Raw genomic sequence first — 57,671 nt, forward strand, 5'->3', positions numbered from 1 at the left:
ATCTAATGACGAAAACGGCGAGGGTGAGCGCGCGGCGGCTCGTTGCCGCCGCGATAGCGTACCCTGGGCGCGGGGACACTCGGCCCCGGCCCCCGGTCACAGCAATACGCTATTCGGTTACGCTGCGGCAGGAAATTGCAACACGCCCGGGGCCGCCAGGCTCTTGAACAACCGCGCCACCACCGGATGCACGATCTTGCCCCCTTGACACTGCAGCCCGCGCCGCAACGACTCTTCTTCTTTCATCGCCTGCTCGAGTCCCAACTCGGCGATCCGCGTGACATACGGAAACGTCGCCTTCGTGAGCGCCTCGGTCGAGGTCTGTGGAGTCAGCGCCGGCATGTTCGGCACGCAGTAATGGAGCACGTTGTATTTCAGATAGGTCGGGCGCCGATGTGTCGTGGCCCGTGAGGTCTCCACGCAACCGCCTTGGTCGATCGAGACGTCGACGATCACGGAGCCCGGACTCATTTGTTGGACCATCTTCTTCGTGACAATCTTGGCCGTCTTGTCGCCCGTCGCGTGGACGCCGCCGATCACGAGGTCCGACTTGCGGACCCAGGCGGTCACGTTGTCCGGCGTCGATTCGATCACCAGACATTTGTCCATGAATTGTTCCCGCAACTGCCGACACCGTTCCGGATTGATGTCCATCAGCACGGTTTCAGCTCCGAGACCGATCGAGACTTGCGCTGCGTTGATCCCGACCACGCCGCCGCCTAACACGGCCACGGTCCCGCGCCGCGTTCCGGTGACGCCGCCGAGCAGCAGACCCTTGCCGACTTTGCCGCCGCCATGCAGTAATCCTGCGCCGATCTGGACCGCAATCCGTCCCGCGACTTCGCTCATCGGCGTGAGCAGTGGGAGCTGGCCGTTGACCGTCTGGACCGTTTCATAGCCCAACGCGATCATCTCTTTTTTGCAGAGGGCGCGCGCCAATTGAGGAACGCCCGCCAGATGGAGGTAGCAGAAAAGAATCTTGCCCGGTTCGAAGAATTTGAATTCGGTCGGGAGCGGTTCTTTCACCTTCACGATCAAGTTCGCCATTTTCCAGATCTTGGCCGCTTGATTCAGGATCGTGGCGCCGGCGTCACGGTAATGGCGATCGGAAAAGCCGCACAAGATGCCGGCATTTTTTTCCACCAAGACCGTGTGTCCGGACCGGATCAGATTGCTGACTCCGTCCGGCGTGAGCGCCACGCGCGTTTCAGAATCCTTCACCTCTTTGGGGACGCCGATAATCATACGAGACTCCTTTTGTTCAGTCGGTAGATGATGGGTTAATCGCGCGGGGCCTATAGCACCGGCTTTTGCGGCTGACAAGGGGGGTGTGGCGGAAATGGGTAGGTGCCTCCTGGGCGCAGGCAGCTGTCGATGGATAAAGTGTTGTAAAATCAGCTTGTTATTCCAGTGTCTGTGGTTTTGACCGGCAGACTGTGGTTTTAACGCCTTGCGAGGCGGCCAAGGGCAATCAGCCCGGCGATCAACGCGATCCCGATTCCGTACTGATGGGTCTGGATGGCGAACGCGAGTTGGGCGAGGGCCTGTTGCGGGATCGTGAGTTCGTTGTTCAGGTCGGACCATGTCGTGATGCACGGGGCCATCAGCAGCGGAAACCACAGCAACGCGATGATCGCCAGGAAGGCCGCGCAGCCGAGGTAGAGCCCATATTGGGGGCGCGTCTCTTGGCGGAACAACGCATCGGCGAACGCGCCGGCGCCGGTCAAGCGTTGTTCAAAGGCCGCCCAACCGTGCGGATGGGCCAGGAACTTCTGGAGCGGAAGGCGTTGCGGCCGGCCTTGTTCGTCATCGTAAGAGAAGCGGCCGTGTTCGTGCCGCAGCTTTGCGACTGAACGGATGGGAAACGTGGTCGCCGCTCGCCCGAAGAGCCATTGGATGATGATCTGTTCGCGTGTTACGACGCAGTAAGGATGTCGCCAACAGCGAATGCCGAGGCGCAAGCAGAGCAGGCCTAAGAATAAGAGTGGACCGGAATTGCCGAAGAGGCGAGACCCAAAACTGAAGTCGAGAAAATATTGTATGAGTGGCGTGACGACGAGCGCGGTGCCACCGACTACGCTCGTAATGATCAGGAGTGGGTGAAAGCGGATTTGCAGGTCGGTGGCGGATGCGTGCATGCGTGAGGCCTAGCACACTACGCGGTGGTGACCAACCACTGTTCCACGCGCCGGAACACCGCGCCGAGCGAAGGGCGTGCGGATTGGAGTTCCAACATCAGAAAACGGCCGTCGTCGGGAGGTCGGATCGCGTCGTGGTAGATTTTGGCGGCATCGGGCGCGTTGGTGTCCGCTTCCAGGATGCGGAGGATTTCTTGTATGTAGTTTTCCGTCAACGCGCGTTGCATCGCACTCACGGCCTCGGGCGTGACCAGTCCGGCATCCACGCGCTGCGCGAAACACTCCACGACGGCTCGCAGTGCCGCCAGCCGTGGGTCCGTCTGTAAATCCAGATCGGCGGCGCGGTTCAGTCGGACCCAGAGATGGGACAGAATGCGGCCTGCCAGCGATCGGTCGTCGCGATACGGGTCGGCCTCTTCGGGGCTTAATTGATCAATCTCCTTTTGCAGCACTGCAAAACGATCCGGCGGCGGATCCGCTGTCGTGACGGGCGCCGGTCGTGGAGTGGCCGCTGGTGGCGGAGGTGGAGGTGGCGTGGCGCCGAGCGCTCGATCGAGGGCGTCGCCTACTGCGTCTGGTGAGAGGGCCCTTGGTACACTTGGTTCCGCGAGCCGAATCACCTGCCGTCTCGTAGTGCCGCCCAAGCGCGCACACCAATCTTGCGCAGTATCCAACGCCTGGCGGTGCAGCGGGAATCCTTCAGAGACCCGGATGGCCGCAAACGCTGAAGCGAGCATCGAATAGTCGCCGGCGAGGAACAATGGCGTGGCGTGGCCCTGTTCCGCGATCTGGCGGAGCGCGACCAATTCCTCTCGCGGGATGAGTGCTGGTTCCGTCGCGGTTGGTTCAAATGCCAGGCGGTGTAAAAAGCGAAATAACGGGCCTGCGGCGCCTGCGGTGATCAGATCGAGCATCGTATCGTTACCTTGATAGAGCGTCATCATCAGCGGGACCCAATGCTCCTGGCGCAGATACGGGAAATCGTGATGCGCGGCGCGCCAATCGGCGCGGTCATCGAACAGTCGCACCACGCGATCGGGATCGCTAATGACATCGTATTGGAGCCCCAGACGAGACGTCACTTCCGTGATCAGCGCACAGTGCCACAGCCGCGCGACCGCCGCCGCGCGATCGATCGCCACGGCCGATCCGCCGGGGGTTGGCGGCGGCAACAAGCCGGCAACGACCCCGCCGGACTCGATCAACAACGCGCTGAGACAGCGGAAATATTGATCCACGACCGAGGGGTCGGAGTCGTCGCCGGCGAACATGCCGCCCAGTGCAGTGACTGACACGTGGGCCACCGGTCCGGCAAAGCGCTGGAGCTGCGTGTGAAAGGCACGTGCCCCAGCAACCGAATAACTGATAGCCGTCGTGCCGAACCGTTCATGCGCCGTGTGTGGATCGCGCAATGCTTCGATCATCCGGCCCGGCTGTGCGGGACCAAGACGTGGCCGCATATGCAGCGCCCGCGCCACGCCTTGTTGCAACGCCATGCCGGGAACCTTTATTGCCATCACTGCGCTCCTCTGTGCTTCTCTATTCGGCGGAGCGGCGAAAAAGTTGCGTGGAAAACTTGGTGACTGGTGGCTGGGGGGCGGACCATGTGCGTGCCATTGCCCAGTCACTAGCCATCAGCCACCGCTTTCCCGAGCCACCGGAGTTGATAACTGGCATTCCGCCCCCGACCGACGCTAGGGCACAGGAGGCCTTTGGCAATCAAGTCGGCCATTTCACGGAACGCGGTCGCGCGGCTGCACTTGGTCAGCCCGACATACTTCCGCGTCGTGAGCCCTCCCACAAAACCGTCGGGACCCGCTTCGAGTAAGCGATGGACCACTTTGCGTTGACGATCACTCAGGGACACCGCAGCAAACGCGCGCCAGAATTCCGAGCGAGCGAGAATGTTGGCGATCATCGTTTCCGAGCGGGTGATCGCCCGCGTCATACATTCCAAAAACCAGCGCAGCCACTCGGTGATATCGAGACCGCCTTGTTGCGCGGATTCCAGTGCGCGATAGTAGGCATCGCGTTCAGCCATAATCTGCGCGGACAGACTGTAGTAGCGTGGAGCGGACTGCTCGTCCTGAGCCAGCGCCATATCCGTCAGCGTGCGCGCGATGCGTCCATTGCCATCGTCAAACGGATGGATCGTCACAAAGTACACATGAGCGACCGCGGCACGAATCAGTCCATCGATGGTTCGTTGACTGCGGTGCCACCAGAGAAAAAATTGCGCCATCTCCTTCGCGATGCGAGCAGCGGGCGGCGCTTCATAATGGATGCGCTCCCGCCCGATGGGCCCGGACAGGACCTGCAAGTCCGACGAGCGCCATTGCCCCACCCGTACCCGCTGCATCCCGGAAAAGCCGGTCGGGAACAACGCCGCCTGCCAGCCTTTGAGGCGCGTTGCGCTCAATTGCGCGGCATAATGTGTCGTCGCCTCGAGGAGGATGTTCACGACGCCGTCGATGTAGCGATTGGACGGGGGGAGCCCAGCCGACGGCAGTCCCAAACGGCGGACGACAGAAGAGCGCACCGCCTGCGGATCAATGACGGTCCCTTCGATCGCGGACGTCTGTACGGCTTCATGGACCAAGATTTCCGCTTGGGATTCCTTGTCCAATCCCAGTCCCAACATTCGGATGCGGGCCAAGAGTTGACCTTGGGCAAACCGGCATTGCCCCAGCGGCGTGGTCAATTGATCCGCTTGCCAAGTCAGACGCGGCCACTTTTTGTCCTGCCAGATATAGGACATACTCGTCATTGATGAGGCGATTATCGCTTCATAATATGAAGCGATTATAGTTCGTAATCGCTTCATCGGCAAGAGTGCTTCCATTGGCGCCTCAGCACGCCGACGTGCCGCGGTGGGTGGGGCCGCAGCGCATGGGAGTGCCGAGGACAGCGCGAGCCACCATCTCCTTGACCTCACCCCTCGGCCCCTCTATATCCGCCGACCAATGGTGGAAAGCGCCGAACAAGCCCAAACGGTCTGGGAGCCGACTGCGGAGTGGATCGCGTCTTCTCATGTCAGGCGTTTCATGCGTGCCCACGGGATTGCCGACGCGGCGACGCTGCGACGGCGTTCGGTTGAGGACATTCGTTGGTTTTGGGACGCGGCACTGCAGGACCTCGGCGTGGAGTGGTTCACGCCGTACACGCAAGTCTTAGATGATAGCGCCGGTTTCGCCTGGGCGCGTTGGTTCGTGGGCGGGGAGTTGAATTTGGTCCACAACTGCGTGACACGGCACGCCGTCGGCGCGCGCGCGCAGCAGGCGGCCGTGGTCTGGGAAGGAGATGGCGGCGAGCAGCGCACGTTGACGTTCGCCGAGCTCGCAGCGGACATTGCGCGCTTGGCCCATGCATTGACGACGCTCGGCGTGCGGCGCGGCGACGCGGTCGGACTTTATTTGCCGATGACGCCCGAAGTCGTGATCGGAATGTTCGCGTGTCATCAACTCGGAGCTGTTGCCGTCCCGATCTTTTCCGGCTATGGGCCCGATGCGATCGCGACCCGGTTAAACGATGCGCAGGCCGTCGCGGTCTTAACGGCCGATATTGGGATGCGGCGCGGTCGAGCCGTCCCGCTCAAACAGACATTAGATACAGCGCTCGCCACCGTGCCGTCGGTGCGCCACGTGATCGTCGCGCGGCGTGGCACCGAGACGACGTCAGTGCCGTGGCACGCGGGACGGGATCAATGGTGGACGGATGCAGTGCGCGAAAGTGCGCCGACCACCGAGATAGCGCGTCTCCCTGCGGAAGCGCCGGCGCTGATCCTCTATACTTCCGGCACAACTGGTCGCCCGAAGGGTTGCGTGCATACGCACGCAGGGGCATTGGCGCAGATCGCGAAAGAACTCGGGTATCACTTCGACGTGCGTCCCGGCGACATCTTCTTCTGGATGACCGATATCGGCTGGATGATGGGGCCGTGGGAACTGGTCGGCGCACTTTTTCACGGCGCCACGGTTGTCCTCTACGAAGGGGTCCCCGATTTTCCCGCGCCGGATCGACTGTGGCGGCTGGTTGAGCGTTATCGCGTCACCCACTTAGGGATTTCCCCGACGGCGATTCGCGTGCTGAAACGCGCGGGCGATGACTGGGTGACGCGCTGCGATCTCGCTTCCCTTCGTGTGCTCGGTTCGACCGGGGAACCGTGGGATCCGGAGGGCTACACCTGGTTCTTCGAACAGGTCGGCGGGAAGCGCTGTCCGATCATTAATATTTCCGGCGGCACGGAGATCATCGGCTGCCATTTGGCGCCACTCCCCATCGCGCCGCTCAAAACTGCGAGTTTGCAAGGTCCGGGGTTGGGGATGGACGTCGACGTCTTCAATGAAGCCGGCGAATCGGTGCGCGGCGAGATCGGCTATTTGGTCTGCAAACAACCGGCGCCGTCGATGACGAAAGGGTTTCTGAACGACTCGCCGCGCTATCTGGAGACCTATTTCAGTAAATGGCCGCAGATTTGGAATCACGGCGATTGGGCGGTGGTCGATCGCGACGGCGCATGGTTCCTGATGGGACGTGCCGACGATACGATCAAGGTGGCGGGCAAACGGGTCGGGCCGGCGGAGATCGAAGGGGTCTTGATGCAGCACGCGGCCGTGGCGGAGGCGGCCGTGATCGGCGTGCCGCACGCGGTGAAAGGCGAAGGGATTGTCTGCTTTGTCGTATTAAAGGATGCATGCGCGGGCGACGCGGTGTTAGCAACGACGTTGCGTCAACACGTCGCCACGGCGCTCGGCAAGCCGATGCAGCCGGAGACTGTGGTATTTGTACCCGCGTTGCCGAAGACGCGTTCGGCCAAGATCGTGCGCGGGGCGATTCGGCGCGTGTGGCTGGGCGAAGCGGCGGGCGATTTATCGTCGGTCGAAAATCCGGGAGTCTTGGAAGACATTGCAACATGCAAAGTGCAACAACCATCAACTCTATAAAGGAGAGTGCATCATGAGCTTCGAAATCATTACCCCAAAACAGGCGTATCAACGGATGCAAGAGGGGTGGCGCTACCTCGATGTCCGGACCGAAGAAGAATTCGCCGCCGGCTATGCGACCGGTGCGGTCAATATTCCGCTCTTCGCCACGACGCCGCAAGGCCGCACGCTGAATGCCGACTTCGTGACGTCCGTCCGGACCACATTCCCGGCGACGACCAAGCTCGTGATCGGCTGCGCGTCCGGCGGTCGGTCCGGCAAGGCGTGCGAATTGCTAGGCGCCGAAGGCTACGCGCATCTGGCCAACATCGACGGCGGTTTCGTCGGCCGCGCCGATCCGGCAACGGGACAGCTGGTACAAGCGGGCTGGAAGGCGGAAGGACTGCCGGTCAGCAAGGCCAAAGGCGGCTGCGGATCGCCGTCGTGCGGCTGCGGCCACTAATCCTATTCGTGCAGCAACGTAACGTTGATCTGGTCCACGTCAAGAAAATGGTGATCTGCGGTCAGCAAAGTCCCTCCGACGGTCATGCAGCAGGCGCTGATCCAGATGTCGTTCGTAGGGATCGGGCGTCCTTTTTTTCGCAGGCGTGCGAAGATTGCCCCGAAGTTCCGCGCCACATCGAGGTCGACAAGGATGATCCGGACCTGGAACTCTTCAATAAATCGGTCGAGCCGCTGGAGATTGCGCACCAGCTTCGCTCCATGCTGAAATCCGTAGTGGAGTTCGCCATAGGCGATGACTGGGAGCAGCAAGGTGGTGGCTTGCGAAGCCGCTTCTAATGCGGCGTCGTGGCCGATGTCGCACAGGCAGTACGCGTTCGTGTCGAGAACCAATTTCATGACTTTACTTTACAGGGGCTCGCGTACCCTCCGCCTGCGGCTGAGGGCAATCCCACTCACTTTCATCGATATGAGAAAAGTGCCGTGTCGCTTTGCGGAAGGCGGCGTAGTCGGATCGCTGCATGTGGCCGAAAAACTGTCGCACGCGGGCGCGCCGTTCCCGGTGCGGTGTGACCCCGAGCGCCTTTGCAAGAGCCTGTAACACGATTTCTGTCTTGGTTTTTCCGGTCTTCCGCACGGCGTCACGCAAAGCCATGGCGATGCCCTTGGGCAACATGCGGATGCTGAGTGCGCTCATATGCTGGCTCTCCTCTGCGTACTACAGTTGCAGAGTTTTGTACTACAGTCAAGAGTGAGGATGTCCAGTGTTCCCGGCCGCAAACAGCGTGGCATACGCGGCGTCGTGCAGTTGGGGGCGGAACGCCTTGATCTTTTCGTTGGTGACGCTTGGGTGGACGCGGTTCGTCAGCAGGATCACCCACCAATCGCGTTCCAGATCGATCCACAGCGAACAACCGGTGTACCCGAGGTGCCCGATGCTGTGACGGGAGAAATGCCGCCCTGCTTGTGAATTGGTCGGGCTCGGTGTGTCCCAGCCGCAAAGATACGTGCCGTGCGGCGGCGTCGTCAGTCGATCGAAATCGAAAAAGGCGTGCACTGTTGCTGAGGCGATCCAGTCGTTAGTGCCGCGCCAACAGGTCGTCAGAACGGCGGCGAAGCGGTGCAGGTCATGTGCCGTGCTAAAGAGTCCGGCGTGACCGGCGACGCCGCCCATCGCGTAACAATTTTGATCATGAACCGCGCCGCGCAGCACCGATTTGCGCCAGGGACAATCTTCCGTCGGCGCGTAGCGCAGCGGGGCGATGCAGCCCGGGGCCGCGCGGCCGGACGCGGCTAGCGGGAGGAACCGCGTATCGTTCAGACCCAGCGGCGCAGCGATTTCGGTCGCGCATTGTTGCTCCAAACCGCGGCCATCCACGCGTTCGAGCAACGCGCCGAGCAAGATAAAACCTAAATCGCTGTATACGCATGCAGTGCCCGGCGAATACGCCGGCGGCTCGTGCATGATGTTTTGCAGAATGAGTGCATAGCCATCCGGGGTCCCGAGTTTCCGCTCCGGGACGCCGCGAAAATACGGCTGCCACGCCGGAAAACCGGCGGTATGGGAGAGAAAACGGCGGAGCGGCACGGCGCCGTATGGTGACTCCGCGAGTTCCGGCAAATGGCGGGCCGCGGTATCGTCCAGCTGCAGACGACCGGCAGCCGCGAGTTGCATCATCCGCGTGGTCGTGACGATGACCTTCGTGAGCGACGCGACGTCGAAGATCGTCTGTGCCGTGGCTGCACCGTAGCGTCCGTGATGCGCGATGGTGCCTTCCCGTGCGATCAGCAGTTCCGCGGCGGGGAAGACGCCGTCGCGGACGGCCGCTTGCATCATCGTATGGGCGTCGGTCATGGCAGTACTCCAGCGGTGTCGATCGAAAAGTCGAGCGGATCCGTGTGGAGCGTTGCCTGCGCGCCGAGCGGGAGCGTGAGGCAGGGATCGCAGTGCCCGGCCGGGAGCCCGGCCACGACGGGGCCGACAAAGTCGCGCAGGCAATCGGCCAACATGGTGTCGAGATCGGCGGGATTTGGTTCGTCGGGAGAAAGCGCTAACGAGCCGAAGATGATCCCACGGACGTGCCGCAACACGTCGGCGTGGGCCAAATGCGTCAGCATCCGGTCGAGCGCGTAGAGTTTTTCGCCGCGGTCTTCCAGAAACAGGATGGTGTCATCGTCGAACGTTGGGCCGTATGCAGTGTCGATGCTGGCGTGGACTAAACTGAGGCAGCCGCCTGCGAGGCATCCCGTCGCCCGCCCCGGTTTAATGATGCGCAAATCGCCGGAGGCCAACGTCCCCAACGGCTGCGGCTGACCGATCGCTTGCCACAAATGCTGCCAATTCTGTGCGGCCGTCGGCACGTCGCCGAAGTGGTGCGTGATCGTGGGACCATAGAATGTGGTCCAGCCGCAGTGGCGCTGCAGCCAGCCGTGTAACACCGTGAGGTCGCTGGAACCGACGAAGATCTTCGGCGCCGCGGCCGCAATCGCTTCATGGTGGAGCAGCGGGATAATCCGTTGCGTGCCGTAGCCGCCGCGCGCGCAAAAAACCGCCTTGATTGTCGGGTCGCACAACAGCGCGTTCAGTTCCTCGGCGCGCCGCTTGTCGTCGCCGGCGAAATAGCGGAGCCGCTGCGTAATGTCCGGCCGATGCCGCACCTGAAATCCCTGCGCGCGAATCCATGCCACGGCGGCCGTGAAGGCCTCGACCGGAAACGCGCTGGCGGGCGCGGCGACGCCGATGCAATCGCCTGGTTGCAACAACAACGGCTGACGAAAGCGGGACATGGCGCCGCCTTACTGGATGTGCCGCGGTCTGACAAGCCCTCGTAATGAACCCTGCTTGCAGACGGGTGCTATCCATGGTTGATGCACCGCTGTCTGCACAGAAGGGATGCCGTGGCGCTGCTGATCAGTTGTCAACATGTGAGCAAATCGTACGGCGCGCGGCCGTTGTTTCAGCGCGTGTCGTTGGGGATTGCCGACGACGATCGACTGGGGTTGATCGGTCCCAATGGCGCCGGCAAGTCCACGTTGCTCAAAATCTTGGCGGGCATCGAGACACCGGATACAGGGGATATCGCCGTCAGCCGACAGGCGCGCATCGGCTACGTGGCACAAGAGGAATCGTTCCCCGCCGGACACACGATTCGTGAAGTCCTCCGCGCGGCGCTCGACGATCATCCCCTCGAAGCGTACGAAAAAGATACGCAGGTCGCGATCCTGCTCGGAAAAGTCGGTTTCACCGATCCGGATCGGCGCGTCGAGCATGTTTCGGGCGGAGTGCGCAAGCGGCTGGCGATCGCGTGTCAGCTCATTCGGCAACCGGATTTATTGCTGCTCGACGAGCCGACAAATCATCTTGATGTGGAAGGGATCCTCTGGCTCGAACAATTGTTGCGCGCGGCGCCGTTCGCCTACGTCGCGGTCAGTCACGATCGTTATTTCTTACAACGCATCAGCCGTCGTGTGATTGAACTCAATGCACAATATCCGGAGGGACACTTTTCCGCCGTCGGGACGTACGGTGATTTTTTGGAAGCCCGCGCCACGTTCTTAGCGGGCCAGCAACAATACGAGGCCGTGCTGGCGAATCGCGTGCGTCGTGAAATCGAATGGCTGCGGCGCGGACCGAAGGCTCGCACGACGAAGGCGCACGGCCGGATCGAGGCTGCGCATGCGCTGATGGAAGACCTCGGCGACGTGCAATATCGCAACGCGCAGACCGCGCGCGCCCAGATCGATTTTACTGCGTCGGAGCGGCGGACCAAAAAGTTTCTCCAGGCAGTCAACGTCGCGAAAACAATGGGTGGGAGGCGGCTGTTCGACAACCTCACGCTGACCCTCTCGCCCGGCATGAAGCTCGGCGTATTGGGGATGAACGGGAGCGGCAAATCCACGTTGCTGAAGGTGTTGACTGGCGTCCTTTCGCCCGACGCCGGCACGATGGAACATGCCGCGCAGTTGCGCGTCGTGTACTTCGATCAACATCGCGAACAACTCGACGATGCGCAGACCCTCAAAGCAGCGTTGGCCCCGCACGGCGATCAAGTGATTTATCGCGACCGACCGGTGCATGTGGTGACGTGGGCGAAACGCTTCCTGTTCCGGCCGGAACAGCTGAATTTGTGCGTTCGCGAACTCTCCGGTGGAGAACGCGCGCGGATTGTGTTGGCGCGATTCATGCGGGAATCGGCGGATCTGTTGATCCTGGACGAACCGACCAACGATTTAGACATTCCGACGCTCGAAATTCTAGAAGAGAGTTTGGAAGAATTCCCGGGCGCGATCGTGTTGGTGACGCACGATCGGTGCATGCTGGATCGCGTGGCGACGCAGCTGCTGGCGCTTGACGGTGCCGGCACTGCTACGATGTATGCCGACTACGCCCAATGGGAGGCGGCGCAACAGGCGCGGTGCATGGCGCCGGCCGACGCGGCGCCGGAGAAAACCGCGAAAAAAAACGTGTCCGCCGTACCGGCGAAAAAACTCAGTTACCGAGAACAGCGCGAATATGACGGCATGGAAGAGGCCATCCTCCATGCCGAGGCGGAGGTGGCGCGTTGGACACAGACGCTCAAAGATCCCGCCATCAGCACGGATGCGGCGCAACTCCAGACCGCATGCGTGGCGTTGCAAACCGCGCAACGTGCCGTCGAAACACTCTATGCCCGTTGGACCGAGCTGGAAGCGAAGCGAGTCGCCGGGACCGTGAAACCCGCGCCGCAACCAGTGGACAAAAATTCTTAGCAACATTTTCTCCGTTGCTGCCGATAACCGGGCATGCTCTGTATCATATGAGCGCGGGGAGAGTGTGATGATGCAACGAGATCGATTGGCGTTGGTGTGCGGCGTTGCGGCGATCCTGGCGGGGCTGGGCTGGCAGCCGCGCGCCGAGGCGGCGGTGATCCCGGTCGCAGCTGGGGCCACGGCGGAGAACTTGGGCGATGGAACGTGTTCGCTGATCGAGGCGATCAACGAAGCCAATATCACCGGAGCGGCCGGAGGCGATTGCGCGGCGGGGAGCGCCGGTACCGGGGCCGAGGGACTCGATTCCATCACACTGGAGCCGGGGAGCATCTACTCGTTGTCTGCCGTCTACGGCGACGACGCTGACGGTCCGAACGGTCTACCGCCGATTCAGAGTTCGATCATCATCGAAGGGAATAGCGCAACGCTCGTGCGTTCCTTTGCGGACGGGACACCGGCATTTCGTTTCTTTCTTGTCACCACGGATGGTCGTTTAACGCTGCGCGATCAGCTGCTCGTGCATGGCGATGCTGGGGACGGCGGCAATGTTGGCGGGGCGATCTATGTCAAGGGGCCGACACCAGAGTTGACGATCGAGGGGTCGGAAATCTCCGCCAATTCGGCCAAGGCCGGTGGTGCGATTTATTTTTCGAACTTGGGAGGCGCAGGCCAGTTGACGATTTCGAATTCGCAATTCAATGCCAATACGGCTGCGGAAGGCGAGGGTGGCGCGCTCTATCTCAATGCCAATGAGACTGCCGTGGTTATTGAAGACGCTCGGTTTCAGAATAATAGCTGCCTCGCCAATGGCGGAGCCATCTCGGCCGGAGGCATTACTTCGCTACACATCGATCGGGCCACGTTTCAAGACAACAGCGCCGCGAATGTCGGGGGCGCCCTCTCGTTGAGCCAAGTGGATAGCGCCACGATAGTGCGCACGACGTTGCAAGGGAATACGGCCTTTGCCGGTGGAGCCCTCTATCTGGTCTCCATCCCCATCACCATTGCGAACTCCACGCTGACAAAAAATGCGGCCAGTTTTTGGGGGGGTGCCGTGACGGCGAACGGTGACACGGAGGTCACGCTCGTGCACAGCACCGTGGCCGCGAATACGGCCGTGCAGTTCGCGGGGGGATATGTTGGCACCGTGATCAAGGTCCAAAATTCCATCGTGAGCGGGAATACGGCGGATGGATCGGCCCCGAACTGCTACACCCAAACGACGTCGCTCGGTCACAATATCATCGGCGACACCAGTGGCGGATGCTCGGAAGGCTGGGTCGAAAGCGATTTGATTAATGTCGATCCGCAGCTGGGTGCGCTTACTGACGACTTCACGACTCCCGGGGCGGGGCACTTTCCGTTGAGCGCCGCGAGCCCCGCGATCGATACCGCCGATACGACGGCCTGTGTCGTGCAGCCGGACGGGACCGATTTGACTAGCGACCAATTGGGCCAAGCGCGCTACGGCCCCTGCGACATCGGCGCCGTGGAATTCGGGGCCTGCGGCGATGGTATCTTGCAGTTGTCGGTGGAATCCTGCGACGACGGGAACACGACGGACGGGGACGGCTGTTCCAGCTTGTGCAAGGGCGAGAGTTGCGGCGACGGAATCGTGCAGCTCGGCGAGGCGTGCGATGACGGCAACGGCGACAACAACGATGCGTGTCTCAATGCTTGTGTCGCGGCTGCATGTGGCGACAACGTGACACAAACGGATGTCGAGGAGTGCGACCTTGGTTTCTTGAACAGCGATACGAGCAGCGCCTGCACCGCTCAATGTAAAACGGCGGTCTGTGGTGACGGACTGACCTACGAAACCTTCGAATCCTGCGATGACGCGAATCAGGTGAATGACGACAGTTGCAATAATCAATGTGTCAATGCGTTCTGCGGCGATGGGATCGTGCAAGCGGTGGAAGGCGAGACGTGCGAGGATGGCAATAACCAGAATGACGACGGTTGCAGTAACGCGTGTCTGCTCCCGGTTTGCGGCAACGACGTCGTGGAGTTCGGCGAAGTGTGTGACGACGGAAATCTCATCAATACAGATGGATGTCTTGCCACCTGCCAAGCCGCGCAATGCGGAGACGGCGCCGTGCAAGCGGGCGTGGAGGCCTGCGACGATGGGAATCTCCTGAACGGCGATGGCTGTCAAAAGGATTGTGCGCGGCTCGAAGTGTGCGGCGATGGGGTGCCGGATCCGCAAGAGGCCTGCGACGATGGGAATGCGCTCGATGGCGATGGCTGTGCGGCGAATTGCATTGTTGAAACAGTGCCTGAGCCGGTCGATGACGGAGATGATGAAGGCGGAGATGGTGACAGCGACGAGGGCGACGGCGGTAGTGACGGAGATGACGCGACACCAACGGATACCGCTGACGATTCGACGCCGGACGACACCGGCGACAGTGATGTGACTCCACCGACAGACGACGCGGAGCCGGCAACGACCGGCGCAGCCAGTGCCGAGGACGCCGCAGAAGTCGCGCCGGTGGCGGCTAGTGAGACCGCAGCAAGTGAAGACGGCACGTCGGAAGCGGCGGGCACCGCTGATGCCCCCACGACCCCAGTCGTCGCAAGTGATGTCCCATCCCCCGAAACAGGCGGCACCACCGACACGGCGGCCGCCGCCGAGGCCGACACCGGTGGGGGATGTAGTTTGATCCTTCCATAACCGTCATCCCGAGCGGCGCGAGGGATCTTCCGTTGATCGGGATGACTCTTGTCCTTCGTGCGCACCTCGGCTATGAGGCTTTCCGTGTCGCCTGCGTTCAAACCAACACCGTTCGGTCGTTATTACCTGACGCATCTCCTCGCGCGCGGCGGGATGGCCGAAGTCTATACCGCCAAGGCGTTCGGCGCCGGCGATTTTGAAAAAACCGTCGTCGTTAAAAAAATCCTGCCGCAATTCGCCGACGACGAACGCTTCATTACGATGTTGTCCGATGAAGCCCGCGTCACCGTGCAGTTGACGCATACCCATATCGTCCAATTACTCGATTTCGGCACCGTGAATGGCCAGTACTACATTGCGATGGAGTACATCGACGGCGTCGATCTGAAAGATGTCGTCACTGCAGCGCACCAATGCGGCGCAGCGGTCCCTGCCGATGTCATCGGCGTGGTCATGAGCGCTGTGTGTCGCGGTCTCGATCACGCGCATCGCAAGACCGGCAAGGACGGCGCGCCGCTCGGGATCGTGCATCGCGATCTCTCTCCGCATAATGTGCTGCTGTCATTCGCCGGCGAAGTGAAAGTCGCCGATTTCGGGATCGCGAAGGCGGCGTCGAATGTCACCAAGACCCAGACCGGTGAGATCAAGGGAAAAGTGGCGTATATGTCGCCGGAACAGGCCGCGGGCGCTGCGCTGGATGCCCGCACGGACATTTTTTCCGCCGGCCTGGTGTTGTATGAACTGTTCACCGGAGTTCCGTTGTTTGAAGGCGATTCGCAGTTGGAAATCCTCGGTCGGATCAAGGCGACACATGTCAATCCCGAGATGCTGCCCGACACGATCCCGGCCCCGTGGCGCCCGATTGTGGCCAAGGCGCTGGCGCACGACACGACAGATCGATACGCGTCGGCCGGCGAATTCGAACGGGCGATTGCGGAGTTGTTGCAGCAAGCGCCCGTCGTCACGTCGACGCGCCTCCCCGAATATCTTCACACGCTCTTCGCCGGGCGGATCGCGGATCGCGACCGCGTGCTGGAACCGCCGATCGATCCATCGGTGCGGTTGCAACTGGCCAGTTTCTCCGGTCGCGTCATTGCCGCTGCCCCGGAGGACGTCGCCGCCGGCACCGGTACGCAGGCGCTGCAATCCAAGTCGGTCAGTCTGCGCCAAGCGGTCATGCAATCGGCGAAGCGGTTTTATCTCGCCGTGTGTGTCGTGAATATCATCCTCTCGGTCGCGGCCGATTTCCTGAAACCCCTGTTTGCGCTGGCGCCAACGCTGCTGATTATTTCGATCGCGTTGGCCGGCGGCATTTATCTCTTTTCGCTGCGCAAATATCGCCGCAGCAATCCGTTTCAACGCGTCCTGCAATCGAAAATCGGCGAAGTGTTCGTCTTCTTTGCGATCTCCGCCGGCATTTGGGCCACAATCACCGTCTTGTCGATCTTCACACCGCCGCGCGGCGTGTTGGCAGCCAAGATCAAACCGGTCGGGAAATACCAAGAGCAGTTGTTGCGGATCGAGGAAGAGATCGCCGATATCAAGACCACGACGCAAGAAATTGCGGCCGGTGTGCGCGACATCCGTCAAGCGATCGATGAGCTGGGCCGCAGCGGGACGATCATCGCGAAGCCGAAGACGCCGCAGGAGTTTTATCACAATGCGCGCCAATTCACGTTGGCCGGTCGGACCGGCGAAGCGATCGAGGCGTATCAAGCCTTTCTCGAGGCGCAACCGGACTTCGTGGATGTCCATCAATCCTTTCAGGCGTTGCTGCTGAACACTGCGGGCGCGGAACGGGCGCGCGAGGTCTATGCCACGTTGCAAACCGAACGTCGCGACAACATCGTCATCAAAATGATGAACTTCCGCCTGCGGCCCAAGGAGGCGTATCTGCAAGGGCTGCGGGAACTTCGGACCGCCCATCCCGATTTTGCGCCGGCGCATTTGGCGCTGTTGCAACATATTGCGGCCGAAGGGATGGCACGGCTTACGACGGCCGAATGGCGCGATGCCGAGGCCGCCTATGTTCGGCTCCAGCAGCTGGACCGGCAAGGGCAATTCAAGGAATTTTTCCTCGACAAGGAGGCCTTGCAAAAGGTCTACGACGAACTGCGCCGATTTGATGCCATGGTGGTCTCGTTTGGGGGAGAGCGGCTGGCGCAGCCGGTGCGATTTTATATCAATCAGGGCAGGTCGGCTGTCTCGGTCTCCGTCTCTCCCAACGACCTGCCGCCGGAAGATATCCTTTACAATGTCGATACCGCCGAACCGCTGCTCAGCATGGGATTGACGGCGATCATCAATCCGCTGACCAATAAACCCGCGGCCAACGAGCAAGTGCAGCTCCAATTGGCACCCGGCAAGCACACCATCTATGCCAAATATATCGACGCCAAAGGCGTAGCGAGTCCGCTGTTCACGCACGAGTTCGACGTCTGGCCGTTTCGTATCGACATTACGCCGGAACCGGCCGCGTCTCCCGACGGCACGCGCAGCGCGGAACTCGCATTCCTCGAATATCTGAATCACTCCTTCACGACATTCTATTATTCGGTCGATGCCCCGACGTTGGATCAGCGCACGACACAAACCCGCGTGACGTTGCAAGGGCTGCGCGCCGGACCTCATAGCGTCTACGTCCAAGCCTCGAACGAGTCCGGCAACAAGACTGCGGTCTTCAATCAGTCGATACAGCTCTATTAGTTGGGATCCGCCAGATCTCGTCCTGATCCCCGTCAATAGCCAATCTGCGGTCTGTCAGGTGCCATATGCACAACTTTTTTTCCGCGCTGCCGATATACAGTGCGGAAGGCGTGACAGCGGGGAACTGGTTTGACATCACCGCAGTGCTGGGCTAGGGCCGCGCCAATGTCTTCATCCCGCCGGCCGTAAACGGAGGTACTGATTATGGATCATGTCGTCACCTTGGCGCGACTCGATTACGCCGTGATTATCGCGTACGTGCTGATTTGTATTTGGATCGGATTTGTCCACTCGCGGAAGGCCTCCAGCAGTATCAAAGAATATTTCCTCGGCGGCCGCAGTATGCCGTGGTGGCTGATCGGCACGTCGATGGCCGCGACGAATTTCTCGATCGATACGCCGCTCGCGATCACGAAATATGTCTATCAAGAAGGGATCGGCGGGGTCTGGTTCCATTGGGCCTCGGCGATCTCGGCCATTCTGGCGACCTTTTTCTTCGCGGCGCTGTGGCGCCGCTCCGAAGTGATGACCGATGTCGAATTCGTGGAACGCCGCTACAGCGGGAAGCCGGCCGCGTTTCTTCGCGTATTCAAAGGCTGTTACTTCGGACTCATCATTAATTGCTTCGTGATGGGCTGGGTGTTGGCTGCCAGTATTAAGGTGCTGACCGGCTTGACCGATCTCCCGCTCACGGCCGTGATCGTGATCTCCACCGGACTCGTGGCGTTCTATACGTTTGCCAGCGGATTCCACGGCGCCGTCTGGACCGACTTCGCCCAGTACGGGATCGCGCTAGTCGGCTGCAGCATGCTCGCCTTTTTCTCAGTGCGCGAAGTGGGCGGGATCAGCGAACTGCTGACCCAATTGAATACCAAATTCGGCGCCGATTCCGGGATCACGAATTTCGTCCCGCGCTTAAGCGACTCCGCGTGGATGCCGCTCTCGGTGTTTCTCGTCTATATCTGCATGCAATGGTGGGCGCACAAATATTCCGACGGCGGTGGAAAGCATATCCAACGGATGGCCGCAGCCAAAGACGAAAAAAACGCCGTCTATGCCACGTTCTTTTTCGCCATCATGAATTACGCGTTCCAAGTCTGGCCGTGGATCCTCACTGCACTCTGCGCGTTAGTCATTTACGGTCGCGAAGTGGCCGATCCGGAAATGACCTATGTCTGGATGATCGGGCGGCAGATGCCGGCCGGGATGCTCGGCGTGATGTTCGTCACGATGCTTGCCGCGTATATGTCGACCATGTCGACGCATATCAATCTCGGCGGATCGTATTTCGTGAACGACATTTATAAACGCTTTATCACCCCGCAGGCCTCGGAACAGCACTACGTCCGCGTGGCGCGGATCTCGTCGCTGGTGTTGTTGGTGTTGGCCGTGATCATTGCGATGCAAATCAAGTCGGTCGGGAATGCGTGGAAGTTTGTGCTCGCGTTCGCCAGCGGCGCAGGCCTCACTTATGTAATGCGCTGGCTCTGGTGGCGCGTGAATGCTTGGACCGAAGTCACGGCAATGACCGTCTCCGGAGCCGTCGACTTGTGGGTCGAGGCCACGCATCCGAAGTGGCTCTATTCAACGAAGCTGATGGTCATCGTCGGCATCACCACCGTGGCGTGGCTCATTGTGACGTACCTCACGAAACCGGTCGACGACGCGACGTTGGTGCAATTTGTGAAGGATGTGCAGCCTGGAACGCCCGGCTGGCGCCGCATTTACGACAAGTACAACATTCCCTATGTGCCGTATGGGCGACGATCGCTGGTGAATTTCCTCGCCGGTGTCACGTTCTTCTTCGCGACGAACTTCGGGATGGGCGCGGTGTTGCTGCAAGACTACGGCAAAGGCGTCGCGATGCTGGCCGTCGCAGCAGTGCTCTTTTCATTCCTGATGCATCGCGTACAACACGACGCCCAAGCGCGCCAAACCATGGCGGCGACTGTCGATGCGGCGCGGGAGATGAAAAGACGGGCGATCGGAAAACGATGAAGCGATCTCTCTATGGAATTCGCTGCGCCGAGTCAATTGTGAGGAATTTATTGCCAAACACTATTTTGTATTGCTGCGTTGCGTCGGTTGCGGAGTTTGATTACACGGAGCACAGTTTTTTCGCATTACGCGGGTGAAGAGTCGGGGGCAGGGAAAGTTGGTAAGGACGACGCATGAAAGCGCCCGTCGCAATACGTACCTCGCATCCCTCCAGGCCCAAGTTGGCCCCAAGGGATTTTCATCGGCCGTTGGCTATTTCGGCGCGTCACCCGTTGCTTGGTTTTGATCTCCCCATCATTGCGCAGCGTCCGTTAGTGGCCCAACCGGCCGCAGCGGCCCTGGCGCATCCGCTGTTGATCAGTCCGTTGGGAACCAGTTTTTCCGGACTGTCCCCGGAACGTTCGACGGCCGAGGGTTTGCTGCGGGATGCGCTGGAAGCAGTCGCGACGGATCCCGAGCAAGCCGGATCCCATTTCCACGCCGCCCGCGTTGCATTGGAACGTACCCCGCGCGACCTGAACCATCTGTCGCCGTTGTATGTGGCCGCAGTGTTGGGAGAGGCCACGTACGATCAGGGCGACGCAGAGACGGCGCGCGCGTTACGGGACGTCAAACATTACGCCCGCACGAGCGGCGATCAGGAGTTGTTGGCGAAAGAGCGTCTGACCCGCGCCGTGTTGCTGACGCGATGGGGACAGGAAGAAGACGCGGCCTCCGTGCTGGCGAAATTCGCGCGCGATAACGCGCCGCGATGCAGCACCGCCGTGCGCGTGGCGGGACTCATTCACTACAGCAATCTCCTGATGAATCGAGCCGTGCGATATCAAGATGCGTCAGTGCGTACTCAAGCCCTCGCGTCGTTGCGCCATATTTTTTTGCAAGTCCTGCCGGGGTTAATCGCCGACAACGAGGACCTCCCGGAATCGGTAACGGAAACTCTGCCGAAGCTCTATTATTTCATCGCCGATTTTTTCCTGCAGCAAGGGCGTTCGCGCAACGCATTAGAAATGTTGTGGACGGCGCGAGTCCATTGTTCAGACGAACAGATCGAAGCGCTCTTTACTGCCGAGGAAGAGGCACAACATGGCGATGAAGACGGGGTCTCGCGGCAGAGCGCGCTGCGTCGCCTCGTCGCGACGCAGATGTCGGGCGATGCGCTCTCGTTCGGACATCGATTGTATGCCTGGGGAGCGGAATTCCTGCCCCGTGCTCGCTTCAAGGACAATCGCGCATTCTGCAAAGTGGCCTTGCTGGGGGCTACGACCGGAGCGGCTGCTGTGGCGACGCTCGGGGCGGTTGCCGGGGAACCGCAAAGCGTCGCGGATATTATGGTCGGATCCGCAGCCGGCGCGACCGGCGCCGTCGGGTTGGGGAAGGCGCTGATAGGACTCGCGGCGGAGGAGCCATGGCAGGCATTGGAAACTGGCTATACGGAACGAACCATCGGTCTTCCGTTGTTGAAAGAAGCCGCGAAGTTGGTCACGACCTTCGCCCTGTTCGGGGGTCCGATCCCAGGGTTGGAGTCGCTGTTGCCGTCCGTATTGGTTGCCGGCACTGAACATGGTGGTGCCCAGTTGCATGGTGTTGGCAGCGCGCTTTCGTATCTGGTGGAACGTGTCGCGACCCATTCCGGCGAGCTGGGCGGATTTCTCTCGCAACACGGCTTTCCGGACGGCGTCGCTGCCTTTTGGCAAAGTTGGGTCGATCAGAGTGTCTTTGCAGAGGGTTTACATAACGGGTTTACGTTCCCTTTCGGCGACAATCCGCTGGGGCAGTTATTTGGCAACGCCGATTTTGGCAGGTTCTCTCACTTTCTCGATGAGTGGTGTGCCGCCCTCCCGTCAGCGGCACGCACGGTCGTGGAGGGCGCCGTGTATGGATACATGGGGCTCGGCGGGACTTATGCCTTTGCCTCGATGTCGCCGCATGCCCGACAGTGGATGGAGGAACAACTTGGGAAAGATGGCTTGCGTCGCATGGAAAAGGCCCTCTTTCCCGGCGCACTGTTTGCAACCGTTGCCGCAATGATGGCCTCCGGGATGACTCCGCAGGCGGCCCTGGGGCTGGCGCTGACCAGTTATGCCGTCCAAGCGCGGTTGATCTTGCAGGGGGGCGGACTGTCCGGTGTCGATATCGGGAAGATGATGCGGGCCGGCGCGATCCAGCTCCTGTACCTTGCCCCCGGTGCGGCGCTGATGCCGGAATTGGCGAGCGCAGTGGCCCATGATCCGAACGCCCCGCTGTTAGACCGCGTCGGGACGGCCATCGAGGCCCACTTCGGGATCGTCTGGTTCATGGCGATGTTAGGCGGCGCGCATGCGGTCCTGACGGGCCTGAACCCTTCGCAGACCCTAATGGCCAAATTTGCGAAGGCCGCGACGTGGGAGATCCCGGTCCAAGTGATCAAAATCCTGTTCGGTTGGTTGTCGTTTTGGGGCAACACCGTGGCGCTGCTGCTGAAAGAAGCGGGCTTTGGAGCGATTACGTCGTCCTCCATTCGCGAAGCCGGGGGATCGTCGGTGCAAGGCGATATCGTGCGGAGTCGAACCCAGCCGCTGCGCGCGATTCAGCCGTTTCCCGAATTGCCGCGCGGTCTCACGGTGGATTTGCCTTTGCGGGGGCGAATGCGGGACGAGGCCGAGGCGTTTCATCGCGACGGTGTCAATGCCGCGATGGTCGGCGAGGCGATGGAATTTCACGCCGAGCGATTTGCGTCGCAGCCGTTGGAAGTCCAGTTGCCTCTCGTCATGACGGCCTATTTCCTGCGAGAAGATGCCCGGCTCCAGTTGCGGCCGCGACTCCCGCTGTCGATGTATTATCGTGTGGTCTATCGCGCCCTCACCGATGCAGAGGTGCCGGCGGAAGTTGTGGCGGATTATCTCGAACGGCTGAAGGTCGTGGTCTGCGACGCCGATCCCGATTTGGCCGATGTGCGCCGCAACCTGTTAATTGCCACGATGCGGGCCGCTGTGCATCCGACCCATGGCGCTCGGCTGCGCGCCTTTTTTGGTACCCCAGACGGCGAGTCCATCCTGCAGCAATACGCATTGCAGCCGCTCTATACGGAAGCCCTAAAATATCGGCATCCGGAGCATTTGCCGTGGAAAGTTCGATTGGCGCGCGAGGCATGGCAACCGAAACGGTGGATTACCTCTCGGTTAAGTGGGCCGCCGGAGCAGGCGCTGTACGATGCTGCGGTCGTAGCTGGACGCCGCATTCGGATCACCGGACCGTTTGCCGGTCGTACTGTCCGTGAAGCCGGCGCTGCGTTCTTCACGATGTTCGATTCCATCACGCAAACGGACGTGGCGCATCAAACTCGGGCCGATCCGAGTTTTTATTACGGCACGCTCTGGAAGCAGGTCTTGATGCGGCCCAAAGGGCTGCGTGGGTTGACGGACACGTACCGCAAAGATGAGGTGGCCCCTCTGTTGGAGGCCATTCGTCGCATCGCCGGGCGTGTGCACGATGTCCGTGCCGATATCCGTCACAACCTCTTGCTCACGGTTGAACTCGCTTCGCAAGGTCCCCACGCCGAGATGATTCAACAGTTCATTGCGCAGAATAAACCGCTCTTCACGACCATGCACGAGATCCGCGGCAGCGTCTTAGCGCCGAATGAGCACCTTCCACGGGGCAAGACATTGAAAGATCTGCGCATGACGAAACGGCTGTTCCGCCGTTTATTGGTCGACTCCGGCAATTCTGCCGATGGGATGTTGGTCGACCCCCTCGTCCGCGTCTCGCCGTTTGACACCGCCCGGGCCGTCGCCAGCACGATGGGGCGGCGCGACGTGGCCCCCGTCGCGGCACGCGCGGCCCGACCGGCTGTGACCGGCCCGGTCCCGAAGCCTTAACGCGCCGCGTGTTGACCTTCCCTCCGCGGTTCCGTAACAGGCCGCCGGAACGTTAATCCACAGCTGAGGAGAAACCGATGGGCGATCACGACTATGCCGTAACCAGCACCCGCTTTACGACCGCGTTGCAACGCTGCCGCGACCGGATTGCGGAGGACGTCACCAAGGGAGTGGTGGAAGAAGACGACGATGTGACGTGCGAAGCCACCGTTCAATTGCCGGCCGATCGACCGGTGAAGTTGCTGGGGAGTCAGTTTTTAATGAAGGGGCGATTTTCTTATGAACTCCAGTTTCGGGCCGTAGTGGAGGGCGATCGCCGATTGGAAGTCAAAGAGGCGCGCGTGGTCTTTAACCATCCGAAGGAGTCCACTGACGACGATCGTCCGGCGACCGGCAAGGATGTCAAATTTTCCAAGAAACATTTCTTCTATTGCTTCGACACCGAGACGAAGGCCGCGCCGGCGTTTCGCGACATCCCGGCCGATCGGGCCACGGTCGATTTTATGGAAAAAGTTGAGCGCGAGGATCCTCTCCTGGCCGGCGTCAATGCCGCTTGGGCCTGCGCCGCTGTCAACTACTTCAACATCCACCAGCTGATGGTCACGGCAGGGGATGCTGAGCCAATGATCCTGGCGGCAATATATCAGGACGGCCGTCTCCTCAACAATCAAGTCAAGGTCCTGACAGCCTTCCTTTCGGCTTCTGTGAAAGGACACTACGATTTAGGCAAGCTCGGCTATTACGCCCAACCGGAGATCAAGCCGTTCCTTGCAGAGATGCGCCGCCAAAATGGCGATGACGATGTCGGACCGGCGCTGCAATTTGTCGTCGAGCAGCTGGACGGTGTCCCGCATCGCCACTATGACGAACGCCTCGTAGGCGGTTCGTCTATCACGCGTGAGATGGCGACTCCGTAGTGAGAGAGAGGTTTCCTTAGACAGCGAGATACGCTACAGAACGCCGCAACCCCCCCAAGGAGGCATTATGCCGCAATCCGTTGCCGCAACGACGGTGCATCAAGCGCATCGTCAGACCGCGTTGATCGTCAGTTGTCTGATCGCCAGTTGGTTCATATTCTTACTGCTCGTCGAAGGGAAACGTCGTGGGTTCCTGTCTGTCGGAGGCGCGGAGGCCACGGCAGCGAATCCGATCCTCGTCTACGCGCTCTACGCCGCGGCCGTAATGAATGTTGTCCTTGGCCGCGTGCTTCGCACGCTGCTGTTGCGGCGCCCACCGCAGACCATCGATGAAGGCGTCACACGGCTCCGCAACGTCAGCATCGTAACGGCCGCATTGCACGAATCGATTGTCCTCTTCGGTCTGCTGCTGGTCCTGCTCGCGCAGCGCTACCCAGATTTCTATGTGTTGTTCGCCATCGCGCTACTGTTGCAAGCCATGACTTTCCCGCGCTTGGCGGAGTGGGAACGATGGCTGCAAGGGCCTGGGAACGAACGAATGGGGCAGGGTGGGGTGATTACGGAGTAACGACAGGGGAAAAGTCAAAATGCAAAAAGCAAAATGCAAAGTGCAAAATGGGCGGATCGCCGGTGTCGGTTTGTTATGTCTCCTATTGGCCGGCTGCTTCGGTGTCGATGAGTGGACGCGTGTCGATGTCACGGGACGCACTACGCTCTCCGCGACCGTGCGGATGGGATTTTCCGAACAGATGAAAGGGATGCCGATCGGCGGTGTGGACCAAAAACTTGCCCAAGCCGGGAGCGGGCTACCCGGCGTCCAGATCAAGTCGGTGAAGACGGAACAGCGCGACGGACAACTGATCGTCACCTCCACCGTCGAGGCCGCGCGGCTCGCCGATCTGCATCAATTTTACCGACAGCTGCCGCCGGCCGCCGGCGGCGATCCGGCCGCGACTAGCGCGCCGGAGCTGTTTCGTAGCAGCGGATTTTATCGTGTCCGCCGCGTCGGTAATCGACTCCGTTTCGAGCGCACGTTGGTGCCGCCCAAAGTGGCGAAGGCGAAGGCCAAGGCCGGCAAGAAAGGGAAAAAAGATCCGTTCGATGCACAACAAATGACGGACATGATGTTCGGCGGTGTCTTCATCCGCTTCGCCGCCACGTTGCCCGGTTTGATCGTGGCCAGCAACGCGGAACACAACGACGCCCAAACCGCGCACTGGGTCTATCCGCTGGGCCATCTCACCAAAAAGAAGGTCACGCTGTGGGCCGAAATCGCCGCGACGCCGGAACTGGAACGCGCGCTACTCGGAAAATAGCCCGCTTGGCAGACCCGGTTTTTTTACGCAACTTTCTTGGCGGGCGGCCGATGAAGAGCAGTATATGGGCATGCGGGTGAGGCAGCGCGGCGTGGCGGGGGATTTGGTGGCACGGCAAGCGGCATTGCGGGCGCGGCTGGCGGTCGTCGCAACGCACTCGGCAACAGCGCAAAATCCAAAGGCGCAACAGGCGGCGGCCACGATCACGCGGATCGGTGAGACGCGCGTCGGCCCTGTCGGACGCCTGTTTGGCCGGCCCGCCGATTTTCATCTGACCCGCGCTGAAGCCCGATTGGCCGCGCTGGAAACGTCATTGGGAATTACCCCTGTTGAAGCAGTCATGGCCGGTGCTCTAACCGCTGTCACAGCGACGGAACCCCAAACCCCAGACCTCGAACCACAGTTGGAACCAGTGAATCCGTTCGCGGCCATTGCAGCTGACACGCCGCTGGGCCGACTCTGCCACCAGATTGCCCCATGGCGTGACCAAAATGGCGCTTATCTCGTGAAATACGTAGTGTACCGCGATGCGACCGGTGTGGAACATTACGCCGTGTGTCCAGAAGACAAGCATCACCCGGACTATCGGCAGCACATGGATTTGCTCCCGGATGGAGTGGATATCTTGGCGGCGGGGCAACTGCGACTCTGGCCCGAAGGTGAGAGCGTACGCGTTGCGCTCGACGGCAATAGTTCCTATCTTCCAACCATCGACAGCGGAATCATTGGGTTCGTCTTCGTGCGTGGCCTCACGGTCGCCTCCGACGCCGGGATGTACGCCGCGCTCGATTTCTTCCAGTCGCACTTGGGGCGCCATGCGATCGTGCAGACCATGCACAGTGCCTGGAGCTCGACCGAGCGCGACGACAATCTGCTCGCAGCCAACGCCCCACTCGCCGTGCTCCGGCGAGAATTGGCGAGGCAGTATAATGGGCTGGCCAAGTACGTCGTCTACGAGGCCGCCGGGATCCGAGGCCATGTGTTGGGGGATAAAGGGACCCGGCACTTGTGGCGCCTGCCCAGTGGAGCCACAGCGGTTGTCGGGGCCGGATTTGTGCGACTACTCCCGCCGACCTCCCGCACTGCTCGCCCCATCTTAGTGATCGACGGCAGCAGCGGCAGTTTTGACTCGAGCCTCGATGAGGTGGTGCTGCGCGAGGACGAGCCGGGCGAATTGACTGACTGCGCTGTAACGCTGGCAGCTACCCACGGCCTCCGCGCCGTTGTGGCCTATTGGCACGACTTGATCGGCCATCAAGCCGAGGTGCGCGCGTATCGGAGCGTCGAACACGTCTCCCGGATCACCGAAGACAACCGACTCTTGTGATCGCAAGGCGCTGGCTCATTCCACCCGCAATCCCAAGCGATCCGGATGCTGGAGCAATGTCTTGATATGCCGCAAGAAGGTGTCGATGTCGCCGCGGTGTTGCCGAATGATGGTGTGGAGACGGGCCGCGTCGAGATCGGAATATTGATGCACCAGGATATTCCGCAAGCCCGCCATTGGGACTAACGCGCGCTCCGCGAAATCGTGCGGGACGACGCCGAGGTCTCCCAATTTGCGGGCGATTTCCTTATATTCGACCGCGCGTCCTCCCGGGAGGCGTGACAAGATATGCGAGCCGATATGAAAAATTCCTTCCAACGCGAGACGCAAGTGGTGCTGCGCGAGGGCATAGGGATCTTCGGCGCGAAAGCCCTCAGGGCTCAGCGCAGCGAGTTCTCCCAGCTTCTTCAGATTCTTTTTGATGCCATCCAAGCGGGGAAAGATGGCCTCGCGTTCCAGTGGTGGGCTCATAGAGATTGTAAAATCGTGCGATCGAATTGATCCAGGATGGGACGATAGTCGCAGTAGCGCAACAATGTCTCCGTTTCAAATCGGAGTCGTGGCGACGGTTCCGTGTCTAAAAGGAGCAGGCCGTACCGAATCACATGGCACTGCAATTCCAACGGGGCATCGCGCAAGAACACGATGTCGATCACGTCGTTCTGCAGGGTGCGCGGTGAACACTCGGTCAAGATTTCATACAGCGACTGATACAACTCGTCCCCGCGTGCATGGCCTGTCTGCGGCAACAAGACGGCGTAGTCGTAATCCGATCGTGCCGTGGCATGCCCCGTGGCGCGGGAACCAAAGAGATACAGCGCAGTGATGCCCAACTCCTCGATCTGTGCCTGATGTGCGGCTGATATTGTGACGACCTGCTCCATAGGGCCACTCTAGCATCGGGTCCCCGGTGATGCAATCCTGCACGTCTCAAAATGACTCAAAAATGTCGACTCACTAACGTCCAGGCATTGTTGGTGACGTGTGCCAAGATCGGCCACCAGAGGGCCCCGCTCTTTAGTCGCAGCAGGCCTAAGTAGCAGCCGAGGCCGAAGTAGAGATGGAAAAATGAGAGATTGCCGTGTGCGACGGCGAAGAGCGCGCTGCTGAGCAATAAGCCAATCCGTGCGCCATACGCGTGGGCGAAACTGCCCTGGAGGAGGCCGCGAAACAGCAATTCTTCAGTGAACGCCGGGAGGAGGGCCAGCGCGCCGAGCAACGCGCCGGCATGGGCAACGGACGTCGGGTGGAGCCACGCCGCGTATTGTTCTTCAAACAGCGGCGTTGTTTGGATGATGCTCTTGGTCCACCGGATGCCGAGCTCTGTGAGCTGCACGACCACGATCGCGCTGCATATGATCAGCAGCGCGGTGCCGCAGCGTTGTTGCCACGCCATGCCGCTGCGACATGTGAATGGAATGCAGCGTTGCCGATCGTAGCCGCGCCACCAGATCAGCGCAAACGTCGGCAAGAGGATCGCACCGAGCTGCCCGGTCAACACCGACGCCCAAAAATGCGTGGAACGAAACAGCAGCGAAACCAGGATTTGGAGCAAGAGGATGGCAACGAAGAGCCCCAACGCAGTGCCGGGCCGTGGGACATGTGGATCAGCATGCGACGGCGTTCCCAAGTGCATATCCCTTTTCGGTCTTGATGATGGTGCCGGTGCCGATCAGCGGACAATGTTCGAAGACCAAGATCCAACCGTTAGCTACGGCCTCGGCCAGGATGGTCTGTTTTTCTGCGATCGTGACCAGCGGCCGAATGTCGTATGCCATCACCCACGGGACCGGGACGTGGAGCGACGTGGGGATTAAGTCGGCGCAGTAAAATAGCGTCGTCTGGCCGTCGCTGATCAGCGGATGTTGCAGTCCGGTGGTATGGCCTTGCGAGAGCCGCAACGCAATCCCGGGAAAGAGTTCCGTCGGACCATCGAGTGCGACCAACTGTTTGGCCGCGAGGAGCGGTTCAAAGTCGGGGGGCATGAAGCTGCCGCGATCTTTCTCCGTCGGGCGGCCCGACCAATCGAGATGCGATTGTTGGACGTAATACGTGGCGCGAGGAAACGTCGGAACAATCCCGCCATTCGCGGCGCGTCTCGTGGCCCCACCCGCGTGATCGAAATGTAAGTGGGTCAGGATGACATCGGTGACCTGTTCCGGCGCGACGCCTGTGTCCTGCAACCCGCGCAACAAGTCAAATTGCGCGGTCTCGACGCGATAGATGTCGATCCCCTTCGCGTCCCACTTCGTTCCCATCCCGGTGTCGATCAGGATGACTTTTTGCCGCCCCGCCACTGCGCCGCGCACCAGCAGACACCTCGTCCGCATTTCGATCCGATGCCGCGCGTCGGGCGTGATCTTCTTTTCCCACAACGGCCGCGGCACGATCCCAAACATCGCGCCCCCATCCAACGCAAACACGCCCGCTTCGATAGTCTGAATCTGATACGGCCCAATCTGCATGCCGGTTTTCGTAATGCGATGGTGCGATGCTGTCAATCAGGGGCTAGCGTCGCCCCCTCCACGGGCAAAGCCCGTGGAGCCTCCCCCTCACCGCGCCGTTGGCGCTAGCCCCGCGGGTCGATTCTCCGTGGCTTGCCGCGGGGATCATTTATTTCCTCGCGCATCCTCGCGCATCGCCATTGCGGGGCATGAGGAAACACGCTAAGCTCGCCAATATGGGACAGATCCAACGGTATCCAAGTTTTGAGGCCGCCCGGGAGGCGTTGCAACAGTGCCACCTCGAGCGTGGTTTCCCTCGCCATTGGATCCAGCGCATCGCGATGTTCCCCTGGCGAGTTGGGAATCCGTTAGGGCGGGGGATCTATCGTTATGAATCTTTCGCCGCCGCACAACAGGATCGCCTCGCGGCAACCATTCGTGCATCGGTGACAAGGAAAGCAAAGTGAATTGGGAACGCTTTGTTCAGATCTGCCGACTCTTCAACGCGCATCAGGTGCGGTATGTCTTGGTCGGCGGTTTTGCCATTATCCTCCATGGCTATGAACGGACAACGGGGGACATTGATTTCCTTGTCGATCCTGCCGAGGCCAATATCCGCGCGATCCAGGTCGCATTGCGCCCGCTCGTGCCCGATATCGACGAACTGCGGCCGACCGATGTCCGTGGCTATACCGTCGTACGGATTGGCGGTGCAGATTTTGTTATTGATTTGATCCATGCGATCGGCGCCGTCGATTATGATGCCGTGGCGCAAGCGATCGATCAGGTGGAAATTGCCGACGACGTGCTGATTCCGGTCGCCAACCTCGAAACCATGATCCAACTCAAGCAGGGCCTCCGTGGTAAAGACCACGACGATCTCTTATTCCTTGAAGGCAAGCAGCGGTTTCTCACACAGCAGAAGAAGTCGTAGCGACAGCCCCCAGCCGCCCCACGCGGGCCCCCCATTCAAGCGACGGATCCGGCTTTGCCGGTCCGTCGCGCGGGGGCATGGGGGGTATGGCGCGGCGCCGCCTTTTCAAATGATCGAGTAGCACCGCCGGCGCCGCGCGGGCCCCCCATTCTAATGGTGTACGCTGCTGGGTGGGGCTTGGAGCGTGACGGGGTCGACGCCGAGGGTGCGCAGTGCGCGGTCCCACATGGTGTCTGGGGCAGAGAAGATCAGGTCTTTGTCCATCGGGGCGATCAGCCAACTCCCGGCGCGGAGTTCTTCGTCGAGTTGTTGGCCAGCCCAACCGGCATATCCGGCCACGACTTTAAAAATATCGCCCAAAAGATCGCAGCTGTAATCGACCAGCATCGCCTTGCCGTTCGCGAGCGCCAGGCCGTTGCCGAGCAGCAAGATCCCGGCGCCGTCGGCGTCGCTGTCGGTCCAGCTGGACGAAGTGTCATCGAACTCCGGAAGTTCGTCTTCCGCGCCGGGGCGCAGGTTCGAAATGAGCAATGCCTGGCGTGGATTGACGGGGCCGCCGAACCAGAGCGGCGCGGTTTGATATTGCGGAGCGAGTTCGACGTCGTTGGATTGGACTGCGCCGAGCGTCTGTTCCAACGGACGGTTGATCACGACTCCGTAGGAACCCCCCGGCCGGAACTCCGCCAACAACACGACCGTGCGATGAAAGTTCGGGTCGGCGAGTTGGGGCATGGCGATGAGCAGGCACGGAGAAAATTCTTTCAGATCAAGCATCGGCCCCGAGTAACCGCGCCGCCGCCGCTTGTCAACCCAATGGTCATATTCAGTGAATTTCCCAATCCGTCCCAATAGAACATCCCGATTGCAATGCTGAGTCATATCCTCGGCAGGGGCGAGGGGGAGGGCCGCGGGCCGTTCGCCTCGCGTTACGGCGCTCGGCTCACTGAGACCTCGCTCGGTCGGGCTTCAACCCCATCGCACTCCCTCGCTCAGACTCGCCCGCGGCCCTCCCCCTCGCCCCTGCCGGGGCCACGTTTTCAATTTGGATGAATGAGATTTGCAGTGCTCTCAGGCAGCGCCGCTTGCCAACGCGACTGCTTCGGGGGCCTTGCGTCTCTTGCTCGTAACTTTTTCTATTGGGGCAAACCCATGGATGGTCTGCTTCACGGCCAGAGTCGCGGGTTGGAGGTCCCCAGGGGCTCTCGCAGCCGTTTTCTCCTTGCGAAATCTAATGACGAAAAACGGCGAGGGCGAGCGCGCGGCGGCTCGATGCCGCCGCGATAGCGTACCCTGGGGACCTCCAACCCGCGACTCTGGTCCCCCGTGATCATGCACGTATTTGTCCTCATTCCATTTCAGTCACTTGCGATCAAAGTCTCATGGGCACTTGCGACATGTCGTGTAATTAACTGATTTGTCTATTGATTCTTCTGCGTCGTTTTGAGCGCCAGAAATCCGAAAAATGACCATTTTTCAATGCATTAGCTCGTAGATTTTCTTGACGCTCTGCGCGTAATCCCTTATTTTGCCCATAAAGTGGGATAAAGTGGGATTCAGTGTAAAGGGCTGATAATCATATGTTTCGAGGGCGCTTCGAACACGGGTTGGATGGAAAGGGTCGTTTGTCGATCCCGGCCCGGTTTCGGGAGGTGTTGGCGACACAATATGATGAGCGGCTCGTCATCACCAATTTCGATGGGTGTCTTTGGGCCTATCCGGTGAAAGAGTGGGAAGTCGTCGAACAGAAGATCGCCGCGTTGCCCCAATTCAAAGATGAAGTCAAAGCGTTGCTTCGCGTCTTCGTTTCCGGCGCCACCGAGTGCCCGATCGACAAGGCAGGGCGTATCCAGTTGCCGCCGACGTTGCGCGAGTATGCGGGCATTGCGCGCGACGTCGTGTTGGTCGGTACCTTGCGCCGGATCGAACTGTGGGCGCGCGAGCGCTGGACGCAAGTCTTCAGCGAGGCCCAAGGCGCGTTGAAGGGATTGGGCGAAAAGCTGGCAGAGTTGGGGTTATAAGGCAGGGGACCTTATGAGCTTCCACGTCCCCGTCATGGTCACCGAAGTCTTAGAATATCTGGCTCCGCGGTCGGGTGGAATTTACGTGGATCTGACGGCGGGGGATGGCGGGCATATGGTGGCGCTGTTGGAAGCGAGTCGGCCGGATGGTCGCGTGATCGGGCTTGATGTGGATGCGGCGGCGATTGAACGGGCGCAAGCACGATTGGCGCGGTTCGGCGCGCGAGCGCAATTGATTCATGAAAACTATGCCTCTGGGGTGAGTGTGGTGCAGGGACAACACATCGCGGCGGTAGATGGCATCGTGGCGGACCTTGGGGTCTCCAGCCAACAACTGGATGTTGCGGGGCGTGGGTTTAGTTTTCAGAAGACCGGGCCGCTCGATATGCGGATGGATCGGAGTCGGGGCGTGACGGCGGCCGAGTTGGTGAATACGGCTTCGGAGCAAGAATTGGTGCACTGGTTGTATACATATGGGGAAGAGCGTTTTGCGAAGCGGATCGCGCGGGCGTTGTGCGCGCGGCGCGCCGTGGCGCCGATCCAAACGACGGCCGAATTAGCGGAAGTCGTGCGCGGCGCGATGCCTGGCGCGGCGCGTTCGCGTGGCGGACGACGGATCGATCCGGCGACGCGAGTGTTCCAAGCGCTGCGGATCGTCGTGAACGGCGAGCTGTTGAATGTGGAGCGGATGTTGGAAACGGCACCGCGGCTGTTGCAGGTGGGCGGGCGTTTGGCGGTGATGAGTTATCATTCGCTGGAAGATCGATTGGTGAAGCATCGGTTTCGTCGATATGCCGTCGAAGAGGGATTTCACTTAGTGATGAAGCGACCGATCGCGGCGACGGTGCAAGAAGTGCGGGAAAATCCACGGGCGCGGAGCGCGAAGTTGCGTGTGTTGGAGCGGCGATGAGCGCGCGGATCTCTTCAGTGACGCCGGCGGTGCGGATCGTGGGCGATCGCGAACGGGCGGCGCGGCGACGGGTGATGCGACACGTCGTGGGATTGCTCGGATTGGCGACGGTGTTCGGCATCGTCCATGTCTGGTCGCGCATGCAAGTGCTCAACGCACGCTATGAGCTCACGGGGGTCGAGCAACGGCTCCAACAGTTGGAAAAATCGATTGCGCAGGAAGAGGGCGAGGTCGCGGCGGCCAAATCGATGGAGCGGCTGATGCGTGTTGCGCATGACCAGTTGGGGTTGGCGCCGCCGACCCTCGGACAAGTGGTCTATGTGCAAGGCGATGCGGCGAGGGTGCCATGAACGATGGCGGGGACGCGGCGGAACGGCCCAGCGGGGCGCGCTTTGTGGTGTTGGCGGTTTTTTTGTTTTGTGGATTCGGCGCGGTGCTGACGCGGGCGGTCTATTTGCAATGTGTCGACGATAAAAGTCTGCAGTGGGTGGCGCAAAAACAGTCGAAGGCGGTCGTGCCGATGGCGCGGAAGCGCGGCAAGATCCTCGATGCGCGCGGTCGGGAGTTGGCGGTGAGTGTTCCGGTCCAGTCGATTTTTGCCGATCCGAGCGCAATCGTGGATCCGCACGCGACGCTCGACGCGATCGATCATGTAGTGCCGTTAGGCAAAGCGCGCGATCAGGCAGCGCGGCGGATGCGGGTCGGCAAGCGTTTTGCGTGGGTGGTGCGGCGCGTGGCGCCGGAGCTGGCGGAGGTGGTGCGTAATTTACGGCTGCCGGGAATCCATTTCGTCGAAGAGAATCAGCGCAATTATCCGAATGGCATGCTGGCCAGCCAGCTGTTGGGGGCCGTTGGATACGACGCCGAACCGTTGGCCGGTGTGGAGTTGGCCTATCAGGAATACTTAAGCGGCACGGCGCGCCATATGATCTATGAGCGCGATGCGCGCGGGCGCTTTTTCTTTACGCCGGTGCAGGGCGACGTGGAAAACGCTGCGGCAACGGCGACGCCGGTCGGTCTCACGGCGAACGCGACGAGCGCAGGCAGCCGCGATGACGAAGCCGTCGGCACGATCGTGCTGACGATCGATAAGGCGATCCAATATTTTACCGAACAGGCGTTGGAGCGTGGCGCGGTGGCCGCAGCCAGCAAAGGCGCCGTGGCGGTGGTTGTGGAAGTCGAGACCGGGCGCATTCTCGCGATGGCGAGCCATCCGACCTTCGATCCGAATGCCTACGCCGACTATCCGCAGGACGCGTGGCGGAATCGGGTGCTGACCGATACGTTTGAACCGGGCTCGACGTTCAAGGCGTTGATCATTGCGGCGGCGTTGGAGGCCGGAGTGCCGCCGACGCAGCGGTTTGATTGCCAACGCGGGTTGTTGCGAGTCGGCTCGCATGTCTTGCACGATGCGCATCCGCATGGAGTGTTGCCGGTGGCGGACATCATTCAGGTATCGAGCAATATCGGTACGGCCAAAGTCGCGGCCGTGATTGGCAAGGAGCGGATCGGAGCCGCGCTGCGCGATTTCGGGATCGGCGGGAAAACGGGCATTGATTTTCCCGGCGAGGCCGGCGGGGTGCTGCGCGCGGCAGAGCGCTGGTCGCCGGTGGAATTCGCGACGATTGCGTTTGGGCAAGGCGTGACGGTCACACCGCTGCAAATGGCGATGGCCTTTACGGCGTTGGCGCATGACGGCTGGTTGATGCGGCCGTATCTCGTAGAACAAATTCGCTCAGGGAGCGGGGAGATCGTGCATCAAGGGGATCCGCAGCCGGTGCGGCAAGTCGTGTCGGCGAAGACGGCGGCCGTGATGCGGACCTTGTTGCAGCGGGTGGTGGAGGCCGGAGGCACCGGACAGGCCGCCGCGTCGTCGCGCTATCCGACGGCCGGTAAGACCGGGACGGCCCAAAAAGTGGTGGAGGGTCGCAAGGGATACGCGGCCGGAAAATATTTCGCGTCGTTTGTCGGCATGTCGCCGGTCGTGCAACCGAAGATTGTTGTGTTCGTGGGGCTCGATGAGCCGAAAGGCGCGTATTATGGCGGTGCCGTGGCGGCCCCGATCTTCCGCGAAATTGTCGAGGCGACGTTGCAGTATCTCGAAGTGCCGTCGACGGATGCGCCGGTGTTGTTGGCCGATGGCACGGCTGTTTACCAGCCCCCAGTCACCAACCACCGACTATCGGTTTCCGGCCACCAGTCACCAGTCACCAGCCACCAGCCACGGGTGCCGGCCGACGATGCAGTGGTGGGTTTTGTGCGACAAGATGGCGATCGGATCATCGTGCCGAACCTCGTGGGGCTCTCGTTGCGGGAAGTCGTGCGCTTGACGGGCGAAGTGCCGGTGGCGCTGAAAGTCAAAGGGGCCGGCCGGGCGATTACGCAGTCGCCGCTTCCGGGGACCGTGTTGACGGCCGAACGGCCGATGGAAGTGGAGTTTGGGTTGCCGGAGTAATCAAGTGCGTGAGTGACGGAGCGGATGCAATGATGGAAGCGCGATCATTAGAAATGTTGTTGCAGGCGTGCGCGGTCGTGCACGTGCAAGGTCCGACCGATCGTGCGGTGACGGGCGTGGCCTATCATACGCAGTCGGTGCGGCCGGGAATGCTGTTCGTGGCGTTGCCGGGCGCACAAGCGGATGGGCGGCTGTATGTTGCAGCGGCGGTGGCGGCCGGCGCAGTGGCGGTGGTCGCGCAGGCGCCGATAGCGGTGCCGTCCGCAGTGACGATTATTCACGTGCCGGATGCGCGCTTGGCCTTGGCGCAATTGTCCGCCGCGTGGTGGGGCGAGCCGACGCGCGCGTTGCGTCTGGTGGGGATCACCGGGACCAATGGGAAGACGACGCTGACGTATCTGTTGGAGGCGATTTGGTGCGCGGCCGGCCGATCGCCCGGAGTGATCGGAACGATCAATTATCGCTATGCGCAGACCGTGGTTGCGGCGCCGACCACGACGCCGGAGTCATATGACTTGCAGGCGTTGTGTCGCCGCATGCTCGGGGCGCAGGTAACCGATGTCGCGATGGAAGTTTCGTCGCATGCGTTGATACAGCGACGGGTCGATGCGAGTCATTTCGATGGCGCGATCTTTACGAATCTCTCGCAGGACCACCTCGATTACCACGGAACGATGAGCGCCTATGCGGCGGCGAAGCGGCGTCTGTTCGGCGAATTGTTGACGGCGAGCTGCAAAACCGCGCGCTTTGCGGTCGTGAACGCAGATGATGCGATGGCGACGGAGATGACGACCGACTGCAAGGTGCCGATCTTGCGCTACAGCGAAGGCGTGGCGGCCGAGGTGTTTCCGCGGCACGTGACGACGGATTTGCACGGGACACGGATGGACGTCCGGACGCCGGTCGGAGAGTTTGCAGTGCAGTCGCCGCTCGTCGGGCGCTTTAATGTGCAAAATCTCTTAGCGGCGATCGGCGCGGCCGTGGCGATGGAAGTGCCGTCGGCCGCGATTGCGGCGGGCACGGCCGCGATGGCGCAAGTCCCGGGCCGACTGGAGCGCGTGGCCGGCCCGCACGGTGTGACGGTGTTTGTCGATTATGCCCATACGCCGGATGCATTGCGGAATGTCTTAATGACCGTGCGTGCATTGACGCGCGGGCGGGTGGTGACGGTGTTCGGATGCGGGGGCGATCGGGATCAGAGCAAGCGGCCGCTCATGGGGGAGGCGGCCGCCCGGTCGAGCGATGTCGTGGTGGTGACGTCGGACAACCCGCGGACGGAAGACCCAGCGTCCATTATTGCGCAGATCGTGCCGGGCATTGGGACGGCGCGCCACGAAGTGATTGTGGATCGGGCGGCCGCGATTCAGCGGGCGCTGGCGATGGCTGTGGCCGGTGACGTGGTGCTGATCGCCGGCAAGGGACACGAAGACTATCAAATCGTCGGGACGGAGAAACGCCACTTCGACGATCGGGAAGTGGTGCGGACATGGATGGAGCAGCAATCGCGTGGAGCATATGGAACTGACGATTGAACAAGTGATCGTGGCGACCGGTGCGTCTGTCGTGCAGGCGGGCGATGCGGCGCCGATGACGGGGCTCGCGATCGATTCACGCAAACTCGCACCGCACGAATGGTTCGTTGCGATTAAAGGCCCGCATTTCGACGGCCACGATTTCGTCACGGATCTGTTGGCGCGCGGTGTTCCGGGAGTCATCGTGAATCGCGACCTTCCGAACTTACGCACTCAAGCACTTACGCACGCACGCACTGTGCCGTGGATCATCCGTGTCCCGGATACGATCACCGCATTGGGCGCGATCGCGAAGATGTGGCGGGCACGGCAATCCGCACTGGTGCGCATCGGGATCACCGGCAGCAACGGGAAATCGACGACGAAAGAAATGGTCGCCAGTGTGGTCGGCGCGCGCGGGCCGGTGCTGAAGACGGAGGGGAATTTCAATAATTTGATCGGCATGCCGTTGGTCCTGCTCCGTTTGAGCGCGGAACATCGCACCGCAGTCATTGAAATGGGCATGAGCGAGTTCGGCGAGATCGCCGCGATGACGGAATTTCTCGATCCCGACGTCGGCGTGATCACGAACGTCGCGCCGTGCCATTTAGTGTCGCTCGGCACCGTGGAAAATGTGGCGAAGGCGAAGGGCGAGTTGTTTGCGACGATGCGGCGCGACGCGACGGTGGTCGTCAATCAAGAGGATCGCTGGGCGCGTGAGTTGGGCGCCGCCTATCCCGGAAGGAAAATCAGCTACGGGATGCAAAATGCATGTGAGGTGCAGTTCGGTCGCATGACCTCTGACGGGCTCGGCACGACGGATCTGACCTTGTACGTGCGCGGCGCGGAACAGCGGACGCAGATCCCGTTGCCGGGGACGCACAACGTGATGAATGCGCTTGCGGCGACGGCGGTCGGGCTGGCGTTGGAAATCCCAGTGGCCACGATTATGGAACGGCTCCCGCACTTTACGCCGATGCGGATGCGGATGGAGCGCGTGCAGCTCGAGAACGGCGTGCAAGTGATCAACGATTGCTACAACGCGAATCCGCTCTCGATGCAAATGGCGTTGCGGACGGTCGGAACGGCGAAGCGGGCCGGACGCTTCTTGGCCGTGCTCGGCGACATGTTGGAGCTCGGCGACGAGGCGCTGGTGCGACATCAGGATGTCGGCACGCAGGCGGTCGCGGCCGGGGTGCATGCGTTGTTTCTCTGCGGCGAATTCGCCGAGGCCGTGGCGAGCGGTGCCCGGGATGCCGGCGGCGCGGATGTCGTGCGGCAGACGGCGCCCGATGTCACGGCCTTGTGCGAAGCCGTGGCGCAGACGGCGCAGCGCGGCGATGTGGTGTTGGTGAAGGGCTCGCGCGGCATGCAGATGGAGCGTGTCGTGGAATTCTTGAAACAACGATTTGGGGTCAACTGACGATGCTGTATCACTTTCTCTATCCGCTGCGCGATCACTACGTCGGGTTCGGCGTCTTCCAATACATCACGTTTCGCACGTTCATGGCGATCTTTACCGCGTTGGCCGTGTATTTGGTGTTCGGTCGTCCGATGATCCGTTGGCTGACGCGGCGCCAGTTTTGGCAAACGGTGCGCGATGACGGGCCGGCCACGCATTTGAAAAAAGCGGGCACGCCGACGATGGGTGGGCTGCTGATTTGGTTGGCCGTCGGCGTGTCGCTTGGCTTGTGGGGGCGTTGGGATAACGGCTACGTGCTCTTCACGGTGGCCGTGGGGTTTGCGTACGGGATGATCGGATTTTTCGACGACTATCGGAAGTTGATCTTGCGTGATCCGAAAGGTCTGCAAGCGCGGTACAAATTTCCGCTGCAAATGGTCGCGGCCGCATTGGCGGTGCTGATCCTCTTCGATGTCGTCGGCTTCGATCGCCATTTGGCGATTCCGTTCTTCAAGGTCTTAGCGCCGGATCTCCACTGGTGGTACGTCTTGTTCGGCACGATCGTGATCGCCGGCGCCGCGAACGCGGTCAATTTGACCGACGGCCTCGACGGCCTCGTCGCCGGACCCGGGATCATGTCGTATCTGGCGTACGGCATTTTCGCCTACGCAGTCGGCCACGCGACGATCGCCGGCTATTTACAAATTCCGTTCGCGCCGACGACGGCCGGTCCCACGGGGATTCCGGGCGTCGGCGAATTGACCGTGCTGTGCGGCGCCGTGGTTGGCGGTTTGATCGGCTTCCTCTGGTTTAACGCGCATCCTGCGGAAATTTTTATGGGCGATGTTGGGTCGCTGCCGCTCGGCGCGATGTTGGGCGCGATCGCATTGCTGACGAAGCAGGAACTGTTGTTAGTCGTCGTGGGCGGCATTTTCGTCCTCGAGACCATTTCCGTGATGGTGCAAGTGGCCTCGTTCAAACTGACGCGGCGCCGCGTGTTTCGGATGGCCCCACTCCACCATCACTTCGAATTGAAGGGTTGGCCCGAGTCGCGTGTGATCGTCCGTTTTTGGATCGTGGCGTTAGTGTTGGCGCTCGTGAGTCTGACGACGCTCAAAATACGGTAATGCGAATGGAACTGCGCGGGAAAAAAATCTTAGTCGTTGGCTTGGGTCGCTCCGGTCTCGCGGCCGCGCGGTTTTGTGCGGAGGCAGGCGCGCAGGTAGTCGTCTGCGACGCGGCGCCGGCGGCGCAATGTGCGGCCGCACAGGCCGCGTTGGCGGCGTATCTGATCACGTTCCATTTCGACGGCGAGCCGCTCGCCTGTTTTACCGCCACCGATCTGGTCGTGGCGAGTCCGGGCGTCCCGCTCACCAATCCCGGGATGGTCGCCGCGCGGACGGCCGGGATCCCGATCGTCAGCGAAATGGAGTTGGCGGTGCGGTGCTGTGCCACGCCGATTATTGCGGTCAGTGGGACCAACGGCAAATCGACGACCGTCACGTTGATCGGCGAGATGTTGCGCGCGGCCGGCATTCCCGCCGTCGTGGGCGGCAATCTCGGGACGCCGTTGTTGGCGCAGCTGCACGAGGCAGCCGCCGCGCGATTTTGGGTGATCGAAGTGAGCAGCTATCAACTCGAAACCACGCCGAGTCTGCGTCCGCGAATTGCGGTCATGTTGAATATTACGCCCGACCATTTGGATCGATACGCCAATTTTGCCGCGTATGCTGCCGCGAAGGCGTTGTTGTGGCAGTCGCTGTCGGCGGATGCGGATGCGGTGTTCAATGCCGATGACGCGCAAGTCGTGGCTCAGCTCGGCGCCTGCCCGGCGCGCCGGATCCCGTTCACGCGGCATGCACCGCGGCGTGCGCAGGTCGGCGCGTGGTGCGCGGATGGCGTGATGCAGCTGTGTCGGCCGGACGCGCGTACGGAGCGGGTCGATCTGCGGACCGCGCGACTGACCGGGGCGCACAATCAGGAAAATATGATGGCCGCCGCGTGCGCTGCCTTGTGCGCCGGCGCATCCGTCGAGGCGATCGCCCAAGTGTGCCACAGTTTCCCCGGTCTGCCGCATCGTTGCCAGCTCGTGCACGAATGGCACGGCGTGCGTTTCTTTGACGACTCGAAGGGAACGAATGTCGGCTCGGTCGTGAAGTCGCTTGCCGGATTTTCCGCGCCGGTCTTGCTGTTGGCGGGCGGCCTCGACAAAGGGGCGGGCTATGCCGAACTGCGCGAACCGGTGCGGCATGGGGTCAAGACGTTAGTCCTCTTCGGTGCGGCACGCGACTTGATGCAACGCGAGTTGCGCGATTGTACGGAAACGGTCGTGGTCGACGGGATGGCCGAAGCCGTGCAAACGGCAGTGGCTCGCGCGGTCCCAGGCGACGTCGTGCTGCTCTCGCCGGCGTGCGCGAGTTTCGATCAATATCGCAACTACGCCGAACGCGGCGACGATTTCGCGCGCTGGGCGCGACATTGGACATCCGAGGAGAATCGCTAAGATGCAACGCGCGCATTATGATTATTGGCTCCTCTGCATCGTCGTGATGCTGGTCGCGTTCGGTGTGGTGATGGTCTACAGCGCCAGCGCAGTCTTGGCCGCGGAGCGCTACGGCGATGCGTATTTCTTTCTGAAAAAGCAACTCGTGTTCGTGGCGCTGGGCGGCGGAGTTGCCATGATCGTCGCACGGATTCCGTACGCGTATTGGCGCCATGCCGTGTATCCGTTGATCGGCGTGAGTCTCGGATTGGCGTTGCTGGCGTATGTCCCGGGTCTGCGCAGCGTTGCCAGCGGCGCGGCGCGGTGGGTCCGGATTGGCCCGTTCACGTTCCAACCTTCTGAATTGGTGAAGATCGCATTGATCGTGTTCCTGGCGTACTCCTTAGAAAAGAAGGGCGAGCGGATGCGGCAGTTCGCGGTCGGCGTGCTGCCGCATTTGGTCGTCGGCGGACTGATGATGGCAGTCGTGATGGGCCAGCGCGACTTCGGCTCCACGTTCATCATGGGATCGGTGCTGCTCTTCCTGCTCTTCGCGGCGCGGGTGCGGCTCACGTATTTAGTCGCACTGGGGTTGGCGGCGCTGCCGCTCATCTATTTCGCCGTGGCGCGAGTGGCGTATCGCCGCGCGCGCATCCTCGCGTTTCTCGATCCGTGGAGCGACCGCTACGGGTCGGGATTCCAGATCATCCAATCGCTGATCTCGTTTTATCACGGCGGCGTCTGGGGACGCGGGCTCGGCGAGGGCCAGCAGAAGTTGTTTTATCTCCCCGAGGCGCACACCGATTTTATCGCGGCGGTGTTGGCGGAAGAGTTGGGGCTGGTCGGTCTGTTCCTGTTGACGAGCTTGTTCGTGGTGCTGACGGTGCGTGGGTTGCGGGCCGCGTGGCGCGCGCCGGACGGATTCGGGCGCTATCTCGCATTGGGCATCACGGCGCTGATTGCGTGGCAGGCGATCGCCAATCTGTCGGTCGTGATGGGACTGTTTCCGACGAAAGGGATGGTGCTGCCGTTTATCAGTTACGGCGGGTCGGCCCTGTTAGCGACGCTATTCGGAATGGGAATCTTGCTGAACGTCTCGTCGTATGCGGTGGCGCGGGATCGCGCCGAGACCAATGCGGTGCGGGCTCCGGTGAAAAATACGAAGCGGCCATTCGCACTGACGACACAGGCGTTATGCGCGTCTTGATCACAGGTGGAGGGACAGGGGGCCATGTGTTTCCAGCGGTAGCGATTGCGGAGGCGTTGGAACGACGCATGCCGGATGTCACGCTGGCCTTTGCTGGCATGGCGACCGGCATGGAGGCGCGCATCGTGGCGGGCTTAGGCAGGCGGTTCTTTCCGATCGCGGCCGCACCATTCAAAGGGCGGCGGATGTTGGATAGGGTGCGCGCCGTGCCGACGTTGGTGTGTGCCGTGCGCGCGGCCAGCCGCGTGTTAACCGAGTTCGCGCCCGATGCTGTGGTGGGAACTGGCGGCTACGTTTCTGCGCCGCTGATGGGTGCGGCCGCGTGGCGGCGATTGCCGACGTTGATCCACGAACAGAACAGCATTCCAGGACTGACGAATCGACTGCTCGGGCGGGTGGTGCGGCGGGTCTGTACGACCTATCCGCAATCGAATCATTTTTTCCCGCCCCGGAAAGTGTTGCGGACCGGGATGCCGTTGCGGCACGCGATTGTGGAGCGATTGCGGACGCGCGTGCAGCCGCCGGGGCCGCCGTGGACAATCTTTGTGATGGGCGGTTCGCAAGGGGCGCGGCGCGTGAATGAACTCGTGATCGGCGCGCTGGCGGGACTGGGACGCAGCGGAGTGCCGTGCCAGGTCATTCATCAAATCGGGTCTTCGATCGACACAGCGACGGTGGAACGCGCGTATCGCGACGCGGGCATCGCGGCGGAGGTCTATCACTTCATCGATGAAATTGAGGCGGTGTATGCGCGTGCCCACTTGGTGATCGGTCGCGCCGGCGCCAGCAGCGTGGCGGAAATCGCGTTGGCGGGATTGCCGGCGCTGCTGATCCCGTATCCGCACGCGGCGGACAACCACCAAGAGGAAAATGCGCGCGCGGTCGTGGCGTCCGGTGGCGCGTTGCTGTTGCGCGAGGCCGAAACCAATAGTGCGCAGCTGCTCGCGACCTGTCTCGCCGTGTTGCAAGACCCGGCGCGGTTGGCGGCGATGAGCGCCGCGATGCATGCCCTCGCGACGCCGCACGCGGCGGAACAGATTGTGGATGCCGTCGTGGAGTTAGTACAAAATGTTTAAACGCTATCAACAGCTGCATTTCGTGGGCATCGGCGGTGTCGGGATGAGCGGCATTGCCGAGGTCCTGTTGAATTTAGGGTATCGCATCAGCGGTTCCGACCTGCGGCCCAGTGCCGCCACGCGGCGACTCAAACAACGCGGCGCGCGATTGCATTACGGTCATCTGGCGGCGCATGTCGGCGCGGCGCATGTTGTCGTGGTGTCATCTGCGGTCGCAGTGTCGAATCCGGAAGTCGTCGAGGCGCGGCGGCGAGGCATTCCTGTCGTGCAACGCGCCGAGATGTTGGCCGAACTGATGCGGCTCAAATACGGGATCGCCGTGGCCGGGACGCACGGCAAGACGACGACGACGTCGTTGATCGCCGCGGTGTTGGCGACCGGACGGCTCGATCCGACGATCATCATCGGCGGACGCGTGAATGCGTGGCGGACTAACGCGCGTCTCGGGAAGGGAGAGTTCCTGGTGGCCGAGGCGGACGAATCGGATCGCTCCTTTCTGCGGCTCGATCCGACGATCGCGGTGATTACCAATATCGATCGCGAGCATATGGAGAACTATCGAGACTTCGACGACGTGCGGCAGGCGTATCGGAGCTTTGCGGAGCGGGCGCCGTTTTACGGCACGGCCGTGTGTTGCGCCGATCATCCCGAAACGATGGCGTTGGCGCAACGTCTCAGTCGCCCGGTCGTCACGTACGGCGTCAATGTCGCAGCCGATTATATGGCGCGGAATATCCGGGCCCGGGCGGAACGACTCCATTTTGAAGTGCTATATCGTAATAAAGTGCTTGGGAATGCGCAATTGCGGATGCCGGGACGGCACAACGTCGGCAACGCGTTGGCGGCGATCGCGGTGGGGCATTTTCTGGAGATCCCGTTCCGCACCATCGTGCGTGGGCTGGCGCGGTTTCGCGGGATCGAACGGCGTTTTCAGATCCTCCGCCGACAAGCGCCCATCGTCGTGAGCGACTACGCGCATCACCCCGTGGAATTGGCCGCGACAATTCGGGCCGCGCGCGAGGGATGGCCGGAGAAACGCGTCATCGTGGTGCATCAGCCGCATCGCTATTCGCGGCTCCAAGCGTTGTTCCGCGACTTTGTCGAGGTGTTGGCCGGCGTGGATGGCTTGGTGTTGATGCGTTTGTACGAGGCCTCGGAACGTCCGATTCCGGGCGTCTCCACGCGGCGGCTGTGGGGCGCGTTGCGGCGGCGGCGGCCGGAATTGGCGGTGCGCTACGCGGAGTCGCCGCAGAAGGTGCTCGAACTGACGCGACGACTCGTCACGCGCGACGCGATCGTCTTATTTCTCGGCGCGGGGGATATCAGCAAAGTGGCGGCGGAGTTCGTGAAGGCCTGAACGCGGATCGATGACTATGGCATGGACAAAATCACAGCAGGAACTGTTGCAAACGAGGACGCGCGGCGAACTCCGTTTCAATGAGCCGATGGCGGCGCATACGACCTTACAAGTCGGCGGCCCGGCCGATGCCTGGTGTCGCCCCGCGGATCTGGAAGATTTGCGCGCCGTGTTGGGTGTGGCCAAGGAGCAGGGCTGGACGTGGTTGCTGTTGGGACGCGGCAGCAACCTGTTGGTGCGCGACGGCGGCGTGCGCGGGCTCGTGATCTCCCTCGCCGCGCTCGATGCGCTTCGGCTGGACGATGGCGCCGTGGTGTACGCGGAAGCCGGAGTGCGACTGAAACGCTTGCTCGGTTTTTGCGGCGAGCGCGGACTCTCCGGCCTGGAAGGTCTCGAGGGCGTGCCGGGGACGGTCGGCGGCGCGATCGTGATGAACGCCGGGACGCCGGCGGGAGTGATCGGCGATGTGGTGATTGACGTGACCTGTGTTGAACAGGGCGAAAAATTGGTGACGCGCACCGCGAAGCAGTTGGAGTTTGCGTATCGCAAGACGAAGTTGGCGCGGAGCGCGATCGTGGTGGCGACTCGGTTGGCCGTGCGTCCGAGCACACCGGAAACGGTGAAGGCACGTCTCGCGGAGTTGCGCGCCAAACGGGAAGACGCGCAGCCGGGGACGCAGCCGAGTGTCGGATCGATCTTTCGTAATCCGGACGGACGGTCGGCATGGCAATTGGTCGACGACGCGGGATTGCGCGGTGTGCGGATCGGCCAGGCGCGGATCTCGGAGCTGCATGCCAACTGGATCGTGAACGAAGGTGGCGCGACGGCGCGCGATGTCGAACGGCTGATCCGCGTCGCGCGCGAAAAAGTCAAAGAGCGCAGCGGCATTTGGTTGGAGCCGGAAGTGGTGATGGTGGGGGAGGAATAAATCCGTGCGTACGTGCGTAAGTGTGTGAGTGCTTAAGTGGGAGAACGATATGTCGCAGCGGTGGCAGGGAAAGCGGGTCGGAGTTTTGATGGGCGGGGTCTCGAAGGAGCGCGAGATCTCGCTGCGGACCGGTCGCGCGATGAGCGCGGCGTTGCAGCGGCGCGGCTATCACGTCGTCGAGATCGACGTGACGCTCAACCTCGTCGAACAATTACGGGCGACACCGATCGACGTCGCCGTGATTGCGCTGCACGGGAAATACGGGGAAGACGGCACCATTCAAGGCCTGCTCGAGTTTCAACGGATTCCCTACGCGGGGACCGGCGTCTGTGGCTCGGCCGTCGCGATGGACAAGATCCTCTGCAAACGGATCGCGCGGGATCTCGAGATCCCCGTGGCGATGGACTTAGTATTCCACGCCAACGCCGATTCCGTCGAACAACTCCTGACCCGGCTTTCGTTTGAATTGCCGGTGGTCGTGAAGCCGGTCCGCGAGGGTTCGACCATTGGGCTGGCCATCGTGCGCGCGCTCGACGCGTTGCCGAGCGCACTGCAACTCGCGGCGGGTTCCGACGAGAAGATCCTGATCGAAGAATATATCGCCGGCAAAGAAGTGACGGTGGGGATTCTCTGCGGGCAAGTCTTGCCGACGATCGAGATCGCGCCGAAGCATGGATTCTACGATTACACCGCGAAATACACCAAAGGGATGACGGACTATATTTTGCCCGCGCGTATTCCGGCGGAAACGACGGCGTTGCTCGGCGACTGGACGGCGCGGCTCTGGCGGGAATTGGAATGTCGGGGTTGGGCGCGCGCCGACTACATCGTGCGCGACGACGGATCTGCGGTGTTATTGGAGCTGAACACGATTCCGGGCATGACCGAGACGTCGTTGGTGCCGAAGGCCGCGGCCTATCTCGGCATCGCGTTCGACGAAGTGTGTGAGCGGATCCTCAACGATGCGGGATTGCGCATGGGGGGGATGTAATGGCGCGAGTCGCCGGTGAACCGATGATTCGATCGGCACGACATCGCCAACGGCGATGGTTGCGGATCGCGCGTCGCGTGGAGCGGATCTCCCGCGTCGTACTCGTTTGGTTGCTCGGTGTCGGCGCGTTGTACGGGATCTACGCGTTAATTTGCGAACGTGATCTTTTCGCGGTGCGACAGATTGTCGTGAGCGGCGATTTTACCCATCTCGACGAAGCGAGCATCAAGGAACTGACGGAAGTGGAACTGGGGACGAGTCTCTTCCAACTCTCGCTCGATGCCGTGCAAGAGCGCGTGAATCGCCATCCGTGGGTGCGGGCGAGTGCGGTGCGGCGAAAGCTCCCCCATATCCTCTGGATCTATGTCGTGGAACGGGAGCCGATCGCGTTGCTGAATGCGAATGGACTGTATTTGGTCGATGCGGAGGCGAAGATTTTTAAGGCGCATCAAGTCGGCGATCCGTCGGATTTGCCGATCCTCACCGGCATCACCGACGTCACCGTTGATGGCAACGGCGTTGGCCACTCCACGCAGCTCGAGGGTTTGCTGCAGTTGGAACGCCGTTTCGAGCGTCATGCCCTCGCGGAGCGACTTGGCATTTCGGAATTGGTCCGCGATCGCTACGGGCGGATCTCTGTGATCACGGAACGCCCGGCCATTCAGTTGCGCTTGGGCGAGCAACCGAGCGTGGAGCAGTTGGATCGCTTCGTCGAGATTTGGCCCGCGCTGGAACCGGCCTCCAGCGCGATGCAGTCGGTCGATTTATTTGTGGAGCGCAAAGTCGTCGTGCGGAGCGACAGTTCATGAGCGTTATGAAGCCGTCAGCTGCCGTCGTGTGGGTAAAGAACAATAAGGAGGGGGACAATGGCAAAGAAAGAAGAACTGGTCGTCGGGCTCGATATCGGCACGACCAAGATCTGCGCCATCGTCGGGGAGGTGGCGGATGACGGTGTCAATATTATCGGCATCGGGTCGTACCTGTCCCGCGGGTTGCGCAAGGGGATGATCATCAACATCGAGAGTACGGTGGAGGCGATCAAGAAGGCGATCGAAGAAGCGGAGTTGATGGCGGGATGCGATATTACCGGCGTCTATGTCGGGATCTCGGGATCGCATATCCGCGGGCTCAATAGTCGCGGCATTGTTGCGATTAAAGATAAAGAAGTGCGTTCGCCCGATATGAAACGAGTCATCGGCGCGGCGCAAGCGATCGCGATCCCGGTCGATCGCGAGATCGTCCACGTCATTCCGCAAGAGTTCATCGTCGATGAACAAGACGGCGTGAAAGATCCGGTCGGGATGAGCGGCGTGCGGTTGGAGGCGAAGGTCCACATCGTGACGGCCGCCGCGAGCGCCTCGCAGAACGTGGTGAAATGTTGCAGTCGCGCCGGCCTCACGGTGCACGAAGTGATCTTGCAGCAATTGGCCAGCGGCGCGGCGGTGCTGGGGCAAGATGAGCGCGAGCTCGGCGTGTTGCTGATCGACATCGGCGGCGGCACGACGGATATCTCCATCTTCAACGGTGGGAGCGTCCAGTACACCTCGGTGCTGCCGATCGGCGGCAATCACCTCACCAACGACGTGGCGGTTGGGCTGCGCACGCCGGCGCACGAAGCGGAGAAGATCAAACAGAAATACGGCTGCGTGTTGACGTCGATCGTGCAGAAAGAAGAAACGATCGAAGTGCCGAGCGTCGGCGGGCGCAATCCGCGCGCGCTCTCGCGCTCCATTCTGGCGGAGATCTTGGAACCGCGGATGGAAGAGGTGTTTCAGTTAGTGCGGCAAGAAGTGATTCGGGCCGGTTTCGAAGATCGGCTGGCGGCCGGTGTGGTGTTGACCGGCGGCTGTTCAGTGCTCGAAGGGATGCCGGAATTAGCGGAGCAGATCCTCAATCTCCCGGTGCGGCGTGGTCTCCCGCGTGGCGTTGGCGGGCTCGTCGATGTGGTGCGCAGTCCAATGTACGCCACGGGTGTCGGGTTAGTGTTGAGCGGGGCGCAGCATCTGCATCAAGGAGCGCCTGTCGAACCGCAACCGCAAGGCGCGTATGGGCGCATGAAATGGCGCATGAAAGAATGGTTCGAGGAGATTTTTTGAAATGGCACAACAGCCGCACAGCGGCGTTGAGGGGGAGGCTCCGCCGGCTTTGCCGGTGGAGGGGGCGACGCGAGTCCCTGTAATCGACACACCGCAAAAGGAGAACATTATGTTTGAACTCGTAGAAGATATGCAACAAGGGGCCAAGATCAAAGTGATCGGTGTCGGCGGCGCGGGCGGTAACGCGATCAACACGATGATCCGCACCCATCTCGACGGCGTCGACTTCATCGCCGCCAACACCGATTTGCAGGCGCTGAAGGCGAACATGGCGCGCAGCAAGATGCAACTCGGTCGCGAATTAACGCGCGGCTTAGGCGCCGGCGCCAATCCGGAGATCGGCAAGAACGCGGCGATCGAGAGCGAACGGGAATTGCACGAAGTCCTGATGGGCGCCGATATGGTCTTCGTCACGGCCGGCATGGGCGGCGGGACTGGCACCGGCGCGGCGCCGGTGGTCGCGAAAGTGGCTCGCGAATGCGGCGCCTTGACGGTCGGCGTCGTGACCAAACCATTCGTGTTCGAAGGCAAGCGACGGTCGCGCTTGGCGGACGACGGCATCGCCGCGCTGCGCGAAGCGGTCGACACGTTGATCACGATCCCGAATGAAAAATTGCTCGGGATCGCGAATGCGCAGACCACGATGTTGGAGACCTTCAAGATGGCGGATGAAGTTTTGCTGCAAGCCGTGCGGGGCATCGCGAACCTGATTACGGTGCACGGATTGATCAACCTCGACTTCGCCGACGTCCGCGCGGTGATGAGCGAAATGGGGATGGCGCTGATGGGGACCGGCTGCGGCAGCGGCGAAAATCGCGCGATCGACGCCGCGACCAAGGCGATCTCCAGTCCGCTGCTCGAAAACATCTCGATCCGCGGCGCGACGGGCATTCTGATCAACGTCACCGGCGGTCAAACCATGACGTTGCATGAAGTGAACGAGGCCTCGAAGTTGATCCAGCAAGAAGCGCATGACGACGCCAATATTATTTTCGGCGCCGTGATCGATGACACGCTCGACGACGAAATCCGCGTCACTGTGATCGCGACTGGCTTCAGTCAGAAGGCGCAACGCAACGCGAGCGCGCGGATGACCACATTCGAGACGCCGCGCGGAGAACGGCGGGAACGGACCGAACGTGTCGAACGCGCGGAGCGGACGGAGCGAGGACCTGCCAGTGAATGGGCCTCGACGGCCACCACGACCGCGTCGGCCACTCCAAACGCGCGCGAGCGGGATTGGGGCGGTCCTTGGGATGGCACCGAACGGCAAGCGACGGCCGGCTGGTCGAGCGAAGTGCAACACGGTGATATGCGGCTCGGCCTGCAATCGGTCGAATCGCGCCCGGTCGGCGCCACCGTTCGGCAACCGTGGGCCGGCGCGACCGATGAACTTCCGCGCCGTGTCGATATGTCGGATCTGCGGGAGATTATGAGTGAGGTCGGCGTGTCCGAGCAACGCGAAGACCAATTCGATATTCCAACGTTCCTGCGCCGACAGGCCGATTAACGCATGAGGCACCGGCAGCGCCCTCTCCCCGTCTGGGGAGAGGGCCGCAGCCGTCGTTAGGGAACGGTCTCGATGGCACCGATATCGAATGGGGCCAAGCGCCGTTCGCCCAACAAATCAACATTCAACCGCACTGGTCCCCAACTCGGTTGCAGCTGCATTAAATCGTACCCTTGATGAATCGCCGGGGACGTTGGTTGCAGACGAAACGGCATTTCCGGGTCGAAGAGCGGATCTTGATTATAAATCGACGGCGAGTTGGGATCGGGGACGATTGCCCACCCGGCAAGTTGGGTGTCCGTTTCAGCCTCGAGCCCGGTGTTCATGTCGAAATAGGCGTGTGCTTTGGTGCCCGAAGCGAAAATGAGATTGCGCCGGACCGCTACCGTGGATTCGCTGAGCCCGACCATCATGCCCACCGTGGATTCCACCCCGCCGATCACAGAGACAATGTTGTTTGCCGCCTCGACCCATGGGCTCTGATTGGTTTTTATCGCCAGGCCGACGACCGTGTCTCCATTTTCGACCCGCACCGTATTGCTGTAAATCCGCGCCTGCACTGTGTTCTCGATCTGGAGTCCGGTCAGATTCAACACGTTCGCCCCTAGTCCTCCTGCCGCGATCCCGTTGGTCGCCAGCCGCAAATCCGTGATCGATTGGAAGCGCACGGCTGTCGCATTGCCGTTGCTACTGGCCATGATCGCATTGCGTTCGACATGCGCTAATGCGATTGGCGCGGAGCCGGATCCCGCTAAATACAATCCAGTGGCTTCGGCTGTTGTTTCGAAGCACTCGATCTCATTATGCCGTATCGTGAACTGCGTCTGCTGTGGGTCGCCATTCGCCGTATTGAACACAATGCCGTTTGTTCGCGCAGCATCATTGGCCTGAATGCTGTTGTCCTCGATCGTCAGCGAGAGACCCGCCTTTGGTGTCAACACCGGGACCATCCCGCCGATGGCAACTGTATCGCCCATCGTACCCTTCGGTTTTTCCGCAGAGATCCGGTTGCCGCGCAGCACGATCGTCGCCGTTTGGTTCGGCTCAATGCAAATCGCACAGAGGTTGGGCGTCAACTCGCTGCTGACCTGGATCTTGCTGTCCTTGATCGTCGCGCTGCCCCGCAGTCGCAACCCTTGTGTCATGATGATGCCTGCCATCGAGGTTTGCTGCAGAACGAACTCAATGCCCTGGATATGATTCGCGCGGCTCCCCGCTTGGATTTCGATGAATGATGTTTTCCCGATGGCTCCGCTCACGCGGGTCGGATGTTGCTTCAGATCCGACGTCAGCGTGGTCGTCATCTGCGTGACCGCGTAGTCGAAACCGCCATACAGCGCCAATCCATTGGCTAACGTGAAACTCGATAGCGTGTATTCGCCCGCGAGCAGAAAGACCTTCTTGTCCTTTGCTGCGGCGGCCTGGAGGGCTGTGCTGAGTTGCAATGGGCTGAACGGATGCGCCAGCGTGCCATTGCTCCCCTGGGCGCCGCCATTCGGCGACACCCAGACGATACCGGGATCGCACAGATCGCCGATCGCGTTGTCGTCCACGTCGAGTTGATTGGCATTGACCACGAGCAGGCAATTGTCGCGCGTGTCGGAGACGCCGTCGTTGTCGTCGTCCAAATCGCACGGATTGCCGTGCGCGTCGCCGTCGGTGTCTCCCTGGTTGGCATTCGGTACGCTCGGGCAATTATCGTTCCCGTCCGCAATGCCATCGCCGTCGCCGTCTTGCTCACAGACGTTACCGGTTCCGTTCCCGTCGCCGTCCAATTGTTCGGCATTCGCCACCAGCGGACAGTTGTCGCTCGCATTCGCGACGCTATCGCCGTCGGTGTCGTCGTCGCAGGCGTCTCCCTGGCCATCCTGATCGAGGTCGTTTTGGTTCGGGTCCGCCTTCGCGATGCAGACGTCGGTGGCATCAGGCACGCCGTCGGCGTCGCTATCGGCTGGCGGCGGTGGTGGCAGGATAATGTCTCCGCCGTCCGGCGGTGGGGTGGTATCGGTGGGCTCACCGGGACCCGCGAGACCTCCGCCACTCGATCCCCCTCCATCGCCGGTTCCTGTGGAGCCAGGCGCTGTCGTCGTGAGCGGCGGAGGAACCGTGTCCGGTGGCGGGGATGGGGTGGTCGCCGCCGGCGGCGGCTGATCCCCATTGAGTGGCGAACCGGGCGTCTCTACCGTCGGCGGTTTCTGATTCCCTGTCGGATTCGTCGCCGACTCCCCGCCGCCCAGTGCCGGCGGCTCAGTTGCCGGAGTATCGTCATTGCAGGCCGCCGTAAGCAGCAGTGGGAGCAGCGCTCCCACGACCAAGTAGATATGTCTCATTTGGATCTCCTCTAGGTGCAACCCCGAACCAGTATGCCAATTTCAACCGCCCCGGAGAGAGAAAAATCGCGGCTCTGCCGTTATGCCAGTGGCGTCCGTTTGGAGGCGCGGATGACGCGATCGCGCGTGACGAGTTTAATCCGATGGGCGAGACTCGTCGCCGCAATGATTTCGTCCGCCGGGTCGCCACGAAAATCGAGACGCTTGATGGCCTGGCAGACCTCCAACGACAGCGGCCAGACGTGAATCCCTGAGAGGGTGCGAATGACGAACGGATCATCGAGATCGATTTCGATGCGACCGAGTTGTGCAAGTTTGGCAATCTCCCAGAGGACAATCGCCGAAATACTCCAGGGATTGGCGATCAGCAACTTGCGCTCGCGCGGGGTCAGTTCGCCGCGCAGCGCGAAGAGCAGGATGTGCGTATCAAGATTCAGCATGCCAGCGCTGCTGCGTCGAGAAGATCTCGTCGTGAATCGTGAGTTTCGTCTTGAGACTCCCGATCAATTGGGCATTGGCCGTCGCGATGGGAAGCAGCCGAGCGACGGGTTGTCCATGCTTCGTAATCACCAGTCCCTCCGGTTCCAGTCGATCCAGCACGGCCAAACATCGTGCCTTGAACTCCGCTGCGCCCATGTGTTTCATGAATTCATCGTACACGCGGCGGCACGTCGCGTCTAGTCATAAAGTATGACCAGGTCGGCGCTGAGCCGCGTATCCGAACCTGTGTGGGTGAAATGACCTGCCATGCTATTCGCCCAGGTTGCACTGGGCGGCCTTCGGGCCCCCGTCTCATGATGACAATCCGGATGTTCGAATAGTGGAACGTTCACACTCACGACCAGCAACGGGCTGCAATGGCCATCGCCGCCACGATCCCATTCCAATTCCGGCACTTGTACTGCCGCGCCGCCTGCGTCCATTGCATGGCACCGGTCTTGCTGAAGCAAACGGCAACAAGGAGGCAATGCCTATGCAACGAGTGCAATCGTGGTGGCGGTGCGGTGGGGTGTTCATCATCGTCGGTTGGTTGGCTGCGTGCGGCGGCGGTGGGGCGGCCGGGGAAGCCGCGCCGGCGGCGGACCCTCCCGTGGCGGCGAATGAAACCGCAGAGGAGGCCGCTACGCTGACTCCTCCCGGTGTCATCGGTGGGACAGTGCTCGATGCCGCGACGCACACCGGGATCTCCGGCGCGTGGGCGAAGGTCTATGTGGGCACAGAGGTGCTGAAAGGGACGAGTACTGCAGACGATCCGGCGACTGCCGATGTCAATGAGGCTGGAGAGCTTTCCCTCGCCGCAGTCCCGGCCGGGCAACATCGCGTCCAGATCGGTGCCGACGGATATGCCACGTACGAAGGACTTGTCTCCGTGCAGCCGTCCACGGTGCCCTATTACGTTACGCTCGGCACCAACGGCGAAGTGACGCTGCAAACCACCTGCGACGTGACCGTCGTCGTTGCCAGCGAGGGCGCCGTATTGAACGACGCCACGGTCTTCGCCGTCGCGCCCGGATGGGTGGAAATCAGTGGCGCAACGGATGCCGAGGGAAAGGCCGTATTACAAGGGTTGGCGCTGGATACAGCGTACACGTTGACGGTCCCGGCTTACCAGACGGCCGCAAATGCGGATGTATCGTATGACGTGCAAACCGGCACGAGGTCGTGGCGCTGTACCCGCGATCCGGCGATCGCGACCGTGAATCTCCTCCGTGCAGAAGTGAGCGCATATGTGACGCTGGTGGGAGGGAGTTACGAACGGTATATCGGCAATGGGGGATATTACCCGATGAAAGTGATGGCGCCGGATCTCCCTATCGTCCTGGTGTACAGCCATCCGATAACAATCGACACCGAGTCTGTTACCCTGCAGTACGACGATGGGACGGATTCCGCGTCGGATGCAGGCGCCGTGCGCGTGCGCGTTCCCGTTCACGTCGGTGTCAGCGGAAGCGGGACCGTGGTAACAATCACGCCGGAGCAGGCGATTCCGGCCAATGCGCGCGTACTCCTCGAAGGGTTTGTGGCTTCATTGCGAGATGGTCTTTGGTCCACCACGTATCTCCCCCCGGCCTGGTATGTTTTCGATCCGACCCCGCTGACTGTCGCTGCGGTGACGAGCGATAATCTGAACGGCAAGACGCAGCAACCGGAAGGGAAAGGGAAATTGTGGCTCGAATTTCCGGAGATCGTGCGAGGGTCCGTGATAGTACTTGCCTATACCCAGGAAGGTGCCGAGGAACGGCTCACGAGTCCGGAGACGCACACGCTCGATCAAAGTTGGTCTCCCGATCTCGATTCTGACCAATCCGGCGGCTGTACGCAGGGCGTATGCAATGGCGACGCTCGGCATTATCGTGTCCCGCTATTGCCGAATCTTCAATTCCACGACGACCGCCCCGAGGCGCGCAATACCGTGGAAGTCTTCGTCGATGTTACCGACTACGACGGCCATCGCGTCGCGGAGCGATTGGTGTTGCCGGTGGAGTGAGCGGCAGTGCCTTTTATTCTTCCCGCTCCCCAAAGGTCATGTCGACATTGGGAGTGAGCACCCCAAACTCCCCAGCAGGCGCTCGAGGTTGCGCAGATGAATATAATCGCCGGCGAGGAACGTAGCATGCTGGGCTGGCTGCCCGCATGGTGCTTCCCTCACTCCCCCGCGCGGCGGATGTCGTCGCTGGTGATCATCGAACCTTTGCGGAGCAGTGCGAGTAACGGTTCGCGGAGGGCGCGCAGTTCGGCCGTCGTGCCGCTCCGCACATATTTGGCGACCACGCGTTCCGCGCGAATGGTCCCGGCGGGATAGCCGCCGTAGTACAAGTAGTAGTCCTTACTGGAAAGGTGCGGCTTGGCCGCCCACTCGCCGTAGAGCAATCCGGGGGGCGGTTCGACGAACAACACCTCGCGCACCCACCGATTCCACATCCCCAGGCGCTCTTCCAACGGCCACGCGGTGCCGTCATCGCGCCGATCGCGGTAGAGCAGGATTTCCTGCATCGCGATCATAAACAGGCGGCGCGTCTGCCACACTTCAGCCACGCGCTGCACTTTCGCCCGTGCTTCGAGGTAGGGACGTGTGAAGCCGGGATATTGACCGAGGATCCGCGTCGCAATCTCCGGATGGTTCAGTAAATGTTGCAACGCCATCGCGGCCCCTTCCGGGAAATCTTGTGGGCCGCCCCACAGATCTTTCACGACGAGAAATTCGCCGCCGCGCTGTTGGGCGGCCTGGAAGTGAATGCCGTGGAGATATTCGTGGATCAGGGTCGCGAGCTCTTCCACGCTGACGCCGCGATCATCCAGATTCATGATGATGTACGAAAGGTCTTTATCGGCCGGCAGTGCCTCGCCGAGCGTGCCTTGCTTGTTGGGACGCTTCGCGGCATCGAGCACGATCCCGTTCCACGGCGCGGCGTCGAGATCGATTCCAAGCTCCGCATAAAACGCCTTCACGGCCGCAAGGGCCTGCGGCGCGGTCAGCCGCGGCTCCGTCGTGACGCCGCCGAACTGCTGTGTCCAAGTCTCGTCGAGAAACTCCACGTCGTGGATCATGACCGTCTCGCCGGCCGTCGGATTTAATTTGCGTTGCGCCTGTTGCAGCATGGCGACGTACGCGCGGGCCTCCGGCTCCGAGTCTTTGAAATAGCGCTCCGCGAGGGCGAAGAATTCCTTGGCGTCGTATCCGAAGCGATCCCGATAGACGACGTCGGCATAGTTGCCGAGTCCATACTTCGCCGTGATCGCGTTCAAGTAATCCGCAGACGCGAAGAGGTGATCCGGTTCACGATACAGCGCGCCGTAATGGGTCAAGAAATGGCGATACAGGGCCTCGCGCTGCGCCGGATCTTTTTCCGCGCGCAGTTGTTTGAAGACCTCGCCGCGATTCAGGAACGTCCCGTTCCAACGGAAGTCCTTCATCCGCGCATTAAAACGCTCTTCGATCGCGGTGTGGCGCGCTAAACGGGCGGCGCGGTCGGTGTCGGACAGGCGCAAATCGTTGTCCGCACGCACGCTGAACGCGCGCAACAAGTCGAGCGCGCGCGGATCGTGCGCCGCCATCGCGGACGTCCAGCGCGCGTCGGCGCGCAACGTCTCGAGTGTGCCGTACAGCGGACGCAAGAGATCGCTCCAAACCTTGGCCTCCGACTGTTCCAACAGCGGCTGCTCGGGCGCCAAGCGCTCGTCGATTCGATTCGCCACCGTCGTGGCGTCGACGGCCTCGCGGAAGGCATCGGCGCACAAGGCCATCGAATAAATCAGCCGTGTGCTGTGCGCCACATCGCCGCCGACGCCGGTCGGTTCATTCGTGGCCCAGGCCATCCGCGATTCGTACTGTTTGGTCGCGGCGTTATACGCAGTGTATTGAAAGACCGTCGCCGTTCCGTCGTCCGGTTCCGTGACGCCGATGCCGCCGATCAAAAACCGCGACCCGGCGTCGAATCCGGCGTCGATCACCGAGGCCCTTTTCATCTGATCCGGACTGACGCTGCCATCCGCCGCCATTGGCACGACTAGCAACAACTCGATCCGGCGTGCCGGTCCATCCGTGCGCGGAATCGTGATGGTGCGGAACAACAACCCTTCCGTCGTTTCGGGCCGGCCGTCGGCATCGATGCCGCGCTTGATCCAGGTGTCGTGGATCACGGCCTGCAGATCGCCGAACTGCGGCGGAATGGCGAGCGGTCGTCCGGCTTGCAGATCGCGCAACAGCGTGCGGATGTTAATCCCGGTCGTGGCGATCGGATACAAGCGGTCCGGGTCTGTCTCGGTCGTCGCCGGATCGGTAAACGTGGCCGTCGGCATGGTGCCGCGCGCGTTGAGTACGTCGCGGCGAAAGGTTAAGAGCGCGGGTCCGGCCATGGGTGTCCTCCGGCAGTGTGGTATGGTTGCGAGCGCCCTTCAAAGCAGGCCGCATGCGGGTTGGCAAGGAGAAAGCGCTGTGAAGTCGCGGGGC

At 61.4% G+C, this 57,671-nt stretch carries 46 protein-coding genes; 29 read left to right on the forward strand and 17 right to left on the reverse strand.

Features of this window, described 5'->3' with window-relative positions; all coding sequences use genetic code 11:
* Window positions 1–117: 117 nt before the first annotated feature.
* The 4 genes from ald to HY696_10530 all read right to left on the reverse strand — a co-directional run bounded on the left by ald (window position 118) and on the right by HY696_10530 (window position 4,896).
* Window positions 118–1,245 (reverse strand): alanine dehydrogenase, encoded by a 1,128-nt coding sequence (gene ald, locus HY696_10515; GenBank protein ID MBI4238826.1) that lies wholly within the window; start codon window positions 1,243–1,245, stop codon window positions 118–120.
* A gap of 197 nt (window positions 1,246–1,442) precedes the next feature.
* A complete protein-coding gene (locus HY696_10520; GenBank protein MBI4238827.1) occupies window positions 1,443–2,138 on the reverse strand; it encodes a hypothetical protein in 696 nt (231 codons plus the stop codon).
* A gap of 17 nt (window positions 2,139–2,155) precedes the next feature.
* A complete protein-coding gene (locus HY696_10525; protein ID MBI4238828.1) occupies window positions 2,156–3,655 on the reverse strand; it encodes a hypothetical protein in 1,500 nt (499 codons plus the stop codon).
* 110 nt (window positions 3,656–3,765) lie between these two features.
* Entirely contained in the window at window positions 3,766–4,896 is a 1,131-nt protein-coding gene (locus HY696_10530; GenBank protein MBI4238829.1) for a Fic family protein, read from the reverse strand.
* A 205-nt stretch (window positions 4,897–5,101) separates the two neighbouring features.
* Between HY696_10530 and HY696_10535 the strand changes: the two genes are divergently transcribed.
* Together HY696_10535 and HY696_10540 are read left to right on the forward strand one after the other, a co-directional pair.
* A complete protein-coding gene (locus HY696_10535) occupies window positions 5,102–7,081 on the forward strand; it encodes an AMP-binding protein (GenBank protein ID MBI4238830.1) in 1,980 nt (659 codons plus the stop codon).
* Between the two features lie 13 nt (window positions 7,082–7,094).
* Complete coding sequence (locus HY696_10540) at window positions 7,095–7,523, forward strand: rhodanese-like domain-containing protein (GenBank protein MBI4238831.1); 429 nt, start codon at window positions 7,095–7,097, stop codon at window positions 7,521–7,523.
* Window positions 7,524–7,525: 2 nt separating this feature from the next.
* Here the strand turns inward: HY696_10540 and HY696_10545 are convergent, their stop codons facing one another.
* From HY696_10545 to HY696_10560, 4 genes are read right to left on the reverse strand one after another with little or no spacing between them, the layout of a single operon-like run.
* Complete coding sequence (locus HY696_10545) at window positions 7,526–7,921, reverse strand: type II toxin-antitoxin system VapC family toxin (protein MBI4238832.1); 396 nt, start codon at window positions 7,919–7,921, stop codon at window positions 7,526–7,528.
* Between the two features lie 4 nt (window positions 7,922–7,925).
* Window positions 7,926–8,219 (reverse strand): hypothetical protein, encoded by a 294-nt coding sequence (locus HY696_10550; protein ID MBI4238833.1) that lies wholly within the window; start codon window positions 8,217–8,219, stop codon window positions 7,926–7,928.
* A gap of 48 nt (window positions 8,220–8,267) precedes the next feature.
* On the reverse strand, window positions 8,268–9,377 hold the full coding sequence (locus tag HY696_10555; protein ID MBI4238834.1) for a beta-lactamase family protein: 1,110 nt from the start codon (window positions 9,375–9,377) through the stop codon (window positions 8,268–8,270).
* On the reverse strand, window positions 9,374–10,309 hold the full coding sequence (locus HY696_10560) for an LD-carboxypeptidase (GenBank protein ID MBI4238835.1): 936 nt from the start codon (window positions 10,307–10,309) through the stop codon (window positions 9,374–9,376). The genes HY696_10555 and HY696_10560 overlap by 4 nt, the downstream gene beginning before the upstream one ends.
* A gap of 81 nt (window positions 10,310–10,390) precedes the next feature.
* Between HY696_10560 and HY696_10565 the strand changes: the two genes are divergently transcribed.
* The 9 genes from HY696_10565 to HY696_10605 all read left to right on the forward strand — a co-directional run bounded on the left by HY696_10565 (window position 10,391) and on the right by HY696_10605 (window position 27,069).
* Window positions 10,391–12,271 (forward strand): ABC-F family ATP-binding cassette domain-containing protein, encoded by a 1,881-nt coding sequence (locus HY696_10565; protein ID MBI4238836.1) that lies wholly within the window; start codon window positions 10,391–10,393, stop codon window positions 12,269–12,271.
* Window positions 12,272–12,338: 67 nt separating this feature from the next.
* A complete protein-coding gene (locus tag HY696_10570) occupies window positions 12,339–14,948 on the forward strand; it encodes a DUF4215 domain-containing protein (protein MBI4238837.1) in 2,610 nt (869 codons plus the stop codon).
* An 84-nt stretch (window positions 14,949–15,032) separates the two neighbouring features.
* Complete coding sequence (locus tag HY696_10575; protein ID MBI4238838.1) at window positions 15,033–17,654, forward strand: serine/threonine protein kinase; 2,622 nt, start codon at window positions 15,033–15,035, stop codon at window positions 17,652–17,654.
* Between the two features lie 204 nt (window positions 17,655–17,858).
* A complete protein-coding gene (locus HY696_10580; protein ID MBI4238839.1) occupies window positions 17,859–19,652 on the forward strand; it encodes a Na+:solute symporter in 1,794 nt (597 codons plus the stop codon).
* 173 nt (window positions 19,653–19,825) lie between these two features.
* Complete coding sequence (locus HY696_10585) at window positions 19,826–23,509, forward strand: hypothetical protein (GenBank protein MBI4238840.1); 3,684 nt, start codon at window positions 19,826–19,828, stop codon at window positions 23,507–23,509.
* A 77-nt stretch (window positions 23,510–23,586) separates the two neighbouring features.
* Window positions 23,587–24,426: a hypothetical protein gene (locus tag HY696_10590; protein ID MBI4238841.1), complete on the forward strand. Its 840-nt coding sequence runs from the start codon at window positions 23,587–23,589 to the stop codon at window positions 24,424–24,426.
* Between the two features lie 67 nt (window positions 24,427–24,493).
* Window positions 24,494–24,994 (forward strand): hypothetical protein, encoded by a 501-nt coding sequence (locus tag HY696_10595; protein ID MBI4238842.1) that lies wholly within the window; start codon window positions 24,494–24,496, stop codon window positions 24,992–24,994.
* Window positions 24,995–25,013: 19 nt separating this feature from the next.
* Window positions 25,014–25,742 carry a hypothetical protein gene (locus HY696_10600; protein MBI4238843.1) on the forward strand — a complete coding sequence of 243 codons (729 nt, stop codon included), beginning with the start codon at window positions 25,014–25,016 and terminating at the stop codon, window positions 25,740–25,742.
* 64 nt (window positions 25,743–25,806) lie between these two features.
* Window positions 25,807–27,069, forward strand: coding sequence for a hypothetical protein (locus tag HY696_10605; protein MBI4238844.1), 1,263 nt, complete (start codon window positions 25,807–25,809; stop codon window positions 27,067–27,069).
* A 15-nt stretch (window positions 27,070–27,084) separates the two neighbouring features.
* Here HY696_10605 and HY696_10610 read toward each other — a convergent pair whose 3' ends face one another.
* The 4 genes from HY696_10610 to HY696_10625 are packed head-to-tail and all read right to left on the reverse strand — an operon-like array spanning window position 27,085 to window position 29,534.
* Window positions 27,085–27,540: a DUF86 domain-containing protein gene (locus HY696_10610; protein MBI4238845.1), complete on the reverse strand. Its 456-nt coding sequence runs from the start codon at window positions 27,538–27,540 to the stop codon at window positions 27,085–27,087.
* Window positions 27,537–27,953, reverse strand: coding sequence for a nucleotidyltransferase domain-containing protein (locus tag HY696_10615; protein ID MBI4238846.1), 417 nt, complete (start codon window positions 27,951–27,953; stop codon window positions 27,537–27,539). Before HY696_10615 ends, HY696_10610 begins: the two co-directional genes overlap by 4 nt.
* 56 nt (window positions 27,954–28,009) lie before the next feature.
* A complete protein-coding gene (locus HY696_10620) occupies window positions 28,010–28,705 on the reverse strand; it encodes a CPBP family intramembrane metalloprotease (GenBank protein MBI4238847.1) in 696 nt (231 codons plus the stop codon).
* Complete coding sequence (locus HY696_10625) at window positions 28,677–29,534, reverse strand: MBL fold metallo-hydrolase (protein ID MBI4238848.1); 858 nt, start codon at window positions 29,532–29,534, stop codon at window positions 28,677–28,679. Before HY696_10625 ends, HY696_10620 begins: the two co-directional genes overlap by 29 nt.
* Window positions 29,535–29,976: 442 nt before the next feature.
* Here HY696_10625 and HY696_10630 point away from each other — a divergent pair, with 442 nt between their 5' ends.
* Window positions 29,977–30,447, forward strand: coding sequence for a hypothetical protein (locus HY696_10630; protein ID MBI4238849.1), 471 nt, complete (start codon window positions 29,977–29,979; stop codon window positions 30,445–30,447).
* A gap of 150 nt (window positions 30,448–30,597) precedes the next feature.
* Here the strand turns inward: HY696_10630 and HY696_10635 are convergent, their stop codons facing one another.
* On the reverse strand, window positions 30,598–31,221 hold the full coding sequence (locus tag HY696_10635) for a YqgE/AlgH family protein (GenBank protein ID MBI4238850.1): 624 nt from the start codon (window positions 31,219–31,221) through the stop codon (window positions 30,598–30,600).
* Between the two features lie 803 nt (window positions 31,222–32,024).
* Here HY696_10635 and mraZ point away from each other — a divergent pair.
* From mraZ to ftsZ, 16 genes are all read left to right on the forward strand, one after another.
* Window positions 32,025–32,465: a division/cell wall cluster transcriptional repressor MraZ gene (mraZ, locus tag HY696_10640; protein MBI4238851.1), complete on the forward strand. Its 441-nt coding sequence runs from the start codon at window positions 32,025–32,027 to the stop codon at window positions 32,463–32,465.
* Window positions 32,466–32,478: 13 nt separating this feature from the next.
* A complete protein-coding gene (gene rsmH, locus HY696_10645) occupies window positions 32,479–33,375 on the forward strand; it encodes a 16S rRNA (cytosine(1402)-N(4))-methyltransferase RsmH (GenBank protein ID MBI4238852.1) in 897 nt (298 codons plus the stop codon).
* Window positions 33,372–33,725 carry a hypothetical protein gene (locus tag HY696_10650; GenBank protein ID MBI4238853.1) on the forward strand — a complete coding sequence of 118 codons (354 nt, stop codon included), beginning with the start codon at window positions 33,372–33,374 and terminating at the stop codon, window positions 33,723–33,725. Before rsmH ends, HY696_10650 begins: the two co-directional genes overlap by 4 nt.
* Window positions 33,722–35,830, forward strand: a complete 2,109-nt coding sequence (locus HY696_10655) for a transpeptidase family protein (GenBank protein MBI4238854.1) — start codon at window positions 33,722–33,724, stop codon at window positions 35,828–35,830. The genes HY696_10650 and HY696_10655 overlap by 4 nt, the downstream gene beginning before the upstream one ends.
* Window positions 35,831–35,859: 29 nt before the next feature.
* The gene (locus tag HY696_10660; GenBank protein ID MBI4238855.1) at window positions 35,860–37,362 is read left to right on the forward strand and encodes a UDP-N-acetylmuramoyl-L-alanyl-D-glutamate--2,6-diaminopimelate ligase; all 1,503 of its coding nucleotides are present in this window, start codon (window positions 35,860–35,862) and stop codon (window positions 37,360–37,362) included.
* Window positions 37,346–38,764, forward strand: a complete 1,419-nt coding sequence (locus HY696_10665) for a UDP-N-acetylmuramoyl-tripeptide--D-alanyl-D-alanine ligase (protein MBI4238856.1) — start codon at window positions 37,346–37,348, stop codon at window positions 38,762–38,764. Before HY696_10660 ends, HY696_10665 begins: the two co-directional genes overlap by 17 nt.
* Window positions 38,765–38,766: 2 nt before the next feature.
* Entirely contained in the window at window positions 38,767–39,870 is a 1,104-nt protein-coding gene (locus HY696_10670) for a phospho-N-acetylmuramoyl-pentapeptide-transferase (GenBank protein ID MBI4238857.1), read from the forward strand.
* Complete coding sequence (gene murD / locus HY696_10675; GenBank protein ID MBI4238858.1) at window positions 39,870–41,246, forward strand: UDP-N-acetylmuramoyl-L-alanine--D-glutamate ligase; 1,377 nt, start codon at window positions 39,870–39,872, stop codon at window positions 41,244–41,246. The genes HY696_10670 and murD overlap by 1 nt, the downstream gene beginning before the upstream one ends.
* 1 nt (window position 41,247) lies before the next feature.
* Window positions 41,248–42,432, forward strand: a complete 1,185-nt coding sequence (gene ftsW, locus HY696_10680; protein ID MBI4238859.1) for a putative lipid II flippase FtsW — start codon at window positions 41,248–41,250, stop codon at window positions 42,430–42,432.
* Complete coding sequence (murG, locus tag HY696_10685) at window positions 42,420–43,508, forward strand: undecaprenyldiphospho-muramoylpentapeptide beta-N-acetylglucosaminyltransferase (protein ID MBI4238860.1); 1,089 nt, start codon at window positions 42,420–42,422, stop codon at window positions 43,506–43,508. The genes ftsW and murG overlap by 13 nt, the downstream gene beginning before the upstream one ends.
* Window positions 43,501–44,865 (forward strand): UDP-N-acetylmuramate--L-alanine ligase, encoded by a 1,365-nt coding sequence (locus HY696_10690; protein ID MBI4238861.1) that lies wholly within the window; start codon window positions 43,501–43,503, stop codon window positions 44,863–44,865. The genes murG and HY696_10690 overlap by 8 nt, the downstream gene beginning before the upstream one ends.
* Window positions 44,866–44,881: 16 nt before the next feature.
* A complete protein-coding gene (gene murB / locus HY696_10695; GenBank protein MBI4238862.1) occupies window positions 44,882–45,793 on the forward strand; it encodes a UDP-N-acetylmuramate dehydrogenase in 912 nt (303 codons plus the stop codon).
* A gap of 49 nt (window positions 45,794–45,842) precedes the next feature.
* A complete protein-coding gene (locus HY696_10700; protein MBI4238863.1) occupies window positions 45,843–46,784 on the forward strand; it encodes a D-alanine--D-alanine ligase in 942 nt (313 codons plus the stop codon).
* Window positions 46,784–47,593, forward strand: a complete 810-nt coding sequence (locus tag HY696_10705) for an FtsQ-type POTRA domain-containing protein (protein ID MBI4238864.1) — start codon at window positions 46,784–46,786, stop codon at window positions 47,591–47,593. The genes HY696_10700 and HY696_10705 overlap by 1 nt, the downstream gene beginning before the upstream one ends.
* Before the next feature lie 57 nt (window positions 47,594–47,650).
* The gene (ftsA, locus tag HY696_10710) at window positions 47,651–48,880 is read left to right on the forward strand and encodes a cell division protein FtsA (GenBank protein ID MBI4238865.1); all 1,230 of its coding nucleotides are present in this window, start codon (window positions 47,651–47,653) and stop codon (window positions 48,878–48,880) included.
* Window positions 48,881–48,989: 109 nt separating this feature from the next.
* The gene (gene ftsZ, locus HY696_10715) at window positions 48,990–50,390 is read left to right on the forward strand and encodes a cell division protein FtsZ (protein ID MBI4238866.1); all 1,401 of its coding nucleotides are present in this window, start codon (window positions 48,990–48,992) and stop codon (window positions 50,388–50,390) included.
* A 56-nt stretch (window positions 50,391–50,446) separates the two neighbouring features.
* Here ftsZ and HY696_10720 read toward each other — a convergent pair whose 3' ends face one another.
* The 3 genes from HY696_10720 to HY696_10730 form a co-directional block, all read right to left on the reverse strand.
* A complete protein-coding gene (locus HY696_10720; GenBank protein MBI4238867.1) occupies window positions 50,447–52,720 on the reverse strand; it encodes a thrombospondin type 3 repeat-containing protein in 2,274 nt (757 codons plus the stop codon).
* An 80-nt stretch (window positions 52,721–52,800) separates the two neighbouring features.
* Window positions 52,801–53,160 carry a type II toxin-antitoxin system VapC family toxin gene (locus HY696_10725; protein MBI4238868.1) on the reverse strand — a complete coding sequence of 120 codons (360 nt, stop codon included), beginning with the start codon at window positions 53,158–53,160 and terminating at the stop codon, window positions 52,801–52,803.
* Window positions 53,147–53,365: a type II toxin-antitoxin system prevent-host-death family antitoxin gene (locus HY696_10730; protein ID MBI4238869.1), complete on the reverse strand. Its 219-nt coding sequence runs from the start codon at window positions 53,363–53,365 to the stop codon at window positions 53,147–53,149. The genes HY696_10725 and HY696_10730 overlap by 14 nt, the downstream gene beginning before the upstream one ends.
* A 328-nt stretch (window positions 53,366–53,693) precedes the next feature.
* Here HY696_10730 and HY696_10735 point away from each other — a divergent pair, with 328 nt between their 5' ends.
* Window positions 53,694–55,208, forward strand: coding sequence for a hypothetical protein (locus tag HY696_10735; GenBank protein MBI4238870.1), 1,515 nt, complete (start codon window positions 53,694–53,696; stop codon window positions 55,206–55,208).
* 158 nt (window positions 55,209–55,366) lie between these two features.
* Here the strand turns inward: HY696_10735 and HY696_10740 are convergent, their stop codons facing one another.
* Complete coding sequence (locus tag HY696_10740) at window positions 55,367–57,577, reverse strand: hypothetical protein (protein ID MBI4238871.1); 2,211 nt, start codon at window positions 57,575–57,577, stop codon at window positions 55,367–55,369.
* Window positions 57,578–57,671: the final 94 nt, after the last annotated feature.

This window comes from Deltaproteobacteria bacterium (genome assembly GCA_016210045.1).
Taxonomy (GTDB): Bacteria; UBA10199; UBA10199.

What these genes read in the sequence shown, in the direction of transcription:
- ald (MBI4238826.1), bottom strand. Translation starts at nt 1,245, where the DNA reads ATGATTATCGGCGTCCCCAAAGAGGTGAAGGATTCTGAAACGCGCGTG.
- HY696_10520 (MBI4238827.1), bottom strand. Translation starts at nt 2,138, where the DNA reads ATGCACGCATCCGCCACCGACCTGCAAATCCGCTTTCACCCACTCCTG.
- HY696_10525 (MBI4238828.1), bottom strand. Translation starts at nt 3,655, where the DNA reads ATGGCAATAAAGGTTCCCGGCATGGCGTTGCAACAAGGCGTGGCGCGG.
- HY696_10530 (MBI4238829.1), bottom strand. Translation starts at nt 4,896, where the DNA reads ATGTCCTATATCTGGCAGGACAAAAAGTGGCCGCGTCTGACTTGGCAA.
- HY696_10535 (MBI4238830.1), top strand. Translation starts at nt 5,102, where the DNA reads ATGGTGGAAAGCGCCGAACAAGCCCAAACGGTCTGGGAGCCGACTGCG.
- HY696_10540 (MBI4238831.1), top strand. Translation starts at nt 7,095, where the DNA reads ATGAGCTTCGAAATCATTACCCCAAAACAGGCGTATCAACGGATGCAA.
- HY696_10545 (MBI4238832.1), bottom strand. Translation starts at nt 7,921, where the DNA reads ATGAAATTGGTTCTCGACACGAACGCGTACTGCCTGTGCGACATCGGC.
- HY696_10550 (MBI4238833.1), bottom strand. Translation starts at nt 8,219, where the DNA reads ATGAGCGCACTCAGCATCCGCATGTTGCCCAAGGGCATCGCCATGGCT.
- HY696_10555 (MBI4238834.1), bottom strand. Translation starts at nt 9,377, where the DNA reads ATGACCGACGCCCATACGATGATGCAAGCGGCCGTCCGCGACGGCGTC.
- HY696_10560 (MBI4238835.1), bottom strand. Translation starts at nt 10,309, where the DNA reads ATGTCCCGCTTTCGTCAGCCGTTGTTGTTGCAACCAGGCGATTGCATC.
- HY696_10565 (MBI4238836.1), top strand. Translation starts at nt 10,391, where the DNA reads ATGCACCGCTGTCTGCACAGAAGGGATGCCGTGGCGCTGCTGATCAGT.
- HY696_10570 (MBI4238837.1), top strand. Translation starts at nt 12,339, where the DNA reads ATGATGCAACGAGATCGATTGGCGTTGGTGTGCGGCGTTGCGGCGATC.
- HY696_10580 (MBI4238839.1), top strand. Translation starts at nt 17,859, where the DNA reads ATGGATCATGTCGTCACCTTGGCGCGACTCGATTACGCCGTGATTATC.
- HY696_10585 (MBI4238840.1), top strand. Translation starts at nt 19,826, where the DNA reads ATGAAAGCGCCCGTCGCAATACGTACCTCGCATCCCTCCAGGCCCAAG.
- HY696_10590 (MBI4238841.1), top strand. Translation starts at nt 23,587, where the DNA reads ATGGGCGATCACGACTATGCCGTAACCAGCACCCGCTTTACGACCGCG.
- HY696_10595 (MBI4238842.1), top strand. Translation starts at nt 24,494, where the DNA reads ATGCCGCAATCCGTTGCCGCAACGACGGTGCATCAAGCGCATCGTCAG.
- HY696_10600 (MBI4238843.1), top strand. Translation starts at nt 25,014, where the DNA reads ATGCAAAAAGCAAAATGCAAAGTGCAAAATGGGCGGATCGCCGGTGTC.
- HY696_10605 (MBI4238844.1), top strand. Translation starts at nt 25,807, where the DNA reads ATGGGCATGCGGGTGAGGCAGCGCGGCGTGGCGGGGGATTTGGTGGCA.
- HY696_10610 (MBI4238845.1), bottom strand. Translation starts at nt 27,540, where the DNA reads ATGAGCCCACCACTGGAACGCGAGGCCATCTTTCCCCGCTTGGATGGC.
- HY696_10615 (MBI4238846.1), bottom strand. Translation starts at nt 27,953, where the DNA reads ATGGAGCAGGTCGTCACAATATCAGCCGCACATCAGGCACAGATCGAG.
- HY696_10620 (MBI4238847.1), bottom strand. Translation starts at nt 28,705, where the DNA reads ATGCACTTGGGAACGCCGTCGCATGCTGATCCACATGTCCCACGGCCC.
- HY696_10625 (MBI4238848.1), bottom strand. Translation starts at nt 29,534, where the DNA reads ATGCAGATTGGGCCGTATCAGATTCAGACTATCGAAGCGGGCGTGTTT.
- HY696_10635 (MBI4238850.1), bottom strand. Translation starts at nt 31,221, where the DNA reads ATGCTTGATCTGAAAGAATTTTCTCCGTGCCTGCTCATCGCCATGCCC.
- mraZ (MBI4238851.1), top strand. Translation starts at nt 32,025, where the DNA reads ATGTTTCGAGGGCGCTTCGAACACGGGTTGGATGGAAAGGGTCGTTTG.
- rsmH (MBI4238852.1), top strand. Translation starts at nt 32,479, where the DNA reads ATGAGCTTCCACGTCCCCGTCATGGTCACCGAAGTCTTAGAATATCTG.
- HY696_10650 (MBI4238853.1), top strand. Translation starts at nt 33,372, where the DNA reads ATGAGCGCGCGGATCTCTTCAGTGACGCCGGCGGTGCGGATCGTGGGC.
- HY696_10655 (MBI4238854.1), top strand. Translation starts at nt 33,722, where the DNA reads ATGAACGATGGCGGGGACGCGGCGGAACGGCCCAGCGGGGCGCGCTTT.
- HY696_10660 (MBI4238855.1), top strand. Translation starts at nt 35,860, where the DNA reads ATGATGGAAGCGCGATCATTAGAAATGTTGTTGCAGGCGTGCGCGGTC.
- HY696_10665 (MBI4238856.1), top strand. Translation starts at nt 37,346, where the DNA reads ATGGAACTGACGATTGAACAAGTGATCGTGGCGACCGGTGCGTCTGTC.
- HY696_10670 (MBI4238857.1), top strand. Translation starts at nt 38,767, where the DNA reads ATGCTGTATCACTTTCTCTATCCGCTGCGCGATCACTACGTCGGGTTC.
- murD (MBI4238858.1), top strand. Translation starts at nt 39,870, where the DNA reads ATGCGAATGGAACTGCGCGGGAAAAAAATCTTAGTCGTTGGCTTGGGT.
- ftsW (MBI4238859.1), top strand. Translation starts at nt 41,248, where the DNA reads ATGCAACGCGCGCATTATGATTATTGGCTCCTCTGCATCGTCGTGATG.
- murG (MBI4238860.1), top strand. Translation starts at nt 42,420, where the DNA reads ATGCGCGTCTTGATCACAGGTGGAGGGACAGGGGGCCATGTGTTTCCA.
- HY696_10690 (MBI4238861.1), top strand. Translation starts at nt 43,501, where the DNA reads ATGTTTAAACGCTATCAACAGCTGCATTTCGTGGGCATCGGCGGTGTC.
- murB (MBI4238862.1), top strand. Translation starts at nt 44,882, where the DNA reads ATGGCATGGACAAAATCACAGCAGGAACTGTTGCAAACGAGGACGCGC.
- HY696_10700 (MBI4238863.1), top strand. Translation starts at nt 45,843, where the DNA reads ATGTCGCAGCGGTGGCAGGGAAAGCGGGTCGGAGTTTTGATGGGCGGG.
- HY696_10705 (MBI4238864.1), top strand. Translation starts at nt 46,784, where the DNA reads ATGGCGCGAGTCGCCGGTGAACCGATGATTCGATCGGCACGACATCGC.
- ftsA (MBI4238865.1), top strand. Translation starts at nt 47,651, where the DNA reads ATGGCAAAGAAAGAAGAACTGGTCGTCGGGCTCGATATCGGCACGACC.
- ftsZ (MBI4238866.1), top strand. Translation starts at nt 48,990, where the DNA reads ATGTTTGAACTCGTAGAAGATATGCAACAAGGGGCCAAGATCAAAGTG.
- HY696_10720 (MBI4238867.1), bottom strand. Translation starts at nt 52,720, where the DNA reads ATGAGACATATCTACTTGGTCGTGGGAGCGCTGCTCCCACTGCTGCTT.
- HY696_10725 (MBI4238868.1), bottom strand. Translation starts at nt 53,160, where the DNA reads ATGCTGAATCTTGATACGCACATCCTGCTCTTCGCGCTGCGCGGCGAA.
- HY696_10730 (MBI4238869.1), bottom strand. Translation starts at nt 53,365, where the DNA reads ATGAAACACATGGGCGCAGCGGAGTTCAAGGCACGATGTTTGGCCGTG.
- HY696_10735 (MBI4238870.1), top strand. Translation starts at nt 53,694, where the DNA reads ATGCAACGAGTGCAATCGTGGTGGCGGTGCGGTGGGGTGTTCATCATC.
- HY696_10740 (MBI4238871.1), bottom strand. Translation starts at nt 57,577, where the DNA reads ATGGCCGGACCCGCGCTCTTAACCTTTCGCCGCGACGTACTCAACGCG.